The following is a 56,963-nucleotide window of genomic DNA, read 5'->3' as shown; positions in this document are numbered from 1 at the left end:
ACCCGGCTCAGCACTTCCAGCGGCTCCACGTCGAGGTCCGGGCGCTCCCGGCGCCACGCTGCGACCAGCCGATCGACCTCGTCCTCCATGGAGATCAGTGTAGTGGTTGTGTCGACGTGAAGTCTCTTGATCTCAAGTGTCTTGACATCGAGAGAAATGTGGCGGGACAGTGGGAGCCATGACGCAGCCCCTCTGGGACCCCGCCCAGTACCTCCGTCACGCCGGCCACCGGGCCCGCCCCCTCGCCGACCTCCTCGCGCGGATCCAGGACCCGCCGGCCGACCGGCCCCGCGTCGCCGACCTCGGCTGCGGCCCCGGCAACGCCACCACCCTGCTCGCCGACCGCTGGCCCACCGCCCGCATCACCGGGTACGACAACTCCCCCGAGATGCTCGACAGGGCCCACACCGAGCACGAGGGACCCACCGCAGGCGGCGGCCGCCTGGACTTCGCCCACGCCGACCTGCGCACCTGGACACCCGCCGAGCCGTACGACGTGATCGTCTCCAACGCCACCCTCCAGTGGGTGCCGGGCCACACCGACCGGTTCGGCGACTGGACCGCCGCCCTGACCCCCGGCGGCACCTTCGCCTTCCAGGTCCCCGACAACACCGACGCGCCCCTGCACGCCCTGATGCGCGACCTCGCCGCCGGCCCCCGCTGGCGCGGCCGCCTCGCCGGCGTCCTGCGCGCCCCCGACTCCGTCCCCGCCCCCGGCGCCTACCTGGACCGCCTCACCCGCCTCGGCTGCGCGGCCGACGTCTGGCGGACCACGTACTTCCACGTCCTGCCGGGCGAGGACCCCGTCCTCGACTGGGTGAAGGGCACCGGACTCCGGCCCGCCCTGACCGCCCTCGCCGACGACCCCGAGGCCCGCGACGCCTTCCTCACCGAGTACCGGGACCTGCTGCGCACCGCCTACCCCGGCACCCCCTACGGCACCGTCCTGCCGTTCCGCCGCCTCTTCGCCGTCGCCCGCACGGGACGGTGAACCGGGCCGGTTCAGTTCTTGCGGTGCCCGATCAGCCGCGGCTTCGGCTCCAGCCCGTCCAGGCCGTGCCACGCCAGGTTCACCAGGTGCGCCGCCACCTCCGCCTTCTTCGGGCGGCGCACGTCCAGCCACCACTGCCCGGTCAGCGCGACCATCCCGACCAGCGCCTGCGCGTACAGCGGGGCGAGCTTCGGATCGAAGCCCCGGCTCTTGAACTCACGGCCCAGGATGTCCTCCACCTGGGTGGCGATGTCCGAGATCAGCGAGGCGAACGACCCCGTGGACTGCGGGATGGGGGAGTCCCGCACCAGGATCCGGAAACCGTCCGTGTACTCCTCGATGTAGTCCAGCAGCGCGAACGCGGCCTGCTCGCACAGCTCCCGCGGATGCCCGGCCGTCAGCGAGCCGGTCACCATCTCCAGCAGGCGCCGCATCTCGCGGTCCACCACCACCGCGTACAGCCCCTCCTTGCCGCCGAAGTGCTCGTACACCACCGGCTTGGACACCCCGGCCTTCGCCGCGATCTCCTCCACCGACGTGCCCTCGAAGCCCTTCGCCGCGAACAGGGTGCGACCGATCTCCAGCAACTGCTGGCGGCGCTCGACGCCGGTCATGCGGGTCCGGCGGGCCCGCCGCGGTTTGTCGTTGCTGGAGGTGCTGGAGTCGGTCGCCACGGCGTCAATCATGCCGCCTCGGCTGTTTCCCTCCGGCGCCGGGAGCCGCCTTCCCCGGTGTCACGCCGCGAATCGATACGCGAGCGTGACGGCCAGCGCACGTCGTACGCCCAGCCGAGCAGCTCGAACCAGCGGATGAACCGGGCCGACGAGTCGATCTGGCCGCGCATCACCCCGTGCCGCGCCGAGGTCGGATCGGCGTGGTGCAGGTTGTGCCACGACTCGCCGCAGGACAGCACCGCCAGCCACCACACGTTGCCCGAACGGTCCCGCGACCGGAACGGCCGCTTGCCCACCGCATGGCAGATCGAGTTGATCGACCACGTCACGTGGTGCAGCAGGGCCACCCGGACGAGGGACCCCCAGAAGAAGGCCGTGCACGCACCCCACCACGACATCGTCACCAGACCGCCGATCAGCGCCGGCAGCGCCAGCGACAGGACCGTCCACAGGACGAACTGGCGGGAGATCGCCCGGATCGCCGAATCCTTGATCAGATCCGGCGCGTACTTGTCCTGCGGGGTCTGCTCCTCGTCGAACATCCAGCCGATGTGCGCCCACCACAGGCCCTTCATCAGCGCCGGGAGCGTCTCGCCGAACCGCCACGGCGAGTGCGGGTCGCCCTCCGCGTCGGAGAACTTGTGGTGCCTGCGGTGATCGGCGACCCACCGCACCAGCGGGCCCTCCACCGCCATCGACCCCATGACCGCCAGCGCGATCCGCAGGGGCCGCTTCGCCTTGAACGAACCATGCGTGAAGTACCGGTGGAAACCGATCGTGATGCCGTGACAGCCCAGGAAGTAGAAGAACACCAGCAGGCCCAGATCGAGCCAGCTCACCCCCCGGCCCCAGGCCAGCGGAACGGCCGCCACCAGCGCCACGAACGGCACGATGATGAACAGGAGCAGTGCCATCTGCTCGATCGAACGCTTCTGCTCGCCGCCCAGCGTGGCGGAGGGTGCGGAGTCGTCCGCGGCCTTACGGGGTTCTTCGATCGCATCGGAACTTGAGGTCATGCGCGTCCCCTGTGGGGTCGAGGGTCGAGACAGATGCCGGGCCGCCGGGACCGGACGGCACTCGACGATACTTCCCTACGGTCCCGTAACCTACGGCGTCGTAAGTATGGCAGCGTGTCACACGGCCACAAGAGCCCCAGACCCTGCGCGTCCACATCGCCACCTATCCTTGGACTCGGTCGGACAGCGCGGTCCGCTGAAGTTTCTCCCCGGACGCTCCGGCCCGCATGCGGCGCCCGCCGAGCGGCAGCCGGCCGGGTTCCCCTCCAGACGAGCTTCAACACTGCAAGGAGCCGCACCTGTGAGCAGTGCCGACGACCAGACCACCACGACCAGCAGCGAGCTGCGCGCCGACATCCGCCGGCTGGGTGATCTCCTCGGCGAGACCCTCGTCCGGCAGGAGGGCCCCGAACTCCTCGAACTGGTCGAGAAGGTCCGCCGCCTCACCCGCGAGGACGGCGAAGCCGCCGCCGAGCTGCTGCGCGGCACCGAACTGGAGACCGCGGCCAAGCTGGTCCGCGCCTTCTCCACCTACTTCCACCTCGCCAACATCACCGAGCAGGTGCACCGCGGCCGCGAGCTGCGCGCCCGGCGCGCGGCCGAGGGCGGCCTCCTCGCCCGCACCGCCGACCGGCTCAAGGACGCCGACCCCGAGCACCTCGGGCAGGCCGTCCGCCACCTGAACGTCCGCCCGGTGTTCACCGCCCACCCCACCGAGGCCGCGCGCCGCTCCGTCCTCAACAAGCTCCGGCGCGTCGCCGCGCTCCTGGACACCCCCGTCCTCGACTCCGACCGCCGCCGCCACGACACCCGCCTCGCCGAGAACATCGACCTCGTCTGGCAGACCGACGAACTGCGCGTCGTACGCCCCGAACCCGCCGACGAGGCCCGCAACGCCATCTACTACCTCGACGAACTGCACGCCGACGCCGTCGGCGACGTCCTGGAGGACCTCACCGCCGAACTGGAGCGCGTCGGCGTCCGGCTCCCCGACGAGACCCGCCCCCTCACCTTCGGCACCTGGATCGGCGGCGACCGCGACGGCAACCCCAACGTCACCCCCCAGGTCACCTGGGACGTCCTCATCCTCCAGCACGAACACGGCATCAACGACGCCCTGCAGATGATCGACGAGCTGCGCGGCCTGCTCTCCAACTCCATCCGCTACACCGGGGCCACCGAGGAACTCCTCGACTCCCTCAAGGCCGACCTCGAACTCCTCCCCGAGATCAGCCCCCGCTACAAGCGACTCAACGCCGAGGAGCCCTACCGGCTCAAGGCCACCTGCATCCGGCAGAAGCTGGAGAACACCAAGCAGCGCCTCGCCAAGGGCACCGCGCACGAGGAGGGCCGCGACTACCTCGGCACCGCCGAGCTGCTGGCCGACCTGCGGATCGTCCAGACCTCCCTGCGCGCCCACCGCGGCGGCCTGTTCGCCGACGGCCGCATCGCCCGCACCATCCGCACCCTCGCCGCCTTCGGCCTCCAGCTCGCCACCATGGACGTCCGCGAACACGCCGACGCCCACCATCACGCCCTCGGCCAGCTCTTCGACCGGCTCGGCGAGGAGTCCTGGCGCTACGCCGACATGCCCCGCGAGTACCGCGCCAAGCTCCTCGCCAAGGAACTGCGCTCCCGCAGGCCGCTCGCCCCCACCCCGGCACCCGTCGACGCCGCCGGCGCCAAGACCCTCGGCGTCTTCCAGACCGTCAAGAAGGCCCTGGAGGTCTTCGGCCCCGAGGTCATCGAGTCCTACATCATCTCCATGTGCCAGGGCGCCGACGACGTCTTCGCCGCCGCCGTCCTCGCCCGCGAGGCCGGCCTGCTCGACCTGCACGCCGGCTGGGCCAGGATCGGCATCGTCCCCCTCCTGGAGACCACCGACGAACTCAAGGCCGCCGACACCATCCTGGAGGACATGCTCTCCGACCCGTCCTACCGGCGCCTGGTCGCGCTGCGCGGTGACGTCCAGGAGGTCATGCTCGGCTACTCCGACTCCTCCAAGTTCGGCGGCATCACCACCAGCCAGTGGGAGATCCACCGCGCCCAGCGCCGGCTGCGCGACGTCGCCCACCGCTACGGCGTACGCCTGCGCCTCTTCCACGGCCGCGGCGGCACCGTCGGCCGCGGCGGCGGCCCCTCCCACGACGCCATCCTCGCCCAGCCCTGGGGCACCCTGGAGGGCGAGATCAAGGTCACCGAACAGGGCGAGGTCATCTCCGACAAGTACCTCATCCCCTCCCTCGCCCGGGAGAACCTGGAACTGACCGTCGCCGCCACCCTCCAGGCGTCCGCCCTGCACACCGCCCCCCGCCAGTCCCACGAGGCCCTCGCCCGCTGGGACGCCGCCATGGACGTCGTCTCCGACGCCGCCCACGCCGCCTACCGCCGGCTCGTCGAGGACCCCGACCTGCCGACGTACTTCCTCGCCTCCACGCCCGTCGACCAGCTCGCCGAGCTGCACCTCGGCTCGCGGCCCTCCCGCCGCCCCGGCTCGGGCGTCTCGCTCGACGGCCTGCGCGCCATCCCGTGGGTGTTCGGCTGGACCCAGTCCCGGCAGATCGTGCCCGGCTGGTTCGGCGTCGGCTCCGGCCTCAAGGCGCTGCGGGAGACCGGCCTGGACACCGTGCTCGGCGAGATGCACGAACAGTGGCACTTCTTCCGCAACTTCATCTCCAACGTCGAGATGACCCTCGCCAAGACCGACCTGCGCATCGCCCAGCACTACGTCGACACCCTCGTCCCCGACGAGCTCAAGCACGTCTTCGACACCATCAGGGCCGAGCACGAGCTGACCGTCCGCGAGGTCCTCCGGATCACCGGCGAACAGGAACTCCTCGACGCCCAGCCCGCCCTCAAGCAGACCTTCGCCATCCGCGACGCCTACCTGGACCCGATCTCCTACCTCCAGGTCGCCCTGCTCAAGCGGCAGCGCGACGCCGCCGAACCCGACCCGCTGCTCTCCCGCGCCCTGCTCCTCACCGTCAACGGCGTGGCCGCCGGCCTGCGCAACACCGGCTGACCCGCGCCCCGCGCACGAAGGTGCCCCCGGAGTCGTCACGACCCCGGGGGCACCCCCGTCTTCCGCACCTTCTCCGAAACTCCGGCCCGGCTACCGCGACGCCACGAACGCCGCCGTCAGCAGCCCCGCCCCGGCCGGCCCCAGCACCCACGCCGGCCGGACCAGCCGCATCCCGCCCGCCACCACCACCGACGCCAGCAGCAGCGCACCGCCCAGCGGCACCCAGGCCAGCAGGACCCCCGCCGGCCCGGACCGCACCGCGTCCCCGGTACCCGGCTTGAGCACCACGTCGTACGTGCTCCCCACGCGCACCGCGACGGACCCCTCGACCTCCACCCGCGCACGCGGGCGCGCCCCCGCCGACCCGGGCGTGAACGGACCGGCGCACACATCCCCGGCGCACTCCGTCACCCGGACCGTGCCCCGCTCACGCCCCTTGGTCAGCATCACGTGCTGCGCGGTCCCCCAGGAACCCCACACCCCGGCGAACAGGATCAGCGCGGCGAGCGCACCCATCATCGTGACCCGCCCGAACCGCACCGCGGACACGGACGCCTGACGAGCGGTACTGGCTGTGGCAGGCATGGCCGGGATCATTGGCCATATCCCTACGGCCGGTCAACTCCGGGGGCGGCCAGACCGGACAAGTCAGGAGTTGTACGCGCTCTGCGCCCGCTCCAGCCCCTCGGTCACCAGACACTCCACCGCGTCCGCCGCACGGTCCACGAAGTAGTCCAGCTCCTTGCGCTCGGCCGACGAGAAGTCCCTCAGCACGAAGTCCGCGACCTGCATCCGCCCCGGCGGCCGGCCGATCCCGAACCGCACCCGGTGGTAGTCCGGCCCCATCGCCTTCGTCATCGACTTCAGGCCGTTGTGCCCGTTGTCACCGCCGCCCAGCTTCAGCCGCAGCGTGCCGTGGTCGATGTCCAGCTCGTCGTGGACCGCCACGACGTTCGCCAACGGCACCTTGTAGAAATCCCTCAGCGCGTTCACCGGACCGCCGGACAGGTTCATGTACGACATCGGCTTCGCCAGCACCACCCGGCGGCCGGCCGGCCCGGCCGGACCGATCCGGCCCTCCAGCACCTGCGCCTGCGCCTTGCCCGCCCGCTTGAACTTCCCCCCGATCCGCTCCGCGAGCAGGTCGGCCACCATGAAGCCGACATTGTGCCGGTTCATGGCGTACTCCGGACCGGGATTGCCGAGCCCGACGATCAGCCAGGGGCCGCTGGCGGGAGTGGTCACGTCCATGTCTCCTTGATACGCGCCAGCCGCTGCCCCCGGCAGGGAACAGCGGCTGACGAAATGACGGCTACGAGGTCCAAGACCCCGAAGGCGGGATCAGGCCTCGGCGGCCTCTTCGCCCTCGGTGCCCTCGCCCTCGGTCTCCTCGGCCTGCGCCTGCAGCACCTGCAGCACCACCGCGTCCGCGTCCACGGCCAGCGAGACGCCCTTCGGCAGCGAGATGTCCTTGGCGTAGACGGAGGCACCGGCCTCCAGGCCCTCCACGGACACCGTCACGGCCTCGGGGATGTGCGTGGCCTCGGTCTCGACCGGCAGCGCGGGCAGGACGTGCTCCAGCAGGTTGCCGCCCGGGGCCAGCTCGCCCTCGGTGTGCACCGGAATCTCGACCGTGACCTTCTCGCCCCGCTTGACCAGCAGCAGGTCGACGTGCTCCAGGAAGCCCTTCAGCGGGTCGCGCTGCACCGACTTCGGGATCGCCAGCTCGCCGCCCTTGCCGTCGACGTCCAGCGAGATCAGGACGTTCGGCGTACGCAGCGCCAGCAGCAGCTCGTGACCCGGCAGGGTCAGGTGCACCGGCTCGGTGCCGTGACCGTAGAGAACGACCGGCACCTTGTTCTCGCGGCGGATGCGACGGGCCGCACCCTTGCCGAACTCGGTACGGGACTCGGCGGCGAGCTTCACCTCGGACATGGGGATCACTCCTCGTGGAAATCAGGAACGGACGTGGTCACCCGGCCACGAACGGCCTGCTACGAAGAGCGCGTCGATAACGGATCACCGCGTCCGCGGGAACGGACACGGCCTCCCTCGCCGAGCAACTGGAACAGTCTACTCGGCAAGGGAGGCCGCACCCAAAACGATCGACGGCTAACGCCGGCGACGACCGGGCAGAAACCTCACTGCTCGTCGAAGAGGCTGGTCACCGAGCCGTCCTGGAACACCTCACGCACCGCGCTCGCGATCGTCGGAGCGATCGACAGCACCTTGATCTTGTCCATGTCCGCCGCCAGCTCACCCGGCGTCGGCAGCGTGTTCGTGAACACGAACTCGCTCACCCGCGAGTTCTTCAGCCGGTCCGCCGCCGGACCCGACAGCACACCGTGCGTCGCCGTCACGATCACGTCCTCGGCACCGTGCGCGAACAGCGCGTCGGCGGCCGCACAGATCGTCCCACCGGTGTCGATCATGTCGTCCACCAGCACGCACACGCGGCCCTCGACCTCACCCACGACCTCGTGGACGGTCACCTGGTTCGCCACGTCCTTGTCCCGGCGCTTGTGCACGATCGCCAGCGGCGCACCGAGCCGGTCGCACCACCGGTCCGCCACCCGCACCCGGCCCGCGTCCGGCGACACCACCGTCAGCTTCGACCGGTCCACCTTCCCGCCCACGTAGTCCGCCAGCAGCGGCAGCGCGAACAGGTGGTCCACCGGACCGTCGAAGAAGCCCTGGATCTGGTCCGTGTGCAGATCCACCGTCAGGATCCGGTCCGCACCCGCCGTCTTCATCAGGTCCGCGATCAGACGCGCCGAGATCGGTTCACGGCCACGGTGCTTCTTGTCCTGCCGCGCGTAACCGTAGAACGGCACGATCACCGTGATGGAGCGGGCCGACGCGCGCTTCAGCGCGTCGATCATGATCAGCTGCTCCATGATCCACTTGTTGATCGGAGCCGTGTGGCTCTGGATCAGGAAGCAGTCCGCACCGCGAGCCGACTCCTGGTAACGCACATAGATCTCACCGTTCGCGAAGTCGAAGGCCTTCGTCGGGACGACCCCGACACCCAGCTGCTGGGCGACCTCCTCGGCAAGCTCGGGGTGGGCGCGGCCGGAGAAGAACATCAACTTCTTCTCGCCGGTCGTCTTGATCCCGGTCACAGCACTGTCTCCTCAGAGGTTGTCTCAGCCAGCCGGCTGCTCGGCGACCTCTCGGCTGGGCATGAGAGGCCGAATCAGCTGGTAAGGGTGCGGGCGCACACGTGCGGATGTGCACTTATCACGGTACGCCGTGTTTGGCGCACCCGTTTCCGGTCAGTCCTCGTTCCCGCCCTGCCCGGACGCCGCCTCGGCAGCCTTCGCCGCCGCGCTCCCCGGACGCTTCCGGGCCACCCAGCCCTCGATATTCCGCTGCTGGCCACGGGCCACGGCCAGCGAACCGGGCGGCACGTCCTTCGTGATCACGGACCCCGCGGCGGTATAGGCACCGTCCCCCACCGTGACAGGAGCCACAAACATGTTGTCCGAACCGGTCCGGCAATGCGACCCCACCGTCGTGTGGTGCTTGTCCTGACCGTCGTAGTTCACGAACACGCTCGCCGCACCGATGTTCGTGTACTCACCGATCGTCGCGTCCCCCACGTACGACAGGTGGGGCACCTTCGTCCCCTCCCCGATCGACGCGTTCTTCGTCTCCACGTACGTCCCGATCTTGCCCTTGGCACCCAGCCGGGTCCCCGGACGCAGGTAAGCGAACGGTCCCACACCCGCCCCCGCGCCCACCACGGCACCGTCGGACACGGTGTTGTCCACCCGCGCCCCCGCGCCCACCACGGTGTCCTTCAGCCGGCTGTTCGGACCCACCTCGGCGCCCTCGCCGAGCCGCGTCGCACCGGTGAGCAGCGTGTTCGGGTGCACGACGGCGTCCCGCTCGAAGGTCACCGTCACGTCCACCCAGGTCGACGCCGGGTCCACGACGGTCACCCCGTCCAGCATCGCCCGCGTCAGCAGCCGGTCGTTCAGGATGCGCCGCGCCTGCGAGAGCTGCACCCGGTTGTTGATCCCGGCGATCTCCCGGTGGTCGGCGGCCACCGAGGCCCCCACCCGGTGCCCGGCCTCCCGCAGGATCCCGAGCACGTCCGTGAGGTACTCCTCACCCTGGCTGTTGTCCGTCCGCACCTTCTTCAGCGCGTCCGCCAGCAACTGCCCGTCGAAGGCGAACACCCCGCTGTTGATCTCCCGGATCGACCGCTGGGCGTCCGTGGCGTCCTTGTGCTCCACGATCGCGGTGACGGCGCCCGTCGCGTCGTCCCGCACGATCCGGCCGTACCCGGTCGCGTCCGGCACCTCGGCGGTGAGCACCGTCACGGCGTTGCCGTCGGCCTGGTGCGTCCCGGCGAGGCGCGCGAGGGTGTCGGCGGTCAGCAGCGGGGTGTCCCCGCAGACGACGACCACGGTGCCGTCCACGGCCCCGCCCAGCTCCTCCAGCCCCATGCGCACGGCGTGCCCGGTGCCGTTCTGCTCGGCCTGCACGGCCGTCCGCACACCGGGGTCGATCTCGGTCAGGTGCGCGGTGACCTGCTCACGGGCGTGGCCCACGACCACGACCAGGTGCGCGGGGTCCAACTCACGGGCGGCGGCCAGCACGTGACCGACCAGGGAACGGCCGCAGATGTCGTGCAGGACCTTCGGTGTGGCCGACTTCATACGGGTGCCCTCACCCGCTGCGAGAACGACGACGGCGGCCGGGCGGATGGCGCTCACGGGGTTGCCCTTCGGCTTCGATGGTGGGGGTGACAGCCGCAGGATACCGGGGGGACTTCCCGGGGATATGAGTGCGGGCCCTGACACCGTGGTCAGGGCCCGAACGTAGGTCGTGTGTGCTGTGGCTCCCCCGCAAGGATTCGAACCTTGTCCTGCTGGTACCAAAAACCAGTGTGCTGCCAGTTACACCACGGGGGACAGCGCCTCAGACCTTACCCGAGACGTGCCTTCGCCTCAGCCACGATTCCCTCCCACCAGCCCTCGATCCGGTTGTAGAGGTGGGCACTTCCGGCCACCGCGATCACGAGGCAGCCGTGGTAGTCCTCCCCGGTGTTCTTGCGGACCGTTTTGGGGTTGTGCCGCTTGAGCGTCGGCCTGGCGAACGCCGACACGTCCACGCCGGCGATCCCCGCCCAGTGGCGGTGGGCCGCCTCGACGTCCGCCGACTCGTGGATGAGCAGCCGGAAGGCCAGGCGCTCGCGTTCCACGCCGAGCAGGTCCAGCCAGGCGAGGTAGGTCCGGATCACCCCGGGGTCGCTGTTCACGAACACCGCCCGCTCGCGGCGGTCGTAGGGCTTGCTCTTGGCCCCTTCCGCCCAGTAGAGCGCGACGCCCGCCAGGAGCAGTTCCCGGTCCGAGAGGTCGCCGACCTCCCGCAGCGCGGCCGCCCTGGTCTCCACGCGCTTCTCCTCGTCCGCCGCGCGGCGCCTCGCCAGACCCGCCCGCATGAGGGCTCGCTGCTCCTCGGGCGTGTAGCGCCGCTCCGGGCGCGGCAGGTCCCGTACCCACAGGGAGACCGAGCTGCGGGAGCAGCCCAGTTCCGCCTCGATGCGGTCGTAGGTCCAGCCCTGGAGCCGCAGCTCCCGGGCCCGGGCCCGCAGGTCGTCCCTGGCTCGTGGGCGCCTGGTCCATTCGGGTGGCGGTTCGCCCTGCACGAGGCGGTGGAGGAGGTCGTTGTTGAAGACCTTCAGCTCGTCCCGGATCTGCCGGAGGCTGTGGCCGGCGCGGCGCAGGGCGACCGCCCGGTCGCGGAGGGCGGCGAAGTCGGCGCGGGGGCCGTGTGGGTGTCCCATGGCCATACCGTCCGGCCGGAACCGGTGCTTCCGGTGTCGAACGGGAAGGGTTCACCAGTTCGAGGGACGGGGGGCGGTTCCGAGGTCGTCCGGTTACGGAGTGTGGTGTGTGGAGGTCGGTGAAACTCACCGGAAACGCCCCGCCGGCCGCCCGTAGGCTGGAGGCATGACCACGACGGGGGAAGACCAGGCCAGGGCCTTGACCGGGCCCTGGTGGTGGGCGAGGTGGCGCAGCGCCCTGCTCGACGGGGGCCTCGCGGTGCTGTCCGCCGCGGAGTGCGCGGCGGAGGGGGTGCCGTTCGCCCGGGACGCCGGGATCCCGGTGTCCGTGGGGGTGCTGTTCGGGCTGCTCGCCGGATCGGTGCTGCTGGTGCGCCGGAAGTGGCCGGTCGCCGTGGTGCTGGTGGCGATCGCGATCACGCCGGCCGAGATGGGCTTCGTGATGGGGGTCGTCGGGCTGTACACGCTGTCCGCGTGCGAGCTGCCGCGGCGGGTGATCGGGGCGCTGGCGGGGATGTCGTCGCTGGGCACGGCGGTGGTGACGTTCGTGCGGGTGAGCCAGGACATGGCGCGCGGCGACCTGACACTGGGTGACTGGTTCGTGCCGTTCGCCGCGGTGACGACGTCGCTGGGGCTGACGGCTCCGCCGGTGCTGCTGGGGCTGTACGTGGGGGCGCGGCGGCGGCTGATGGAGAGTCTGCGGGAGCGGGCGGATTCGCTGGAGCGGGAGTTGCAGTTGCTCGCGGAGCGGGCGGAGGAGCGGGCCGAGTGGGCGCGCAACGAGGAGCGGACGCGGATCGCGCGGGAGATGCACGACGTGGTCGCGCACCGGGTGAGTCTGATGGTGGTGCACGCGGCGGCGTTGCAGGTGGTGGCGCGGAAGGACCCGGAGAAGGCGGTGCGGAACGCCGCGCTGGTGGGGGACATGGGCCGGCAGGCGCTGACGGAGCTGCGGGAGATGCTCGGTGTGCTGCGGGCGGGGGAGGGTGCGGGCCGGCGTGCGGCGGAGGTGCCGCTCGCGGCGGTCGGTGAGGCGGCCGCGGTGGCGGCGTCGAGGGTGGCCGTGGCGGAGGGGGCGGTGGAGGGGCCGTGTCTGTCGGAGCTGGAGGAGCTGATCGGGCAGTCGTCCGCCGCGGGGATGGTGGTGGACCTGTCGGTGGAGGGGGAGGTGCGGGCGTACGCGGGGGAGATCGAGCAGACGGCGTACCGGGTGGTGCAGGAGGCGTTGACGAACGTGCACAAGCACGCGGCGGGCGCGAAGACGTACGTGCGGTTGGCGCACCGGGTGTCGGAGATCGCGATGCAGGTGGAGAACGAGCCGCCGCCGGAGCCGGCGTCGGCGTCGGCGGCGGGGCTGCCGTCGGGTGGCAACGGCCTGGTGGGGATGCGGGAGCGGGTCGTGGCGCTGGGCGGTGTGTTCGTGTCGGGGCCCACGGACGCGGGGGGTTTCCGGGTGTCGGCGGTGATCCCGGCGGTGTAGGCGGGGGGTGCCCTTGTTCCGGCGGGGGGCCGGTGTCCGCGGCCGGGGGTCAGCCGGCGGTGAGGCGGACCGGTGGTATGCCGGTGGCGAGGGCGGTCAGGGCGTGGTCGGTGTCGGGGCCGAGGTACCAGTCGCCGGTGTGGTCGATGCTGTAGACGCGGCCCTCGGCGTCGATGGCGAGGAGGGCGGCGGTGTCGGTCTCCTCGCCGAGGGGGCACAGTTCGGTGCCGAGGGCGCGGCCGAGGTCGCCGAGGGTGCGGGCGAGGTGGAGGCCGTGCAGGGGGTCGAGGTGGAGGGTGGCGGGGGCGATCTGGCGGCCGGTTCCGCCGGGGGTGATGCGCAGGCCGCCGAATTCGGCCCAGGCTTCGACGGCGGCGGGGAACACGGTGTGCCGGTGTCCGGCGGGTGAGGTGTGTGCGCGCAGGGTGTCGGCCCAGATCTCGGCCTGCTTTATGTCCCAGCGTCCGGGCTGCCAGCCGGCGGCGCGCAGGGCGGTGTCGACGGGTGCGGGGAAGCGGGACGGGGCTGTCCCCGGCCGGGTGCGGCCGGGGTGGGGTGAGGGGGTGCGGTCGGTGTGCATCTGCCCTTCGTTCGTCGTGCGCGTGCGGGTGAGTGGCGTGGTGGTGCCCGTGGCGGCCGAGGTCAGCCGCCGGTGGCGGCGGTGTCGACGACGCGTACGCCGAAGTGGGCGCTGAGGGCGGCGCAGGCGCGGCAGGGGGTGGCGAAGCTGCCGTGGAGGGGGTCGCCGTCCTCGCGTATGCGGCGGGCGGTGAGTTTGGCGTGTTTGAGGGCTTTGCGGGCTTCGCCGTTGGTCATGGGCCGGCGGGCGGCGCGTTTGCTGCGGGCGGCGTCGGCGGTGGTGATGTGCCGGGAGATGAGGAGGGTCTCGGCGCAGCGGCCGGTGGAGCGGTCGCGTTGGGCGCTGGCGAGGCTGTCGAGGAAGTCCCGGACGAGGGGGTGCAGGGCGGGGGGCTGGTCGCCGCGGGCGGCGGTGCCGGTGAGGGTGGCGCCGCGGACGGAGAGGGCGGCGGCGACGGTGGGCAGGATGCCGTCGCGCCGGTGCCGCAGGGCGGGTGCGGGGGGTGTGTCGGTGCCGCTCCAGTCGATGCGAGGGTCGCCGGCCCGCACGTCGGCACCTCCGGTCTGCACGGTGTTCATGGTCGTTTTTCCTCCCCGGGCGTCCCCCAGAGGACACAGGGTGCCAAATGCCGTGGCGGGTGGGGAAGCTGGGGCGCCGCGACACGCCCGTTCCGGGCATGTCGTGACGGTGGGGTGACGGGGGGTCACGGCGGTGGGCCGCGGGGTCGCGGCCGGCGGGGCGGGCGCCGGGTGGCGTGGTGGCGGGGGGTGCGGGTGGCGCGGGCGCGGTGGCCGGTGACCGGGGTGCGCGTACCGCATAGGCTGTCGGCGTCCGCGATCGACACCGCCGTTCAGGCCAGAGAAGATGCCGCAGGGGGCAACCGCCATGACGACAGGTGGGCTCGGGCTGGGGGCGCCGCCCAGCCGCCAGGCCGGGGGGCGAGGAGTGCCGCCGAACGCGGCGTACGCCGGGCAGGTCGTGCACTTCCCGGATCCGGTGCGGGCGGCGCGTCACCCCAGGGGGGTACGGGTCGACGACCGCGGTCTGCCGGATTTCTCGCCGTACGCGCGCGTGGCGGTGGAGATCGCCGAGCCGCCGGCGGGGTTCGGGGTCGACGAACTGCGGCTGACGGACTACGTGTCGGCGAACGCGGCGCTGGCGGCGTCGGGGCACGAGTGGTGGGACACGCTGCCGGACGTGGCGACGCCGCACGGCTGGACGTGGCACCACGTGGCGGGTACGCGGCGGCTCGAACTGGTCCCGGTCGAGGTGAAGGCGCTGCTGCGGCACCACGGCGGGCTGGCGACGACGGTGGTGGACCACGCCAAGCGCGGGACGCGGCCGTTGCAGGAGTCGCGGCCGGCGCACTTCGGGCTGCCGAAGTCGGGTGTGGCGGTGACGGAGGCTCAGGTGCAGGGGGTCGAGGAGGACCTCGGCTACCGGCTGCCCGGTGCCTACCGTTCGTTCCTGAAGGCGGCGGGCGGTTGCGCGCCGGTCGGCACGGCGCTCGACGCCGAGCTGGGGCTGCTGGTGGACCAGCCGTTCTTCACGGTGCGGGACGAGGCCGCGGTCAACGACCTGGTGTACGTGAACAAGTGTCTGCGGGACCACCTGACGAAGGACTACCTCGGGGTGGGTTTCGTGCAGGGCGGGCTGCTCGCGGTGAAGGTGAAGGGCGAGCGGGTCGGCACGGTGTGGTTCTGCGCGTACGACGATGTGCGGGACGTGGATCCGTCGTGGTCGCCGGCGGAGCGGGTGGAGCGCCTGCTGCTGCCGTGCGGTGCGGATTTCGACGCCTTCCTGTCCCAGCTGGCGGGCAGTCCGCCGGAGTTGGAGACGGTGGCCGATCTGATGGTCGACGGTGGGTTCGCCCGGGTCGTCCCGGTGTCTTCCGGTCCGGCGCCGTCCGGTCCGGCGGGGGAGTGAGCTGCGAGCGATGGTGACCTACGCGCAGGCGCAGGAGCGCGCCGAGGAGTGGATCAACGCCGACGTGCCCGCGTACCAGCACCGTGAGGTGCGGGTGCGGGAGTTCGAGCTGGGGTTCGTGGTGTGGGGCGAGGACCGGGCGGAGGGCCCGCGGTCGGACGCGGGCGGGCAGCGGCTCGTCATCGCGCGGGACAGCGGGGAGGCCACGCTGTGGCCGGCCCTGCCGGTGGGTGAGGTGATCCGCCGGTACGAGGAGCGGTACGGCGGTGCCGGGGAGCCGCGGGACGCGGTGCCGGCGCCCGCCGCCCGGGTGGACCTCAACCAGACGTCGTTCCTGCTGACGCCGCCGGAGTGGTTGCAGGATGCCGCGGACAAGCTGGGGATCGGTGACCGGCGGCCGGAGCGTACGCCGGACGCGGCGAGCGCGGGTGCGGAACCGGTGCCGGGTGGTGCGGCCGTCGCGGACGGGGGCGCCGCCGGTGCCGCCGCCCCGGGTACGGGCGGGCCGGCCGGGTCGCGGGCCGGGGCTCCGGCGGGAGCGGACGGCGGGACGCGCGGTGGTGCCGGGGCGCCCGGGGCCGGTGGGGCGCCGGGGGCGCCCGCTCCGGCGGACGTGCCCGCCGGTGCCACACCTTGGGCCGGTACGGACACGAACGCGGAGGCCGGTGAGGACGACCGGTCCGTGCCGCTGCCCGCGACGGTGTTCGCGCCGCCGCTGGGCGGCCCGGAGGACGCGCGCCCGCCGGCGGCCGCGCCGGACGCGCCGACGGCGCTGATGGCGGGCGGCAGCCGGCTCCCGCCGACGGCGGTCGCCCCGGCCCTCGACGCCTCGGCCGTACCGGGCGGCGTGCCCGCGCCTCCCGGTACCGCGCGGCCATCGGGCGCGCCCGGAACTCCCGGCGAGCCGGGCGCCGGTCAGGGCGGTACGCCGACGCCGCCTCCGGGTGTGCCGGGTGCGGGTCAGGGTGGTTCGCCGACGCCGCCTCCGGGTGTGCCGGGTGCGGGTCGGGGTGGTTCGCCGACGCCTCCGCCGCCTTCGGGCGCGCCGGTGTACGCGTATCCGCCTCCGCCGGCGGCTCCGGGCGGTACTCCGGCGCCGCACGCGGCCGTGCCCGCGCCGCCGACGGTTCCGGGCGTGCCGGGTGCTGGTCGGGGTGGTACGCCCACGCCGCCTCCGGGTGTGCCGGGTGCGGGTCGGGGTGGTTCGCCGACGCCTCCGCCGCCTTCGGGCGCGCCGGTGTACGGGTACCCGCTCCCGCCGGCGGTCCCCGGGGGCACCCCGGCTCCCGGTGCCGCGCAGGGCGGCCCGCCGCAGCCTTCGTCGCCCGGTCCCGCGTCGTACGGGCATCCGCAGGGGCCGGGCGGTGCGCCGGCCGGGCCGCAGACCCCGGCGGGACCGGGTGCGTCCGCGCGCCCGCTCGCGCCGAACGCCGGGGACATCGCGGACGCGGCGACCAGCAAGGCGGCGCCGCCGCCGAAGAAGGCGCGCGGTGGCGCGGGTGCGCCTCCGCCGCCGGGCGCCCCCGGCGCTCCGGGCAGCCGTCCGGGAGCCGCGCCGCCCCCGCCCGCGGGCGGTTACGTGCCGACGCGGTTGGTGTCGGCGCTCGGCCCCGAGGGCCCCGGGGCACCGGGCGGTCCGGGCGCCCCCGCCGCGCCGGGTGCTCCGGGTGCTCCGGCCGGGGGCGGTGGGCACCACGCGGCCACGGTGCTGGCCGCCCCGAGCCCGCTGGGCGGGGCCGCCCCGCAGCCTCCGGGCGTACCCCATGCTCCGGGTGCTCCGGGCAAGCCCTCCGCGGCCGGCGGCCCGCAGCCGCCGTCCGCTCCCGGGTCCCCCGGTGCCCCGGGCGGGGCGCGCGGTGCCGTGCACCACGCCGAGACCGTGCTGGCCGCTCCGCCGGTGGCCGGTCCGGGCGCGCCCCCGCCGCCCGCGCCCGGCGCCCCCGGCATGCCCCCGGGCGTGCCGGGTGCCCCGCCGCCGGTGCCGCCCGGCGCGATGCCCCCGCCGGGCGCGCCGTCGCCGGGGCAGGCTCCGGCGTACGGGTATCCGCAGCCGGGGCAGCCGACGGTCGGCCCGGGCTACCAGGCCGTGCTGCGCTACCGCGCGCAGGACGGCTCCGAGCAGCAGCTGATCCGGCGTTCGGCGCCGGGCACGCCGCACCCGGAGTGGCAGATCTTCCACGAGCTGCGGGGGCTGAACGTCCCGCCGGACCAGGTGCTGGAGCTGCACACGGAGCTGGAGTCGTGCGAGCTGCCGGGTGCGTACTGCGCGCGGATGATCCGGGAGCAGTGGCCGCAGGCGCGGATCGCGAGCATCGCGCCCTACGGCACGGACCACGCGAGCCGGCAGCAGGGCATGCGTCAGTTGCTGGCCCACCAGGGGGAGTTGCACCAGGTGGCGGACGGTCCCGCGCGGCCGGCGCCGGTGCGGGCGCCGCTGCCGCCGGTGCAGCCGGCTCCGCCGGTGCCGCCGGAGGCGATCGGGCACGAGATGGCCGCCGCGTTCGGGCCGGGGGTGTTCCGGTTCGAGCAGCAGGCGGTGTCCCGGCAGGGTGTGCCCCCGATCGTGGCGCACACGCTGGTGGTGGCCGGACTGCCGCTGGACATGGGCCCGTTCTTCTGGGCGCAGGCGCAGCCGGGCCGTCCGGTGCCGACGCTGGCGGAGCTGGCGGCCGAGCGCGGGGTGCAGCCGGCGGCGGACGCGGGCTCGTACCTCGTCATGGGCACCGACTTCGGCAAGGCGGTCTGCGTGCAGTACGGGACGGCGCACATCGTGGCCGTGCCGGTGGAGGCGGGGCCGGGCGGTGCGTCGGTGCCGCCGCAGTTCGTGAACAGCGGGCTGCCGGAGTTCGCGCGGTGCCTGGCGCTGCTGGGACGGATGTGGCGGCTGCGGTACGGGCTGAACCAGGAGCAGGCGGGCCGCTGGACCGTCGACTTCCAGGCGCAGCTCGCCGCGCTGGACCCGGCGGCGCTCGGTTCGCCGGAGAACTGGTGGGCGGTGCTGCTGGAGCAGATGTGGGACGGTCTGCTGTAGCGCACGCCCGTGCGCGCCGCCGCGGGCGGCCGTGACCCACCCCGGGCCCTCCACGCACGCGCGTGGAGGGCCCGGTGCGTTGGGGGCGGTCCGCCGTCCGGGGGGCCGCGGTCACTCTCGCGAGGGAGCGCGTTCCGGGGGGCGCGCGTCCGCCGCGCCGGTCCCGAACTGGGACGTTCCGGCCGTGACCCGGATGCGGAGTGTCGTGTGGGGAACCGCCGAGTCCGATCCATCAAGATATGCGCGAAATCATTATGTCGTGTATGTCTCGTGTGTCCGGTGGAGAGGGGTTCCCAGGGTGAGCAGCGCATCGATGCCGGCGGACGGCTTCGTGACCGTACGGGGGCGCGGCTACCGCCCCGAACAGGTCGACGCGTACCTGGAGGCGCTGTGCGAGGACCGGGACGCCGCCTGGGAGCGCGCGGCCCGGCTGACGGTGCTCGCCAAGGAGATGGAGGCGGAGGCCGTACGGCTGCGCGAGACCGTCGGCCGGCTCCGGCCGCAGACGTACGAGGCGCTCGGCGACCGTGCGCGGCGGATCCACCGGCTCGCGCTGGAGGAGGCGGCGGAGCTGCGCGAACGCACCCGGCGCGAAGCGGACAAGGTCGTCGCGGAGGCCGAGGCGCGCGCCGGCCGGGTCCGCCGGCACGCGCAGGAGGCGGCGGACGCGCTCCGCGCGGAGGCCGAGGAGCGGGCCCGGGAGCACCTCGTCGCCGCGCAGGCCGAGGCCGACGCCCTGCGCGTCGGCGCCCGGTCCGACGTGAAGGCGGAGCGCGGGGAGCTGCTGACCGCGCTCCGCGAGGCGCGGCACGGCACCACCGGCATCCTCGGCGAGCAGTCCCGTGAGCAGGCCGGCCGCTGGGCCGCCGTCGAGCGCCAGGAGGCCGAGCAACTGGCCGCGCTGGAGGCCCGGTATGCCGAGCGGGAGCGCCGGGCCGAGGCCGAGCTGCTGGCGGCCGAGCGGGCCCTCGCGGAGGCGCGGGAGTACGCGCCCCGCGCCGAGGCGGAGGCACGCGCGCGTGCCGACGCCCTCCTCACCGAGGCGCGGCTGTCCGAGGAGCGGATCGCGCTGGAGACCGAGCAGGTGCTGCGTGACCACGGTGACACCTGGGACGACGTCCAGGCGCACATGGACTCCGTGCGCGACAGCCTCATCTCGCTGACCGGCAGGGTGGCCATGGAGTAGCGCGGTGGCCCGCCGGGTTCCCCCACGGTCCGCCCCGCCACCGGGTCGCGCGCGGGCCGGGCGGCGCCGGGGCGCGCACCGGCCGGACGGCGCCGGGGCGCTCACTCCCGGAACGCGGTCGGCGGGGCGCTCGCGCCCGGAACGCGGTCGGCGGGGCGCTCACTCCTGGAGCACCGGGAACCGCCGGGGCGCCACCACCAGCAGCACCGCGAACGCCAGCGCCGCCGCGGCCGCCGCCCCCGCGTACACCGCGTGCACCGCCTCGGCGATCGCCCGCCGGGTCGCCTCCGCGGCCGTGCCCTCGTCCAGCGCGCGGGTGACGGAGTCCAGGTCGCCCGCGCCGCCCAGCCGCGCGGCCAGCACCCCGTTGGCGACGGCGCCGAACAGGGACGCGCCGAGGGTCTGCCCGGTCTGCCGGCAGAACAGCACGGAGGCGGTCGTGGTGCCCCGCTCCGACCAGCCCACGGTCGACTGCACGCCGACGATCAGCGGCAGCTGGAACAGGCCCAGCGCCCCGCCGAGCAGCAGCATCAGCACCGTCGGCTGCCACCACGAGCCGGGGTACGGCAGGAACGGGAAGGCGCACAGGATCAGCGCCGCCAGGCCGATCCCGCACAGCGCGGTGTCCCGGAACCCGATCCGCCGGTAGAGGTGCTGGCTGCACGCGGCGGACACCGGCCAGCTCAGCGTCCACACCGACAGCACGAACCCGGCGGACACCGGCCCGAGTCCGAGCACCGCCTGCGCGTACGTCGGCAGGAACACCGCCGGCGCCACCATCAGCAGGCCCAGCGCCCCGAGCGCCAGGTTGACGGCGGCGATCGTCCGGCGCCGCCACACCCAGCCCGGGATGATCGGCTCCGCCGCGCGCCGCTCCACCGCCACCACCACGGCGGCCAGGGCGAGACCCGCGCCGAAGAGGGCCAGCGACGGCGCCGACAGCCACGGCCAGGCGACCCCGCCCTGCACCAGGGCGGTCAGCAGCACACCACCGCACGCGAACACCGCGAGCGCCCCGCCCCAGTCCACGCGTGCGCGCGGCGCGGCCTCCCGCTCGGGTTCGTGCAGGTGCCGGACCACCAGCCACAGGGCCGCGGCCCCGATCGGCAGGTTGACCAGGAAGATCCAGCGCCAGTCGGCGTAGGCGGCCAGCACCCCGCCGAGGCCGGGGCCCGCCACCGCGGAGACCGCCCACACCGTCGACAGCTTCGACTGGATCCGCGGGCGCTCCGCCAGCGGATACAGGTCGGCGGCCAGCGTCTGCACGGTGCCCTGCAACGCCCCGCCGCCCAGTCCCTGCACGATCCGGAACGCGATCAGCGCCGCCATGTTCCAGGCCGTCGCGCACAGCAGCGACCCCAGCAGGAACACGGCCGCGCCGGCCACCAGCACCGGTTTGCGGCCGAAGGTGTCGGACAGCTTGCCGTACACGGGGAGGGTGACGGTGACGGCGAGCAGGTAGCCGGAGAACAGCCAGGAGAAGACGGAGAACCCGCCGAGGTCGCCGACGATCTGCGGCACGGCCGTGGAGACGACGGTGGAGTCGAGCGCCGCCAGCGCCATCGCGAGCATCAGCGCGGCGACCACCGCGCCGCGCCGCCGGGTGTCCGGGCGCCGGGCGGCGTCGCCGCGTATGGCCGGTGTCGTACTCCCCATCGCACACCCTCCGCGTGGTCCCCGTGGTCCCCGTGGTCCCCGACGGAAGCTACCCCGGTGCCCCCTGCACCCATGTCCCGGGCGGCGGCCTTCCGGGGCGGCCGGGCCGGCCCCGCGAGCGGCCGGGGGGTGGACGCGGAGCGCGCCGAAGGGTGGAGGAAACCCCGAGAACGGCTCCACCCGGCGGTGGAGCACCCCTAGGGGACCCTCCGTACTACGGCTCGGGGAGGGTTCGTCCCGGCGGAGGACGAGGCCGGCCGGGACCGCTCCCTAGTCTGGTTCCACGCCGCTGGGGGGTGGCGGACCGCACCGGCGGGGGTGGGGTTTTCCCCCGGTGAAGAAGGGGCTCCGCACCAGCGCGCGGCACCCCCGCCGACCGCGAGACTTCTCGACGTACCCGAGACGGCCCGGCGCACCGGCGCACACCACCGTCTTCCCGGGCGATCCCTTACGAGCGATATAGGAGACATACCGTGACAACGGCTGTGACCATTCCCAGGCACGGGGGCACTGGAGGGCGTACGGCCGTTGCGGCGCGGGCGCGGCAGGTCGTGAAGGCGTACGGGTCCGGCGAGACCCGGGTCGTCGCCCTGGACCACGTCGACGTGGACATCGCCCGCGGCCGGTTCACCGCGATCATGGGTCCCTCGGGGTCCGGCAAGTCGACGCTGATGCACTGCCTCGCCGGCCTCGACACGGTGACGGGCGGTCAGATCTTCCTCGACGAGACCGAGATCACCGGGCTGAAGGACAAGAAGCTCACCCAGTTGCGCCGGGACCGGATCGGCTTCATCTTCCAGGCGTTCAACCTGCTGCCCACGCTGAACGCCATCGAGAACATCACGCTGCCGATGGACATCGCCGGCCGCAAGCCCGACCGGGCCTGGCTGGAGCGGGTCGTGGAGACCGTGGGCCTGGCCGGGCGCCTCAAGCACCGGCCGACCCAGCTCTCCGGAGGCCAGCAGCAGCGCGTGGCCGTGGCCCGCGCGCTCGCCGCCCGCCCGGAGATCATCTTCGGGGACGAGCCGACCGGGAACCTCGACTCCCGCGCGGGCGCCGAGGTCCTGGGCTTCCTGCGCCGATCGGTGGACGAACTGGGCCAGACGATCGTGATGGTCACCCACGACCCGGTGGCCGCCTCCTACGCGGACCGGGTGCTGTACCTGGCGGACGGCCGGATCGTCGACGAGATGCACCAGCCGACGGCCGACCAGGTCCTGGACCGGATGAAGGACTTCGACGCGCGGGGGCGTACGTCGTGACCGTGCTGAAGACCTCCCTGCGCAACTTCCTCGCGCACAAGGGCCGGATGGCGCTCTCCGCGGTGGCGGTCCTGCTGTCGGTCGCGTTCGTGTGCGGCACGCTGGTGTTCACCGACACCATGAACACCACCTTCGACAAGCTGTTCCAGGCGACCGCGTCGGACGTCACGGTCAGTGCCAAGGACGCCTCCGACACCGGGGAGACCACCTCCCGCACCGGCAAGCCGCCGGTCGTGCCGGCCTCCGTGCTGGCCGGGATCCGCCGGACCCCGGGCGTGCGGGCGGCCGAGGGCACGGTGTTCTCCACCTCGGTGACCGTCGTCGACGTCCGCAACGCCAGGCTATCGCCCGACAGCGGCGCCCCCACCATCGTCGGCAGCTGGAACGGCAACGACGCCCGCACCATGGCGATCACCGCCGGTACGGCGCCCAAGGGCCCGCGGCAGGTGATGGTCGACGCGGACACCGCCGACAGCCATCACCTGAAGCTCGGTGACGAGATCGGCATCATCTCCGTCGTCGGCACGCACCGCGCGCGCGTGTCCGGCTTCGCCTCCTACAAGGTCACCAATCCCGGCGCGGCGATCTTCTACCTGGACACCGGGACCGCTCAGCGGGCCCTGGTCGGCAGCGCCGGCGTCTACACCAACATCAACGTCACCGCGGCCGAGGGCGTCACCGACGCCCGGCTGAAGGAGAGCGTGGCGGCCGGGCTCGGCCACCGTTACAAGGTGCAGACCGCCGAGGAGGTCGCCGCCGCCAACCAGAAGGACGTGCGGAGCTTCCTGGACGTCATGAAGTACGCGATGCTCGGCTTCGCCGGGATCGCCTTCCTCGTCGGCATCTTCCTGATCGTCAACACCTTCTCGATGCTGGTCGCCCAGCGCACCCGGGAGATCGGCCTGATGCGGGCCATCGGCTCCTCGCGTCGGCAGGTCAACCGCTCCGTGCTCGTCGAGGCCCTGCTGCTCGGCGTCGCCGGTTCCGTCCTCGGTGTCGGCGCGGGGGTCGGCATCGCGGTCGGCCTGATGAAGCTCATGGGCACCATGGGCATGCACCTGTCGACCGACGACCTGACCGTCGCCTGGACCACCCCGGCCCTCGGCCTGCTCCTCGGCGTGGTCGTGACCGTGCTCGCCGCCTGGCTGCCGGCCCGGCGGGCCGGCAAGGTCTCCCCGATGGCCGCCCTGCGCGAGGCGGGCGCCCCGGCCGACGCCAGGGCGGGCGTCGTACGGGCCCTGACCGGTCTGGCCCTGACCGCCGCCGGCGGCTGGAGCCTGTACGCCGCCGGCACCGCCGACCAGGCCAAGGACGGCTCGGCGTGGCTGGGCCTCGGCGTGGTGCTGACCCTGGTCGGCTTCGTCGCCGTCGGCCCCCTGCTCGCCAGCGGCGTGGTGCGCGTCCTCGGCGCGGTCCTGCTGCGCGTCTTCGGCCCGGTCGGCCGGATGGCCGAGCGCAACGCGCTGCGCAACCCGCGCCGCACCGGCGCCACCGGCGCGGCGCTGATGATCGGCCTGGCCCTGGTGGCCTGCCTGTCGGTCGTGGGCTCTTCGATGGTGGCGTCGGCCACCGACGAGCTGGACAAGTCGGTCGGCGCCGACTTCATCGTCCGGTCGGGCGACGGCGCCAAGCCCCTCACCCCGGCGACGGTGCGGGCGATCCGGGACGTCCCCGGCCTCACCGACGTCTCCCGGCTCAAGGAGGCACCCGCCGCCCTGACCCTGCCGGACGGCAGCTCCTCCCGGCAGGCACTGTTCGCCACCGACCCCGCCTACCCGAAGGACGTGCGCCGCACCACCCTGTCGGGCAGCCTGCCCGCCGTCTACGGGCGCGACGCGATGTCCGTCGGGTCGGACTTCGCCCGCGAACACGGCGTCAAGGTCGGTGACACCCTGCGGGCCGCCTTCGACGGAGGACGCACGGCCCGGCTCCGGGTGGTGGCCGTCACCTCCGACGACACCGCGATCGACAAGGGCAAGATGTACACGGCCGTCACCACGCTCGGCAGGTACATGCCGGCGAACCGGATGCCGCTGGACATCGCGGTGCTCGCCGGGCACGACGGGGACGAGCAGCAGGTCTACGCCGCGCTCAAGAAGGCGGTGGCCGCGGATCCGTCGGTGACGGTGATGAACCGGTCCGACTACAAGGACGACCTGCGCGAGCAGATCGGACAGCTCCTCGACCTGGTCTACGGCCTGCTCGGCCTCGCGATCGTGGTCGCCGTCCTGGGCGTGGTCAACACCCTGGCGCTGTCCGTGGTGGAGCGGACCCGGGAGATCGGGCTCATGCGGGCCCTCGGCCTCTCCCGGCGCCAGCTGCGCCGCATGATCCGGCTCGAATCGGTGGTCATCGCCCTGTTCGGCGCGCTGCTGGGGCTCGGCCTGGGCATGGGCTGGGGCGCGACCGCGCAGCGGCTCCTCGCCCTGGAGGGCATGAAGGTCCTGGAGATCCCCTGGCCGACGATCACCGCGGTCTTCGTCGGGTCGGCCTGCGTGGGCCTGCTCGCCGCGCTGGTGCCGGCGTTCCGGGCGGCGCGGATGAACGTGCTGAACGCCATCGCCACGGACTAGACGGCCCGCGACGGGGGGGGAACGGGGGCGGGCGGGGCACGGAGATCCACTCCGTGCCCCGCCCGTGTGTTCCCGCCGCCGGCCCCGGCCGGCGGCGGAAGGGTCCGGCGGGTCAGCCGGCGGCGCTGACCGCGCCGTAGTACACCCGCGCCTGCTTGCGGCAGGCCTTCTTCAGCTTCGCGCGCTGCGAGGCCGGCAGCGGGTCGGCCCACGGGCGGTAGTCGCAGACGCGGTACATGTCGTTCAGCAGCGCCGAGTCGACACGCTTCTTGTGGTGGTCCTTCTTGAACCAGTAGTTGCCGATGAGCGACTTGTAGTTGCGGTAGCCGAAGTCGTGGCGCCAGCAGGCGAACCGGAAGTCGTAGCCGCCGGGCATCGAGTCCGGGGCGTGCGTGCAGTAATCGGTCTTCCAGTTGAACTTGTACTTGTCGATCGACTGCTTGTGCCCCTTGTGGTCGCTCAGCGCCGTGAACCACCGCCCCTGCGAACCGGGGTTGTCCAGGGTGAGGTCCTTCAGCTTGGAGAGCTTCTGCGACTTGGTCACCGATGCGGTCACCGCGGGGGTGGACTTTCCGGCCGGTGCCGCGGCGGCCGCCAGGGCGGGCGTCGCGCCCGTGGCGAGCAGGGCACCCGAGAGGGCAATTCCGGTGAGAGTGGCACGCATCTTCGTCAAGGGTTTTCCTTTTCCGTCGAGGTGGCCGCAACACTGACATGTCCGCGTCGCCGCAAGCAATCCGATTAATCACCGGAAGTGCGGGCGGAGAATATGGAACAGGTAATTCCAAGGCGCTGACCTGGAGATTCACCGGAACGGCCGCCCCACATACCAGTCCTGCTATATGCCAGGTCCCGCATGTCCGGGCGCCCTCGGGCCCACCGTCCGACGGGCAAGCTCAAATCTTCCTCAAGTGATGCCTTTGCGGCCGGACGGTCGGATACTCTCGCGGGCGCAAAAGGCTCAGATCATCAATACATGACGAGCGATCCGGGAGTCATGGTGCAGCATCATCCACGGGGGATGGTCCGGGAACTCGCCGAGGAGAGGAAAATTCCGGGGGAAAGTCTTGAGGAATCCGTGGGGCGCGCCGTCCGGGAACGGCGCGGGAGAACGGGGATGACACAGGTACGGCTCGCCGAACTGTCCGGCATGACCCAGGCGGCCATATCCCGGCTGGAACACGGGAAATGCATGCCCACCTTCGCCCTGCTGGAACGCATTTCGACGGCGTTCGGCTCGGTGCTGCTCGTGGCGGTCGAACCCGGCCGCGGCGTCAGGGTCACCTTCGCCGAGGGGGACGCCGTCTGACCCCGGCCCCGGCCGTGCCCCGCCGGCCGACGGCGGGGCGGCCGGGCCCCGGGCGTCGTAGGCTGGCAGCCCCGGCCCGTGTCACGTGTCGGGCTGTCTGCGTTGCCCCACCCCGGATGGAAGCCCCATGAGCCTGCACGGTCTGCTGGACGCCGTCGTCAAGGACCCCGCCCTCGCGGAAGCGATCACGGCGGCGGTGGACGGCAACCGCATGCACGTCGACCTCGTCGGCCCCCCGGCCGCCCGGCCCTTCGCCATCGCCGCCCTGGCACGCGGGGCCGGCCGCCCGGTCCTGGCCGTGACCGCCACCGGCCGGGAGGCCGAGGACCTCGCCGCCGCCCTGCGCTCCCTGCTGCCCGAAGAGGGCGTCGTGGACTACCCCTCCTGGGAGACCCTCCCGCACGAACGGCTCAGCCCGCGCAGCGACACCGTGGGCCGCCGGCTCGCCGTCCTGCGCCGCCTCGCCCACCCCAGTCAGGACGACCCCGCGACCGGCCCGGTCTCCGTCGTCGTCGCCCCCGTGCGCTCGGTGCTCCAGCCGCAGGTCAAGGGCCTCGGCGACCTGGCGCCGGTGGCCCTGAGGTCCGGCCGGACCGCCGATCTGGGCCAGGTCGTCGAAGCCCTGGCGGCCGCCGCGTACGCGCGCGTGGAGCTGGTCGAGAAGCGCGGCGAGTTCGCGGTGCGCGGCGGCATCCTCGACGTCTTCCCGCCCACCGAGGAACACCCCCTGCGCATCGAGTTCTGGGGCGACGACGTCGAGGAGATCCGCTACTTCAAGGTCGCCGACCAGCGCTCCCTGGAAGTCGCCGAGCACGGTCTGTGGGCACCGCCCTGCCGCGAGCTGCTGCTCACCGACGACGTGCGCGCACGCGCGCGGGCCCTCGCCGAGGAACACCCCGAACTGGGCGAACTGCTCGGCAAGCTCGCCGAGGGCATCGCCGTGGAGGGCATGGAGTCCCTGGCGCCGGTCCTGGTGGACGACATGGAACTCCTGCTCGACGTGCTGCCCGCGGGCGCGATGGCCGTCGTCTGCGACCCCGAGCGGGTCCGCACCCGCGCCGCCGACCTCGTGGCGACCTCGCAGGAGTTCCTCCAGGCGTCCTGGGCGGCCACCGCCGGCGGCGGCGAGGCCCCCATCGACGTCGGCGCCGCCTCCCTGTGGTCCATCGCCGACGTCCGCGACCGCGCGCGCGAGCTGGGCATGATGTGGTGGTCGGTGTCGCCGTTCGCCGCCGACCTCGAACCGGAGGCGGACACCCTCAAGCTCGGCATGCACGCCCCCGAGACCTACCGCGGCGACACCGCGCGGGCCCTCGCCGACACCAAGGGCTGGCTCGCCGACGGCTGGCGCACGGTGTACCTCACCGAGGGCCACGGACCGGCCGCACGCACGGTGGAGGTGCTCGGCGGCGAGGGCATCGCCGCCCGCCTCGACGTCGACCTCGGCGACCTGCGGCCGTCCGTCGTCCACGTCTCCTGCGGCTGCATCGACCACGGCTTCGTCGACCCGGCGCTGCGGCTCGCCGTCCTCACCGAGACCGACCTCACCGGGCAGAAGTCCGCCGGCCGCGACGGCGCCCGCATGCCCGCCCGCCGCCGCAAGACGATCGACCCGCTCACCCTGGAGGCGGGCGACCACATCGTGCACGAGCAGCACGGCGTCGGCCGCTACATCGAGATGGTGCAGCGCACCGTGCAGGGCGCCACCCGCGAGTACCTCGTCGTCGAGTACGCCCCCGCCAAGCGCGGCCAGCCCGGCGACCGGCTGTACATCCCGACCGACCAGCTGGAGCAGATCACCAAGTACGTCGGTGGCGAGGCGCCCACCCTGCACCGCCTCGGCGGGGCGGACTGGACGAAGACCAAGGCCCGCGCGAAGAAGGCCGTCAAGGAGATCGCCGCCGACCTGATCAAGCTGTACAGCGCGCGGATGGCCGCCCCCGGCCATGCCTTCGGCACCGACACCCCCTGGCAGCGCGAGCTGGAGGACGCCTTCCCCTACGCCGAGACCCCGGACCAGCTCACCACCATCGCCGAGGTCAAGGACGACATGGAGAAGTCGGTCCCGATGGACCGCCTGATCTGCGGCGACGTCGGCTACGGCAAGACCGAGATCGCCGTACGGGCCGCCTTCAAGGCCGTACAGGACGGCAAGCAGGTCGCCGTCCTCGTCCCGACCACCCTGCTCGTGCAGCAGCACTTCGGCACCTTCTCCGAGCGGTACGCGCAGTTCCCGGTCAAGGTGCGGGCCCTGTCCCGCTTCCAGACCGACACCGAGGCCAAGGCCGTCCTGGAGGGCCTCAAGGAGGGCTCGGTGGACGTCGTCATCGGCACCCACCGGCTGTTCTCCTCCGAGACCAAGTTCAAGGACCTGGGCCTGGTCATCGTCGACGAGGAGCAGCGCTTCGGCGTCGAGCACAAGGAGCAACTGAAGAAGCTCCGCGCCAACGTGGACGTGCTGACCATGTCGGCCACCCCCATCCCGCGCACCCTGGAGATGGCGGTCACCGGCATCCGCGAGATGTCCACGATCACCACCCCGCCGGAGGAGCGCCACCCGGTGCTCACCTTCGTCGGGCCGTACGAGGAGCGGCAGATCGGCGCCGCCGTCCGGCGCGAACTGCTGCGCGAGGGCCAGGTCTTCTACATCCACAACCGCGTCGAGTCCATCGACCGGGCGGCGGCCAGACTGCGCGAGATCGTCCCCGAGGCGCGCATCGCCACCGCCCACGGCCAGATGTCCGAGTCCGCGCTGGAACAGGTCGTCGTCGACTTCTGGGAGAAGAAGTTCGACGTGCTGGTGTCGACCACCATCGTGGAGTCCGGCATCGACATCTCCAACGCCAACACCCTCATCGTCGAGCGCGGCGACAACTTCGGCCTGTCCCAGCTGCACCAGCTCCGCGGCCGGGTCGGCCGCGGCCGCGAGCGCGGCTACGCCTACTTCCTGTACCCGCCGGAGAAGCCGCTGACGGAGACCGCCCACGAGCGTCTGGCCACCATCGCCCAGCACACCGAGATGGGCGCCGGCATGTACGTCGCCATGAAGGACCTGGAGATCCGCGGCGCGGGCAACCTGCTCGGCGGCGAGCAGTCCGGGCACATCGCGGGCGTCGGCTTCGACCTGTACGTCCGCATGGTCGGCGAGGCGGTCGCCGACTACCGGCGCCAGCTGGAGACCGGCGAGGTCGAGGAGGCGCCGCTCGAGGTCAAGATCGAGCTGCCGGTCGACGCACACGTCCCGCACGACTACGCCCCCGGCGAGCGGCTGCGCCTCCAGGCGTACCGGGCCATCGCCTCGGCCAACTCCGAGGAAGACGTCAAGGCCGTCCGCGAGGAACTCACCGACCGCTACGGCAAGCTCCCCGAACCGGTGGAGAACCTGCTGCTGGTGGCCGGGCTGCGGATGCTGGCGCGCGCGTGCGGCGTCGGCGAGATCGTCCTCCAGGGCACCAACATCCGCTTCGCGCCGGTCGAGTTGCGGGAGTCCCAGGAGCTGCGGCTCAAGCGGCTCTACCCGGGCACGGTCCTCAAGCCGGCCGCGCACCAGGTGCTGGTACCGCGCCCGAAGACCGCGAAGGTCGGCGGCAAGCCGCTGGTCGGCCGCGAACTGCTGGCCTGGGTGGGCGAGTTCCTCACCTCGGTGCTGAGCTGACCGCCGGTGGGCGGGGGCATGGGAACGGGTTCCGGTACGGGCACGGGCGCGGGCGTGGGCGCGGACGGGTGGCGGGGCGCGGGTGCGGATCGGTGAGCTGGCCGGGGCGACCGGGGCGACACCGCGCGCCCTGCGCCACTACGAGCAGCAGGGCCTGATCACCTCCGGGCGCGCCGCCAACGGCTACCGCGTCTACGACGCCCGGACGGCCGTCCGCGTCCGCAACATCCGGCGGCTGCTGGAGGCGGGGCTGACCCTGGACGACGTACGGGTGTTCCTGCCCTGCCTGGACGGCGACGTGACCGCCTCACCCGCCTCCGCCAGGGGGATGGCGGTCGCCCGGGAACGGCTGGCCGTGCTGGACGCCCGCACCGCCGCACAGACGGCGGTCCGGGACCGGCTGGCGGCGGCGCTGCGACAGGCGGACGAGACCGTCCGCTGATCCGGGGGCCCTCCGCTGATCCGAGGCTCTCCGCGGGCTCCGGCCGGGTGCCCGGTGGGTCGGTGGCGGCGGACGGGGGTTCGGAGGCGGGGCACCGGCCGGGCATCCCGCGGTGCCCGGTGGGTGACGGCGGTGCGCCGGCCGGGAGGTGCCCGGCGGTGCGGCTGCGGGGGACGCCGGTCAGGCGACGACCGCGCCGCCGTCCACCGGCAGGACCACCCCCGTCACGAACGACGCCCGCGGGGACGCGAGCCCGGTGACGGCCCAGGCGACCTCCTCGGGCCGGCCGATCCGGCCGAGCGGGGTGTGGCCGAGCTGCCACCTGCGCAACCCGGCGACCTCCTCGGGGCCGAGCCCGCCGTGCTCGGCCATCGGGGTCTCGATCGCGCCCGGGGCCACGGCCACCACCCGGATGCCGTGCGGCGCCAGCTCCACCGCCCAGCTGCGGGTCAGCACCTCCAGCGCCGACTTGCCCGCCGCGTAGAGGGAGTTGTCCGGCCAGGCCCGCTGCCCCACCGACGTCGAGACGTTCACCACCACACCCCGGCTCTCCTCCAGCGCGGGCAGCGCGGCCTGGGTGAGCAGCACGGGCGCCAGCAGGTTGGTCTCCAGCAGGGGCCGTACCGACGCGCGCGTGCACTCGCGCAGGGACCCGGTGGTGAGGACGGCCGCGTTGTTGACGAGCACGTCGATCCGGCCGTACCGCTCCAGCGCGGCCCGCACGACGGTCCCGGGCCCGTCCTCGGCGGTCACGTCGGCGGTGAGCGGAGTGATCCCGGGGTGGCCGGCGGCGGTCTCGGCCAGGGGCGCGGGCCGGCGGCCGACGGCGACGACCCGGGCGCCCTCGGCGGCGAACGCGCGCGCGGTGGCCCGGCCGATACCGGTTCCGGCGCCGGTCACGACCACGGTACGGGGGCCCGGCGGAGCGGTTTGCGCGGACGGGGCGGTCCGCCCGGGAGCGTCCTGCCGGGCGGCGTCCTCGGCGCGGCGGGTGCGGGAGTGGCTGTTCTCGGTCATGCCGGGATCCTCGGACCCTGCCGCCGGTGACAAGGTCAAGCCCGGGCGCCCGCCCGGTCCGCGGACCCGGCGGACGCCGTGATTCCGCACTCCCTTCGCGGCCCCGAATGCCCCCCGCTGCGCCTGCATTGACACGCAAACGCCCCTTTACGCCCTATCTGGCAAGCGGCGCGGGGCAGTTACGGTGGATGGTGGAACAGTCCGCTCGCACGTGCGGGGCGGGCCAGGCGAGCGGAGGGGGCGCACCGTGAGGCGTCTGATGGGCGGAACGGTCAGCGCTGTGGCCATGCTGGTCGCCGTGACCGGGTGCAAGTCCGAGCAGACCAAGGGTGCCTCCGGCCCGGAGGAGACCGGGCGCGGGGGAGCGGCGCTGACCGCCGTCGACTCCCTCACCGTCAAAGGCCGCGCGCCCAAGACCGGTTACTCCCGCGAGCGGTTCGGCACCGCCTGGGCGGACACCGACTCCAACTCCTGCGACACCCGGGACGACATCCTCAAACGGGACCTGAAGCAGGTGAAGTTCTCCGGCGGCGACTGCAAGGTCTCCTACGGCCTGCTGGAGCCCGACCCCTACTCCGGCAAGGACATCACCTACCGGCGCGGCCGCAGCCAGGTCGACATCGACCACGTCGTCGCCCTGTCCGACGCCTGGCAGAAGGGCGCCAAGTACTGGGACGCCGCCAAGCGCATAGCCCTCGCCAACGACCCCCTCAACCTCATCGCCGTCGACGCGAGCACCAACCGCGGCAAGGGCGACGGCGACGCCGCCACCTGGCTTCCGCCCAGCAAGGCGTACCGGTGCGCCTACGTCGCCGCCCAGGTCGGCGTCAAGAAGAAGTACGGCCTGTGGGTCACCGGGGCCGAGCGGACCGCCATGAAGGAGGTCCTCGCCACCTGTCCGAACCAGAAGATCCCCACGGGCGGCAACCCGACGAAGGCACCCGAGCGCTTCCGGGCACGCTGACCCGGCCGTCCGGCGTCAGCCGCCCGGCGCGTCCAGGTCGATGATCGCGGGGACCGGCCGGCCGTCCTCCGCGAAGGTCAGGTGCTCCGGTTCCGCCGTACCGACGGACATCCGGGTCCGCTTCCCGGCCGGCACCGCCACGGCCGCGTCCGTGTCCGCCTCGGCCTCGCCCGTGCCGGGCACGCGAGCCGGCTCGGCGACCAGTCGGTGCGCGGGGTGTACGACGGCCTCACCGACGGCGCGGTCACACCCGGCTGGCCGCGCCCCACCCGGCTGGCCGCGCCCCACCCGACCGACCGGTCCCGACCGGCCAGTTCCGTCCGCTCCGCCCCGCCGCCCGCCCCCGCATCGCCACGACCCCGACCCGGCCCGACTCACCCCCACCCCACCCCACCCCGCACCGCCCGGCGCCGGCCCGTTCCGTTGCGTTCCCCTCCCGTTCCCCCGTCCCGCCCCCTCGCGGCCACCGGACAACGGTTCGGTACAACCCGGACCATGTGTCCCCGCCGGGCCATATGCTCGAAGCGACAATCGCACGATCGGTGCCGTCCGCCCCGGCGGACCGTACCGGCGGGCGGGCACGCCCACTTCAGGACCGGGAGCAGCCATGCAAGGCCACGGCTACGGACAGCCGGTGAAGCAACCGCCGCACACCGCGTGGCTGGTCTTCCTGCGCGTGCTGTTCGTGGTGCTCGCGATCGTCAGCGTCGGCCTGCTGACCTCGGCGATGATGCTGCGGCTCGCGATCGTCACCCGCCGCTCGGTGGACTGGGGCCTGTTCGTGGCGGTGCTGGCGGCCGACGCCCTCAGCATGACCCTGCTGGTGGCCGAGGGGGGCGACGAGGTCCACACCCCCGGCGGCTACCTGGGCGTCCTGCTCCTGCTGTGCACGCTCGTCGGCACGATCGCGTACTACCTCGCCGCGGACATCCGCCACTTCGGGCTGCTGCGGCAGGCGTACGAGGCGCGGCGCCCGGCCGCGGCGTACGGCTACCCGGCCCCCTCGTCCCCGTACGGCGCGACGACCGTGCCGGTCAGTCCGGCCACGCCGCACACCCCGCCCCCGCTGCCGCACCCGGTCGTGCCGCGGCCCCCGCTGACCACCCCGCCGCCGCAGCGCCCGGCGCCCGCGCGGATCGACCAGGTGCGGGCCGAACTGGACGAGCTGAGCGACTACCTGCGCCGGCGTGACGGCCACGAGGGCGGCCGGTGACCGCGGCGGGACGCGTCGTCGCCGGCCGCTACGAACTGTCCACGCTCATCGGCCAGGGCGGCATGGGCCAGGTCTGGACGGCGTACGACCGGCGGCTGGACCGGCGCGTGGCGGTGAAGCTGCTGCGCCCCGACAAGGTGGCGGGCCAGGAGGCGGACGAGCTGCGCCGCCGGTTCCTGCGCGAGTGCCGGGTGACCGCGCAGGTGGACCACCCCGGCCTGGTGACGGTGCACGACGCGGGCAGCGAGGGCGAGGAGCTGTTCCTCGTCATGCAGTTCGTGGACGGTGCCGACCTGTCCGACCACCTCGCCGAGCGCGACCCGTACCCCTGGCCGTGGGCGGTGGCGGTGGCCGCGCAGCTGTGCGCCGTGCTGAGCGCCGTGCACGCCGTGCCGATCGTGCACCGCGACCTCAAGCCGCGGAACGTGATGGTGAAGCAGGACGGCACGGTCACCGTGCTCGACCTGGGCGTGGCCTCCGTGATGGACAGTGACACCACCCGCCTCACCCACACCGGCTCGCCGATCGGCTCGCCCGCCTACATGGCGCCGGAGCAGGCGATGGGCGGCGCGGTCGGACCGTACACCGACCTGTACGCGCTCGGTGTGCTGCTGCACGAACTGCTCAGCGGTGAGGTGCCGTTCGCCGGTTCCACGGCGCTCGGAGTGCTGCACCGGCACCTGTACGAGCCGCCGCTGCCCGTGCGCCGGATCCGCCCCGAGGTGCCCGAGGCGCTGGAGGGCCTGGTGCTGCGGCTGCTCGCCAAGGACCCGCAGCACCGGCCGTCGTCGGCGCAGGAGGTGTACGAGGAGCTGGCCCCGCTGCTGCCCGCGCGCGGGAGGCCCACCGGGGCGCCCCTGGATCCCACGCGCCCCTTCCTGCGTCCGCACGCCCCTTGGCCGGACCGGGCGCGGACCCCCGCGCCGCAGCCCGCCCCCGTCGCGCCGGACCCGCCGGCGGCCGGCAAGCCCGACGTCGCCGCGGCCGTGGACGAGGTCAAGCGGCTGCTGGGGGAGGGGCGCATCACCCAGGCCGTGGACATCCTGGGCGCGATCCTGCCGGCCGCGGCCGAGCAGCACGGCGAGCACTCCCCGGTCGTGCGCACCCTGCGCAAGCAGTACGCGGCGACGCTCATGGACGACGGCCAGTACCGGCGCGCGCTGCCCGAACTGCGCCGCCTCGCCGGCGAACGCGCCGCCGAGGCCGGGCAGGCCGACCCGCAGTCCCTGCGCTACCGGTACGACGTCGCGCAGTGCCTGGAACAGCTCGGCGAACCGGCGGCGGCGCTCGCCGAGTACCGCGCGCTGCTGCCGTACTACGAGAACCAGTACGTCTCCGGGGACCCGCACCTCGCCCACGAGGTGCGCCGGCGCATCGGCCACCTGCTGCTCGCGCTCGGCGACCGGTCGGCGGCCCACGAGACGCTCGCGCGGCTGGTCATGGAGGTCGAGCGGCTGCACGGCCCCGGGCATCCGCTGGCCGTGGAGGTCCGGCGGACCCTGCAGTGGCTGGGACAGGTGCGCGGCTAGAGTCTTCGCGGGAACCCGAGCGATTCTTGTACATGACAAGGGTTTGGGTCGTCCGGCGGCGGACCCGGCGCCCGGTACCGTGCGCTTCGCCGCCGTCGGTGAAACGTTTTCGCCAGGGCGTTGTCCCAGCCAGTACGCACGCGCGTGAACCGCCGTGCACGCACGATCAGGGGTGGACTCATGGCCGGTCACCGGCAGTCGAAGAAGCGCAGATACATCACCTGGGGGGTGGCCGGCGCGGCCGTCGTCGCGGGGGCCGGTCTCGCCGCGCAGACCTCCATGGCCGCCACCGCGTGGCCCGCGCAGAAGACCTTCACCGGGCGCGCGTTCGACACCTGCACCGCGCCCTCGCTGTCCGCGATGAAGGCGTGGCACACCGGCTACTACGGCGCCGCCGCCGTCTACGTGGGCGGCAAGAACCGCGGCTGCGCGCAGCCCAACCTGACCGCGTCCTGGGTGAAGTCGGTCAACTCCCTCGGCTGGAAGCTCATCCCGATCTACGTCGGCGCCCAGCCGCCCTGCCAGACCGGCTCCACCCCCGAGAAGCTGTCCGCCGCGACCGCGGCGTCCCTCGGCGTGACCGACGCCAGGGACGCGGTCGCCAAGGCGTCGGCGCTCGGGATGAAGGCGGGCAGCCCCGTCTACCTCGACATGGAGCCGTACGACGTGCGGAACAAGGCGTGCAACGACGCCGTGCTCACGTACGTGCGCTCGTTCATGAAGACGCTGCGGTCCAAGACGTACCGCGGCGGCTACTACGGCTTCACCAGCTCCAGCGCCAAGGCCGTCGCCACCGCGTCCGACAAGACGGACCTGCCGGGCAACCTCTGGTACGCGCTGTGGGACAAGCAGGACACGACGACCGCCGACTGGCCGTGGGGCAGGACCCAGTTCACCGACCACAGCCGCGGCCACCAGTACATGGTCAACAGCAAGGAGACGCGCGGCGGCGTCACGCTGACCGTCGACCGGGACGCCTGGGACGCGCCGGTGGCCGTCGTCGGCTGACCCGGCGGCCCTCGCGGGCGGCGCGGCGGTGCCCGAAGCGCGCGTGAATCGTTGGTCGAATGGGTTGGCCGCAGCCTGCCCACTGCCTACCATCGATCACCGCAAGACTTGGTGCGCCCGCCCGTCGCCCGACCACCGTTCCCGGCGGAGGCGCTGGCGCGCCGCACCTGTCGTTGCAATCTCCCCCTGGAGGTTCCCTTGCACCGCCGCCGTCGCACCGCGCTCGTCCTCGCCGCCGCGATCGCCGCGGCGGCGCCCCTGCTGACCGCCTGCGGGAGCGACGCCCACCCGGGCGCCGCGGCCGTCGTCGGCGGGCAGCGGATCACCGTCGCCCAGCTGGAGGGCCGGGTCAACGAGGTCCGCCGGGCGCAGCGGGCCGCGGTGCCGGACGAGACCCAGTACCAGCAGGTCGTCTCCTCCACCAGCGGTCTCACCCGGGACACCCTGCACAACATGGTGCTCGACCGGGTACTGCACCGGGCCGCCCAGGACAAGGGCGTCACGGTCACCCGCAGGGAGATCCAGCAGATGCGCGGCGACCTGGAGCGGCAGGTCGGCGGCGGCAAGGGCCTGGAGCTGGCCTGGCTGCAGAAGTACGGCATCGCCCCGGGGCACCTGGACGACAACCTGCGCCTGCAACTGGAGGCGCAGAAGCTCGCCGCGAAGCTCGGCACGGACACCGGCCGGCCCGAGTTCTGGCAGGCCCTGTCCAAGGCGTCCGCGGAACTCGACATCGACCTCAACCCCCGCTACGGCTCCTGGGACGTGCAGAAGAGCAGCCGGGTGGACGCGGGGACGCCGTGGCTGCGGGAGGTCCCGGCGGACGGCGGGCAGCCGCGGACGGCGTAGCCCCGCGGGCGGAGTGGGCCCGGCGGCGCGCCGGTGCCGTAACGGTACGGCACCAGTCACCGGGCATACGGTCACATGACCTCCCCGGCCCTGTGGACAACGCGATCCGCGTCCCGGCGCCGTGGGCTACGTTCGGATCGTGAACGAAAACAGCTCCGCAGCCCGCCCCCGGTCCGGCCCGGAAGCCGCCCCCGGCCGCATCGTCCTGCTCACCACCAGCCACCGCGTCGCCCCCGGCCTGCTGTCCTGGCCGGCCTGGGAGGCGCTGCGCGGCGCCGACGCCGTGCTGTGCGCGGACGGCGCGCATCCGCAGCTGCCGTACCTGCGGGAGGCCGGCATAACGGTGGCGGAGGCGTCCCCCACCGCGCAGGAGCTGGTCGACGCCTGCGCCGGCGGGCGGACGGTCGTCGTCGTGGCCACGGGCGAGGGCGAGCCGGCGCTCACCGACGGCCTCGCCCGGCTGGCGGGTTCCGGCCGGGTCGCCATGCCGGAGCTGGAGCTGCTCCCCGCCTCCTACGACCTGCCCGGCGCCCGGCTGCTCGACCTGGTGCAGGTCATGGACCGCATCCGCGTCGAGTGCCCCTGGTCCTCCCGGCAGACCCACGAGGGGCTGGCGAAGTACGGCATCGAGGAGGCGTACGAGCTGGTCGAGGCGATCGAGGCCGGTGACCGCACGGAGCTGCGCGAGGAACTGGGCGACGTCCTGCTCCAGGTCGTCTTCCACTCCCGGATAGCCGAGGAGCACCCGGACGCGCCGTTCTCCGTCGACGACGTGGCCGGCGGCATCGTCGCCAAGCTCATCCACCGGCATCCGCACGTCTTCGGCGAGGAGCGGGCCGAGACCCCGGAGGACGTCAAGGAGCACTGGCTGCGCACCAAGGCGGAGGAGAAGCGGCGCACCTCGGTCACGGACGGCGTCCCGCTCGGCCAGCCGGGCCTGGCCCTGGCCGCCAAACTGGCCTCCCGCGCCCGTACGGCGGGCCTTCGCGCCCCGGTGCCCGAGGGGGAGGGCATCGGCTACGAACTCCTCGCGCTGGCGGTCCGCGCCGAGGCGGACGGCGTGGATCCGGAGGCGGCGCTGCGGGCGGCGGCGCGGGTGTACCGGGACACCATCAAGGCGGCCGAGGGCACGGGCACGGAGAACGGCCCGGAGGAAGAGGAGGAGTAACCCCGGCAGGACCGGAACCGGACCGGGCGCGCACCGGAGGACGGCGGCGGTCGGACGGCGGCGGTCGGACGGCGACGGCGGGACGGGACCGGGCGTCGCGGGCCGAGACCGGGCGTCGGACGAGCCCGGCGGGAAGAGGCCGGGCGGGCGGGGTCGGCCGCGGGACGATGGCCGGGACGGCGGGGGAGGCGGACCGGACGGCGTGGGAGGCGGACCGGACCGGCGGACGCGCCGGGCAGGGGCGGGCCGCGGCGGCACGGGGCCGGACGGAGGGCCGCGGGCGCGTGGACAGCGGACGGCGGGCGGACGGCTTCCGCGGCTCGGACCGCCGTCCGTGTCAGTACCGTGGGAGCACGGCGTGGTCACGAGGATCGGGGGGCGTGCGTGAGGGCGGGGACGGATCTGGCGGGAGTGGGGGCCGAGCTGCTCGCGGCGGCGCTCGCCACGGACGAGTGGGTCCGGGTCCAGGCCCGCTTCGCGCGGTGGTTCGAGAACCAGCGGGCGTCCTCCTACGCGGCGGAGCTGCGCGAGGTCCGGCGCCCCGGCCCCGGCACCCCGGAGCCGTCCCCCGAACCGCTGCGGGAGGTGTGGGCCTCCCGGCTGCGCACCACGCTCGCGCACGCGGCGGACAGGAACGGGGCGGCCCAGCAACTGCGGTACCTGATCAACCGGTTGGCACCGGTGGTGTACGCGGTGCCGGGCTCCGGGACGGCCGCCGCCGGGCGACCGGCGGACGAATGGCCCGACTCCGTGCGGGAGACGGTCCCGGACCTGACGCCGCATCCCGTGCCGCAGGCGGTGCCGCCGGCCGCCCCGGGACCGCTCGCCGACCGTACGCCGAAGCCGACCGCGCAGCCGGACTCCCCCGCAGAACCGAAGCCGGCCGCAGGGCCGAACTCCCCCGCAGGACCAAACTCCCCCGCAGAACCGAAGCCGACCGCAGCGCCGAACTCGCCCACAGGGCCGAACTCCCCCGCAGGACCGAAGCCCGCCGCGCAGCCGAACTCCCCCGCAGGACCGAACCCCCCTGCGGAGCCGAACTCCCCCGCAGGACCGGAGCCCACCACCGGGCCGGACTCCACCACCGGGCCGGACTCCACCACCGGGCCAGAGCCCACCACCGGGCCGGACTCCACCACCGGGCCGGGCCCCGCCCCCGACCTGCCGCACCCGCCGCACCCGCCCCTGACCACCGATCACGTCGACTTCCGGGGGGCGGAGTTCCACGCTCCGGTCATCGGGGTCCAGATCCAGCACGCCTACGGGGCCCGGCCGCAGACCGCCCTGCCCGGCCCGGAGGAATGGCCCGCGGCCACCGCGCTGGAGCCGCTCGCGCACGGGGTGTGGCCCGCCCTGCGGCTGAACGGGCGCCCGCCGCTGCCGCCGTACGTCCCACGGGACGCCGACCCTTCCCTCGGCTCCGCCCTGACCTCCGCGGCGGCGGACGGCGGACTGGTGGTGGTGCTGGGGGAGCCGTTCGCGGGCAAGTCGCGCACGGCGCTCGCCGTTCTGGCGGCCGTGCTCCCCACGGCCCGGGTCCACGCGCCGGACGCGCACACGGACCTGCGGGGCCTGCCCGACGCACTGCGCGCGGCGCCGGGCCCCCACGTGCTGCTGCTCGACGAACTCGACCGCCACTTGGGCGACGGCGGGCTGGAGCCGCGGCTGCTCGCGCGGCTGGCCGGGCTGCGGACCGTCGTGCTCGCCACGCTGCGGGAGGACGCGTACGACGAGTGCCGGCAGAGCCCGCGCGGCCGGGTGCTGGATCTGGCGCACCTCGTGGAGCTGCCCCGGGAATGGTCGGACGCCGAGCGGGCGCGCGCCGCGAAGACGGCGGATCCCCGGCTGGCGGAGGCGGCCGGGGCCGGCGGGGCGGACGGCGTCGCGGCCCATCTCGCGCTGGCGCCGCGCCTGTGGGCGGACTTCCAGCGGGCCCGGCGCAGGCACCCGCGCGGACAGGCGCTGGTGCGGGCCGCGATCGATCTGGCGCGGTGCGGGCTGGCCGGACCGCTGCCCGAGGACCTGCTCGTGGAGGTGGCGGCGACCTACGGACCGCTCGCCGGGCCGGACGCGGAGACGGCCGAGGAGGCCCTGGACTGGGCCGCCCGGGAGAGTTACGGGATGCCGCCGCTGCTCGGGCGCGGGGGACCGCGGTCCTGGGCGGCGGCGGGCCCGCTGGTGGGCGCGGCCCGGCTCGACGAGCTGTGCCCGCCGGTCGACGGCGCGCTGTGGCAGCGGGCATTGGAGGTCGCCCGGGCGGGCGAGGGGTACGACGTCGAACTGGTGACGGCCCGGGCGCATGCCGCGTTCGAGCGGGCGATCGGCGGCGGTGACCGGCAGGCGATGTACCGGCTCGGGCTGCTGGAGGAGACCCGGGGACACCGCGAGGAGGCCGAGAGCTGGTTCCGGCGGGCGGCCGAGGGCGGGGTGGCCGAGGCGGCGGCACGCGCCGGCCGGCTGCTCGTGGAGCGCGGGCGGCCCCGGGAGGCGGAACCGCTCCTGGAGCAGGCGGCGGAGGCCGGCGACACCGGCGCGGCGACGCTGCTCGCCGAGGCGCTGCTGGGCCGGGCCGAGCACTGGCTGCGCGCGGCCGGGGGCCCGGAGGCGGAACGTCTGCTGGGCGACCTCCGGTTCTGCGCGGACGACCCCGAGGTGACCTGGCTCAGGTACGCGAACGCCGCCGACCCCGCGCACCCCGGGGTGGCCCGGAGCATGGGGATGCACCACCTGGTGGAGAACGAGCACGAGTTCGCCCGGCCGTGGCTGCGGCGCGCGGCGGACTCCGGTGACGAGGTGGCGGCCCACCTGCTGGAGAACCTGGACCGCGAGGCGCCGTCGCCGGGCGACGCCGAGGAGTACTTCGCCGACACCGCCGACTACCCGCTGGACATCGCCCACCACGGAGCCGTCCTGGAGGCGATGGACCGTCCGGCCGAGGCGGAGGCGCGGTACCGGCAGGCGTTCGACGCCGGCGACGCCTACGGCGCCTACCGGCTCGGCGCCCTGCTCGACCGGCAGGGCAGGGCGCAGGAGGCGCGGCACTGGTACCGCAGGGCGGCCGGCCTCGGGCACCCCGGCGCCCGCAGGGTGCTCGGCGAGGGGCCGGAGGGTGCGGATACCGTCGGGGGGTGACCGAGCAGCACCACCCCGACCAGCCGGCTCCCGCCCTCTTCACGTGGGAGTTCGCCACCGACCCCTACCCCGCCTACGCCTGGCTGCGCGAGCACGCCCCCGTGCACCGGACGCGGCTGCCGAGCGGTGTCGAGGCGTGGCTGGTCACCCGGTACGCCGACGCCCGGCAGGCCCTGGCCGACCAGCGGCTGAGCAAGAACCCGGCGCACCACGACGAGCCCGCGCACGCCAAGGGCAAGACCGGCATCCCCGGCGAGCGCAAGGCCGAGCTGATGACGCACCTGCTGAACATCGACCCGCCGGACCACACCCGGCTGCGCCGCCTGGTCAGCAAGGCGTTCACCCCGCGCCGGGTCGCCGAGTTCGCCCCGCGGGTGCAGGAGCTGGCCGACGGCCTCATCGACCGGTTCGCGGAGACCGGCTCCGCCGACCTCATCCACGAGTTCGCCTTCCCGCTGCCCATCTACGCCATCTGCGACCTGCTCGGCGTCCCCCGCGAGGACCAGGACGACTTCCGGGACTGGGCGGGCATGATGATCCGGCACGGCGGAGGCCCCCGCGGCGGGGTCGCCCGGTCGGTGAAGAAGATGCGCGGCTACCTCGCCGAGCTGATCCACCGCAAGCGCGCGGCGCTGCCCGCCGTGCCCGAGCCCGGCGAGGACCTCATCTCCGGCCTCATCCGCGCCTCCGACCACGGTGAGCACCTCACCGAGAACGAGGCCGCCGCCATGGCCTTCATCCTGCTGTTCGCGGGCTTCGAGACGACCGTCAACCTCATCGGGAACGGCACCTACGCCCTGCTCACCCACCCCGGGCAGCGGCGGCGGCTCCAGGAGTCCCTGCGGCGCGGCGAGATGGACCTGCTGGCGACCGGCGTGGAGGAACTCCTCCGCTACGACGGTCCGGTGGAACTGGCCACGTGGCGGTTCGCCACCGAGCCGCTCACCGTCGGCGGCAAGGACATCGCGCCGGGCGACCCGGTGCTGGTGGTGCTCGCCGCCGCCGACCGCGACCCGGAGCGGTTCGCCGACCCGGACGTGCTGGACCTCGCCCGCCGCGACAACCAGCACCTCGGCTACGGCCACGGCATCCACTACTGCCTCGGCGCACCGCTCGCCCGCCTGGAGGGCCAGACCGCGCTCGCGACCCTGCTCACCCGGCTGCCCGACCTGCGGACGGCCGTCGACCCGGCCGAGCTGCGCTGGCGCGGCGGGCTCATCATGCGGGGCCTGCGCACGCTGCCGGTGGAGTTCACGCCCCCCGCCCGGGCACAGGACCTCCGCGGAAGGTGACACTCTTTCAACTATGTGATCTTCACGTGATCTGTGCGGCATGAACTTGTGACAAGTGATCGTGTGCCGATACGTTCACCCCTCAGCGCGGCGGGCGGAACCATCCGCCGCGCCGGTCCTGCTGTCGCTCGAAAGGCTTCCGCATGCTCTCCGGGAACGGCCGACACCGTCGGCCCCGCCAGGCCCCGGCTCTCCTCGTCGCGGCCGGTGTGACCGGCTCCGCCATCGCCATTCCGCTGCTCGGCGCGGCGAGCGCCGACGCGGCCGAGGGCACCACGTGGGACAAGGTGGCCGAGTGCGAGAGCGGCGGCTCCTGGAGCGCGGACACCGGCAACGGGTACTTCGGCGGCCTGCAGATCTCGCAGGACGACTGGGACCGGTACGGCGGCGGCCAGTACGCGGCCAGCGCCGACCAGGCCAGCCGGCTCCAGCAGATCGCCGTCGCCGAGAAGATCCTCGCCGACCGGGGCACCACCCCGTGGGCCACCTGCGCCCTGCTGTCCGGCCTGACCTCCAAGGCGACCTCCGCGGAAGTCGACACGGGCATCGGCGGCTCCACCGGCTCCGGTGACGGCGACGGGCGGGGCGACTCGGCCGGTTCGGACGCAGGCACCGGCACCGCCGGCACGTCCGGCAGCCCCGACCCCTCCGGCAGCCCGACTCCCTCCGGCACGCCCGGTACCTCCGGCTCGTCGGGCCTGCCCGACTCGCCGTCCTCCCCGAGCACCGGCACCAGCACCGGTACCGGTACCGGCACGAGCGACCGGGCCGACGCGGGCGGCGGCACCGGGGCCACCCCGGGCAAGACCGGCACGCCCGCCCCGGAGAAGGGCAAGGGCGCCGGCAAGGACAGCGGATCCACCACGACACACACCCCCGAACCCGGCGATTCGCCCACCGGGGACGCCGGGACCCCGCGGGAGACCGGCGGCACGCCCACGGCCACTCCGGACGCGGGGACCGAGTACGGCCTCCCCGGGGGCGCCACGCCCGAGAGCAGCGCCCCCGCGGCCGCCGGGTCGTGGAGCCTGGTCGACACCGGGGCGCTCGGCAGTGGCGGACGTCACCGCGGCACACATGCGGACGAAAACGTGACAAACGGTCAGGACATGGCCAATGGCGGGCGGCACGCCTCCCGCGCGCAGGGCAGCTACACCGTCCGCGCCGGCGACACCCTCACCGGCATCGCCGACTCCCTTGAGGTCGACGGCGGGTGGCACGCGCTGTACGCCCACAACAAGAAGGCCGTCGGAGCGGACCCGAATCGGATCAGTGCCGGTCAGACCCTGGAAGTAGGGGGCGAAAAGGGCGCGTAGCAACACGAGTTGACGTCCCGTTTAGCGCCATGATGTCCGGATTGGCGAAAGTGTGGGATGGATCTCAGAAGCCCTGATCGTCTTTGAAATTCCGCCGAGCCCGTGTCTACGGTCGAGGCCGCTCGTCACCACGGGCCCCGGCGGCCGCCACGCCGAATCCTGCCAGCGGCCGTCCCGGGAACAGTCGTCGCGTCAAGCGCCGTAGGCAGGAGCGGGGGACCCAAGGTTAGCGCCGGGACCAGCGGTTGAAGCTGGCACCGGCTGGGGGTGAAGCCGCATTCCGCGTCAGCGGGAATGCGGCCGGGCAACTCATTCGGCCCGAACCCGACAGCTCACCTCGTAGGCGTCGGTGAGGGGATCGACTCATGCTGTTTACCGGTAAGGGCAAGCACCGCCGTCCGTCCAAGGCCGTCCGCGCCGTCGCGCTGGCCGGTGTCACCGGCGCCGCCGTCGCCGCCCCGCTCATGGCGGCCGGCAACGCCTCCGCCGCCACCACCTCCGAGTGGGACGCGGTCGCCCAGTGCGAGTCCGGCGGCAACTGGGCCATCAACACCGGCAACGGCTACTACGGCGGTCTCCAGTTCTCCGCCTCCACCTGGGCCGCGTACGGCGGCACCCAGTACGCCGCGCAGGCCGACCAGGCCTCCAAGGGCCAGCAGATAGCCGTCGCCGAGAAGGTGCTCGCGTCCCAGGGCAAGGGTGCCTGGCCGGTGTGCGGCACCGGTCTGTCGGGCGCCGCCTACAACGGCTCCGCGCCGAGCACCTCGAACTCCGGCTCCACCTCCAACTCCGGCTCCACCTCCAACTCGGTTTACTCGTCGAACACCGGTTCCTCCTCGAACTCCGGCTCGGGCGGCGGCACCTCCTCCCGCTCCACCGACGGGCAGGCCGCCTCCCGCTCCGCCGAGCGCCCGGCCGCTTCTCCGTCCACCGGCGGCGGCCAGGGCGGGAAGACCGTCACCACCCCGACCGGCAAGAAGGTGCAGAAGGGCGACGGCGAGTACAAGGTGGTCGCCGGCGACACCCTCGGCACCATCGCCGCGGCGCACCACGTCGAGGGCGGCTGGAGCAAGCTGTTCGAGCTGAACAAGGACATCGTCGACAACGCCGACCTCATCTACCCCGGTCAGCAGCTCCACCTGAAGTGACCTCCGGCCGCCGAGCCGGACCACGGGGCCCGCGCACCCGCGCGGGCCACCCGCGGGCCCCCGTGCGGGCCACCCCCCGTCCCCACGGGTCCCCGTCCCGGTGCGTGTTCCCCCGTACGCACCGGGACGGGGCTTTTTCGTGCCCGCCACGGACGGGAGTTCACCGGATCTCTTTGTTTCGTGCAGAAACAAAAGATATCGTCGGCTTGTCCACGGGGCGGTCGGTCGGTGGCCGGCGCCCCCCGGACGGTTAGGCTCTAGGCGCAAGGCACACCAGCCCCGCACTTCCAGCGTCACATCCAAGAAGGAGATGCTCGTGCCGTCCATCGACGTCGTCGTAGCCCGGGAAATCCTGGACTCCCGAGGCAACCCCACGGTCGAGGTCGAGGTCGGCCTCGACGACGGCAGCACGGGTCGTGCCGCCGTCCCGTCCGGCGCCTCGACGGGCGCCTTCGAGGCCATCGAGCTGCGCGACGGTGACCCGAACCGCTACCACGGCAAGGGCGTCGAGAAGGCCGTCCTCGCCGTCATCGAGCAGATCGGCCCGGAGCTGGTCGGCTACGACGCCACCGAGCAGCGCCTGATCGACCAGGCCATGTTCGACCTGGACGCCACCGACAACAAGGGCTCCCTCGGCGCCAACGCGATCCTCGGCGTCTCGCTCGCCGTGGCCCACGCCGCCTCCGAGGCCAGCGACCTCCCCCTCTTCCGCTACCTGGGCGGCCCCAACGCGCACCTGCTGCCGGTGCCGATGATGAACATCCTGAACGGCGGCTCGCACGCCGACTCCAACGTGGACATCCAGGAGTTCATGATCGCCCCGATCGGCGCGGAGTCCTTCTCCGAGGCCCTGCGCTGGGGCACCGAGGTCTACCACACCCTGAAGAAGGTCCTGAAGGGCAAGGGCCTGGCCACCGGCCTCGGCGACGAGGGCGGCTTCGCCCCGAACCTCGGCTCCAACCGCGAGGCCCTCGACCTCATCCTCGAAGCGATCAAGGAGGCCGGCTACGTCCCCGGCCAGCAGATCGCCCTCGCGCTCGACGTGGCCGCCTCCGAGTTCTACAAGGACGGCAAGTACCTCTTCGAGGGCAAGGAGCGCTCCGCCGCCGAGATGACGGAGTACTACGAGGAGCTCGTCGCGGCCTACCCGCTCGTCTCCATCGAGGACCCGCTGTTCGAGGACGACTGGGCCGGCTGGAAGGTCATCACCGACAAGCTCGGCGACAAGGTCCAGCTCGTCGGCGACGACCTGTTCGTCACCAACCCCGAGCGTCTCGCGCGCGGCATCGAGGACGGCGCGGCCAACGCCCTGCTGGTCAAGGTGAACCAGATCGGTTCGCTCACCGAGACCCTGGACGCCGTCGAGCTGGCCCAGCGCAACGGCTTCAAGTGCATGATGTCCCACCGCTCCGGCGAGACCGAGGACGTCACCATCGCCGACCTGGCCGTCGCCACCAACTGCGGCCAGATCAAGACCGGCGCCCCGGCCCGCTCCGAGCGCGTCGCCAAGTACAACCAGCTGCTGCGCATCGAGGAGATCCTCGACGACGCCGCGGTGTACGCCGGCCGCAGCGCCTTCCCGCGCTTCCGCGGCACCGAGGCCTCCAAGGGCTGACGCCCCCCGGGGCACGCCTCAGCCAGTCGTACGTACGTCCCCGTACTCGGTCCCGTACCGTGTGCGGGGACGTACGCACGTGTGCGGCCCGGACACGATCCGGACACCAGGGGAGGCGGGAGATGGCCGTGAGGGACCGGGACCGGTTCTCCACCGCGACCAGGCTGAGGCTGCTCGGCGAACAGACCGCGGCCCGCGTCTACCGCTCCCAGACCAAACGGCAGGCCCGCCGCTCCCGGCTCACCGGCCGCGCGGCCCTGCTCGCCCTGGTGGTGTGCACGCTGGTCGTCGCACTCGCCTACCCGATGCGGCAGTACGTCTCCCAGCGCGCCGAGATCGCCGAGCAGCAGCGGGAGCAGGAGCAGGCCCGCAGACGCGTCGAGGAACTGCGCGACCTCAAGGCACGCTGGCAGGACGACGCCTACGCCGAGCAGCAGATCCGGCGCAGGCTGCACTACGTGAGGCCCGGCGAGACCGGGTACGTGGTCGTCGACCCGAACGCGGCCAAGCAGTCCCGGGCCGACCTCGGGGCCGCCCGGCGGCCCTGGTACGCCAACGTCTGGGACGGCGTCGACAAGTCCGACGCCTCCGACCAGTGACCGGCCCGCCGGGCCGGTAACCGACAGAAAGCCAGTCTGAAAGCAGTCATGCAAACGCCCCCGCCGCCCACTCCGCGCACCGAGCCCACCGACGCGGACGTCGAGGCATTCAAGCAGCAGCTGGGCCGCCCGCCGCGGGGCCTGAGGGCCATCGCGCACCGCTGCCCGTGCGGTCAGCCGGACGTCGTGGAGACGGCGCCGCGCCTGCCCGACGGCACGCCCTTCCCGACGACGTACTACCTGACGTGCCCGCGCGCCGCCTCGGCGATCGGCACGCTGGAGGCGAACGGCGTCATGAAGGAGATGACCGAGCGGCTGGCCGCCGACCCCGAGCTGGCCGCCGCCTACCGGGCCGCGCACGAGGACTACATCCGGCGCCGGGACGAGATCGAGGTCCTGGCGGGCTTCCCCAGCGCGGGCGGCATGCCGGACCGCGTGAAGTGCCTGCACGTGCTGGTCGCCCACTCGCTGGCCGCCGGACCGGGTGTGAACCCGCTCGGCGACGAGGCCGTCGCGATGCTGCCCGAGTGGTGGGCCAAGGGGCCGTGCGTGAGCCCGGCCGGACCCGCCGAGCCCGTGGAGGGGGACGCCGAATGACCCGGGTCGCCGCCGTCGACTGCGGTACGAACTCCATCCGGCTCCTGGTCGCCGACGCGGACCCCGCGACCGGTGAACTCGTCGACCTGGACCGGCGCATGACGATCGTGCGGCTCGGCCAGGGCGTCGACCGTACCGGCCGGCTCGCCCCCGAGGCGCTGGAGCGGACCTTCGCGGCCTGCCGCGAGTACGCGGAGGTCATCAAGGAGCACGGCGCCGAGAGGCTTCGCTTCGTCGCCACCTCCGCCTCCCGCGACGCCGAGAACCGGGACGAGTTCGTCCGCGGCGTCGTGGACATCCTGGGCGTCGAGCCCGAGGTCATCACCGGTGACCAGGAGGCCGAGTTCTCCTTCACCGGCGCCACCCGGGAGCTGGCCGGACGCGACGACCTCACCAGGCCGTACCTGGTCGTGGACATCGGCGGCGGCTCCACGGAGTTCGTCGTCGGCGACGACCGGGTGCGGGCCGCGCGCTCCGTGGACGTCGGCTGCGTGCGGATGACGGAACGTCACCTGGTGCGGGACGGCAAGGTGAGCGACCCGCCCGCCGAGGAGCGGATCGCCGCCATGCGGGCCGACATCGAGGCCGCGCTGGACCTCGCGGAGCAGACGGTCCCGCTGCGCGAGGCGCACACCCTGGTGGGTCTCGCCGGCTCGGTCACCACCGTGTCCGCGATCGCCAAGGACCTGCCGGAGTACGACTCCGCGCGCATCCACCACTCGCGCGTCTCGCACGACCGCGTCCGGGAGATCACCCACCGGCTGCTGGGCGCCACCCACGCCGAGCGCGCCCGCATCCCGTCCCTGCACCCGGGCCGGGTCGACGTCATCGGCGCGGGCGCCCTCGTCCTCCTGGCGATCATGGAACGGATCGGCGCCGAGGAGGTCGTCGTCAGCGAGCACGACATCCTCGACGGCATCGGCTGGTCCCTGGCCTGACCGCCTACAGGTCGCGGCAGACGTCGCGCCGGTCGCCCACCTTGACGACGAGAACGACGAGTTCACCGTCGTTGATCTGGTAGGCGACCCGGTAGCTTCCGACCCGGAGCCGGTAGAGGCCGGACGGGCCGGTGAGCTTCCTGACGTCGGTGTCCTGGCGGTACGGGTCGTCGCCGAGCGCGGTCAGCGCGGTCAGGACGCGCATGGCGTCGGGCCGGCTGATGGCCCGGAGCTGCCGCTGCGCCGCCGAGGTGAACCGGAAGGCGTACTTCACGGCGCTTCGCCGTCGTGCTCGGTGAACAGATCCGCCAGCAGTTCCGCCATCGTCACGGTGGGACCGCCCTCGGCCAGGACCGCTTCGGCTTCGCGCGCCAACATCACGTCGGCCGCTTCCTCCAGCGCCTCGAAGTCCGCGATCGGAACCACGGCCGCCACCGGAGCGCCGTTGCGCGTGATGACGGTCGGAACGCCTTCCTCGGCCCGGTTGATGTGGTCGGCGAGGTGCGCGCGGGCTTCCCGTACGGTCACGGTGTTCTCAGTCATGAGATGAGTGTACGCATTCACGTGTACACGTGGTCCGGCTCGGGGAGTCGCGTTCGCGGGCGATCCTCGACGGCATCGGCCGGTCTCCGGCCTGACCGTCGTGAACAGGTCCGCCGGCGGTGCTTCCCGACCTGTTGTTACCGGCCGGTAGCCATCGGTTGAGCAGGTCGGACGGCGTCTGAGCGCAGTTTTGGGGGGTGTGAAGGGTCTCTGGGCTGCGGTCCGTCGGGAAAGTTCGTGAAGTTCTTCACAAGAGATTCCGTCCCGGCCGGCCGGGAAAAGGGGCCGATCGGCCCTTCCGGGGGGTCCTGGACCGTTTGAACATGTTCAGACGATGGGCGCGAGGAGGGCCCGGGAGGGGGCGCTGCGGACGTTTCGGGGGGTGCCCGGCACCCCCCGAGGAGCCCAGAGGAGCAGCTCACGCGGCCTTGACAACGGGTCAGAACACCCCGCGGTTCCCGTCGGGCGGCATGACCTGCGTCACGTGAGTCGCGGAGGATAGCACAGGCCCCACCGAACCTTGTGAAGGGGCGCACGAGCCCCCCTGTCGAGGCGGGTGGATACTCGATGCCATGAGCACCACGGAGCGTCCCAGGATCCTCGTAGTAGGCGGTGGGTACGTAGGCCTGTACGCAGCTCGGCGCATCCTCAAGAAGATGCGCTACGGCGAGGCGACCGTCACGGTCGTCGACCCCCGGTCGTACATGACCTACCAGCCCTTCCTCCCCGAAGCCGCCGCCGGCAACATCTCCCCTCGCCACGTCGTCGTCCCGCTGCGACGCGTGCTGCCGAAGGCGGAGGTCCTCACCGGCCGGGTCACCACCATCGACCAGGACCGCAAGGTCGCCACGATCGCCCCGCTGGTGGGCGAGGCGTACGAGCTGCCCTTCGACTACCTGGTCATAGCCATGGGCGCGGTGTCCCGCACCTTCCCGATCCCCGGCCTCGCCGAGCAGGGCATCGGCATGAAGGGCATCGAGGAGTCCATCGGCCTGCGCAACCACGTCCTGGAGCAGCTGGACAAGGCCGACTCCACGACCGACGAGGAACTGCGCCGCAAGGCCCTCACCTTCGTCTTCATCGGTGGCGGCTTCGCGGGCGCGGAGACCATCGGCGAGGTCGAGGACATGGCCCGGGACGCGGCCAAGTACTACAAGAACGTGTCCCGCGAGGACATGCGCTTCATCCTCGTCGACGCCGCCGACAAGATCCTCCCCGAGGTCGGGCCCAAGCTCGGCCAGTACGGCAAGGAGCACCTGGAGAGCCGCGGCGTGGAGATCTACCTCTCCACCTCGATGGACTCCTGCGTCGACGGCCACGTGGTGCTGAAGAACGGACTGGAGGTCGACGCGAACACGATCGTGTGGACCGCCGGCGTCAAGCCGAACCCGGCCCTGTCCCGCTTCGGTCTGCCGCTCGGCCCGCGCGGCCACGTCGACTGCGAGCCCACGCTCCAGGTCAAGGGCACGGACTACATCTGGGCCGCCGGCGACAACGCCCAGGTCCCGGACCTCGTCGGCCGCAAGGCGGGCAACGAGAACGCCTGGTGCCCGCCGAACGCCCAGCACGCGCTGCGCCAGGCCAGGGCCCTCGGCGACAACGTGGTCTCCGGCATGCGGGGCTTCCCGCAGAAGGAGTACGAGCACGCCAACAAGGGTGCGGTCGCCGGTCTCGGCCTGCACAAGGGCGTGGCGATGATCGTCATGGGCAAGATGAAGATCAAGCTCAAGGGCCGCCTCGCCTGGTACATGCACCGCGGCTACCACGGCATGGCGATGCCGACCTGGAACCGCAAGATCCGCGTCTTCGCCGACTGGACGCTCGGCATGTTCCTCAAGCGCGAGGTCGTCTCCCTGGGCGCCATGGAGAACCCCCGCGAGGAGTTCTACGAGGCCGCCAAGCCGGCGCCGGTCGCCGCCGCCAAGACCGAGGAGAAGGCCAAGGCCTCCTGACCCTCCGGGTCGCCCGAAGCAGGTCGAAGGACCTCCCGCCATCCGTGGTGCGGGAGGTCCTTCGGCGTTTGCGGACACCGCCCCGATGACCCATCCAGCTGTTTTGCCCACCCGTGACTTCATTGCGGGACTGTGCCGGGGGCCCGGTGGTGTTTACGTGGTGAACGGCATCCGGGATCGACGTCTTGGAGGTGTGCGCCATGGCCGACGCCGCGACGCGGCTGAGGAGTCTTGCCGAGCAGTTGCTGGGAGCCCCGCTCCCGGTGCGGGTGAGGGCCTGGGACGGTTCCCAGGCCGGGCCGCCGGACGCGCCGGCGCTCGTCGTGCGCAACCGCCGCGCACTGCGCCGCATACTCTTCAAACCCGGTGAACTGGGCCTCGCCCGCGCCTGGGTGGCGGGCGACCTGGACATCGAGGGCGACCTGTACACCGCGCTCGACGCGATGGCGGGCCTCGTCTGGGAGCGCGGCGAGGACGCGCGCGGCCTCGTCGACGCGGTGCGCGACCCGGCCGTCCGGGCCGCCGCCCGCGACCTGCTGCGGCTGGCCGGCCCGCCGATCCCGCCCGCCCCGCCGCGCGAGGAGGCGCGCAGACCCCGCCGGAACCTGCACACCCGCCACACCGACAGACGGGCCATCAGCCACCACTACGACGTCGGCAACGACTTCTACGAGATCGTCCTCGGCCCCTCCATGGTGTACTCCTGCGCCTACTGGGAGGACGCCGGCACCCTGGAGTCCGCCCAGCGCGACAAACTGGCACTGGTCTGCGCCAAGCTGGGCCTGCGGGAGGGGCAGCGGCTGCTGGACGTCGGCTGCGGCTGGGGCTCCATGGCCGTCCACGCGGCCCGCGAGCACGGGGTGCGCGTCCTCGGGGTCACGCTGTCCCAGGAACAGGCGGCGTACGCCCGCAAACGCGTCGCCGAGGAGGGGCTGACCGACCGGGTGGAGATCCGCGTCCAGGACTACCGGGACGTCACGGACGGCCCCTTCGACGCGATCTCCTCCATCGGCATGGCCGAGCACGTCGGCGCCGAACGGTACCTGGAGTACGCGCGCCACCTGCACGGCCTGCTGAAGCCCGGCGGCCGGCTGCTCAACCACCAGATCGCCCGCCGCCCGCGCCGCGACGAGTCGGGGTACGCGGTCGACGCGTTCATCGACGCCTACGTCTTCCCCGACGGCGAACTCGCCCCCGTCGGCACCACCGTCACCCAGTTGGAGCGCGCCGGCTTCGAGGTCCGGGACGTGGAGGCCCTCCGCGAGCACTACGCCCGCACCCTGCGGCACTGGGTGACCCGACTGGAGGCCGACTGGGACCGCGCGGTCCGGCTCACCAGCCCCGGCCGGGCCCGCGTCTGGCGCCTCTACATGGCCGCCTCCGCGCTCGCCTTCGAGCAGAACCGCATCGGCGTCAACCAGGTCCTGGCGGTCCGCACCCCGGAGTCCGGCGCCTCCGGGCTCGCGCTGCGGCCCCGCACCTGGCACGGCTGACGGGCCGTCACCGCACCGGTACGGCCGAAGGGGCCTCGCGATCGCGAGGCCCCTTCGCGCGGGCCGTCCGGGCGGTACGGGCCCGCCGCTACTCGGCCTTGATGGCCGACAGCATGTTCAGCCGGGCCGCGCGCCGGGCCGGCCACAGCGCGGCCAGCACCCCGACCACGCCCGCCAGCAGCAGGAACAGCGCGATCCGGCCCCACGGCAGCACCAGTTCGTACGTCGGCATCCTGGTGCCCAGCAGCTCACCGGCCGCCCAGCCGAAGAACACGCCGAGACCGATGCCCAGCACACCGCCGAACAGGGAGATCACCAGGGACTCCAGGCGGACCATCCGCTTGACCGCCCGGCGGTCCAGGCCGATCGCCCGGAGCATGCCGATCTCCTGCGCCCGCTCGAAGACGGACATCGCCAGCGTGTTGATGACGCCGAGCACCGCGACGATCACCGCCATGCCGAGCAGGCCGTAGACCATGTTCAGCATCAGCGTGAACATCTGCGCGATCTCGCGGGAGATGTCGTCCTTGTCCTGGACCTTGACCGCCGGGTTGCGGCCGAGCGCCTTCTCCAGGGCGTCCTTGGCGGAGTCGGTGGCGCCGTCCGCCGTCTTCACCATGACCTGCATGTCCGCCGGGCGGTCCAGGTGCGGGGTGAGGACCGCGTCGTCGAGGATGATGCCGTTGAGCATCTCGTTGCCCTCGTACACCCCCGCGACCGTCAGCCGCTGCGCCTTGCCGTCCTCGAAGTGCGCGGTGAACCGCGAACCGGCCGTCCAGCCATACGACTTGGCGCGGTCCTCGTCGACGACGACGCGCGTGCCGCCCACGGTGAAGGAGCCGTCGGTCACCTTCAGGTCCGTCAGCTTGGCGATCGCCGCACCGTCGACGCCGGTCAGGTACTCGGTCTCGCCGTCGACGCGGGACTCGCCGTTGCGCAGCGGGCTGCTCGCGGTGACCCCCTCGGCGGTGGCGAGCTTGCGCGCCACGTCGGGGGAGAGCGGGCCGCGGTTGGCCATGGAGACGACGTAGTCGGCGCGGATCGCGGAGCTGGCCATCCGGTCGATGGACGTCTGGAGGCTGCCGGCCATCACCGTCATCCCGGTGATCAGGGTGAGCCCGATCATCAGCGCGGAGGCGGTGGCCGCCGTGCGGCGCGGGTTGCGCACGGAGTTCTGCCGGGCCAGCTTGCCCGCCACCCCGAAGGCGCGCAGCACCGGTGCGGCGGCGGCGATCAGCGGACGGGACAGCAGCGGGGTCAGCACGAACACGCCGACGAGGAGCAGCACCGCGCCGAGGCCCAGCGCGGCCTGGCCGTCGTCGGTGCCCATCCGGGTGCCGGCGAGGACCGTGGCGACGCCGGCCGCCGCGAACAGCGAGCCGAGCGTGTTGCGCAGCACCAGCGACTTGGCGGTCGCCTTGGCGTGCACGCTGCTCATGGCGGCCACCGGCGGGATCTTCGCGGCCCGGCGGCCGGGCAGCCACGCGGCCAGCATGGTGATGAGGACGCCGACGGCCAGGGCGGTCGCCACCGTGCCGGGGGTGATCACCAGCGGTCCCTCGGGCAGTCCGGCGCCGAAGGAGCCCAGCAGGGAGCGCAGCCCCGCGCCGATGCCGATGCCGGCGGCCAGACCGGTCACGCCGGCGACCGCGCCGACCGCGAACGCCTCGACGAGCACCGAACGGGTGACCTGGCGGCGGGAGGCGCCGACCGCGCGCAGCAGGGCCAGTTCCCGGGTGCGTTGGGCGACCAGCATGGTGAAGGTGTTGGCGATGATGAACGTGCCGACGAACAGGGCGATGCCGGCGAAGACCAGCAGGGACTGCTTCATGCCGCTCATCGACGAGGCGATCGCCCGCGCCTGGTCGTCGGCGAGCTGCCGGCCCGTGGTGGTCCGCACGAGCTTCGCGGGCAGGGCCTTGTCCAGCTCGGCCTTGAGCCGCGCCTGTCCGGTGCCGGCCGCGGCCCGCACGTCGATCTCGTCGTAGGCGCCCTTCTTGCCGAACAGGGCCTGCGCGGTCGGCGTGTCGAACAGGGTGAGGCTGCCGCCCGCGGCGACGTTGCCGTCGTCGGTGGTGAAGATGCCGCTGACGGTCGGGGTGAGGACCGGCCCGTCGACGGAGAGGCGCACGGTGTCGCCGACCCGGTAGCCGGCGCGCCGCGCGGTCTCGGAGTCGATCGCCACCTCGTCGGCGCCGCGCGGGGCGCGGCCGGAGACCAGGGGGTAGCGGGGGTCCCGCGTGCCCCAGTAGTTGCCGCCGGTGGACTGCCAGTCGCCGCCGACGAGTTTGCCGTCCTTGCCGGCCAGGGCGGTGAAGCCGGAGACGACACCGGTGGCGGAGGCGGCGCCGGGGACCTTCGCGGCCCTGTCGAGCAGGGCCTGGGTCAGCTCGGGGGCCTTGCCGACCCGGTTGCCCGCGGAGTCCTGGTACTCGGGGCGGACGGCGACGTCCACCCGCTCGAAGCCCTTGGCGGAGCTCTTCTGGTAGGCGTCGGAGATGGTGTTGGTGAAGACCAGGGTCCCGGAGACGAACGCCACGCCGAGCATGACGGCGAGCACGGTCATCAGGAGCCGGGCCTTGTGCGCGAGGACGTTGCGCAGTGCGGTGCGGAGCATCAGCTGGTCCGGCCCTTCGCGTCGAACTGCTTCATGAGGTCGAGCACGGAGTCGGCGGTGGGGCCGTACAACTCGTCGACGATCCGGCCGTCGGCGAGGAAGACCACCCGGTCCGCGTAGGCGGCGGCCACCGGGTCGTGGGTCACCATGACCACCGTCTGGCCCAGCTCGCGCACGGAGTTGCGCAGGAAGCCGAGCACCTCGGCGCCGGAGCGGGAGTCCAGGTTGCCGGTGGGCTCGTCGCCGAAGACGATGTCGGGCCGGGAGGCGAGGGCCCGGGCGACCGCCACGCGCTGCTGCTGGCCGCCGGAGAGCTGGGAGGGCCGGTGGCCGAGCCGCCCGGACAGGCCCACCATCTGGATGACCTGGTCCAGCCACGCCTTGTCGGGCTTCCGCCCGGCGATGTCCATGGGCAGGGTGATGTTCTCCAGCGCGGTCAGCGTCGGCAGCAGGTTGAACGCCTGGAAGATGAAGCCGATCTTGTCCCGGCGCAACCTGGTGAGCTGCTTGTCCTTCAGCTTGCCCAGTTCGGTGTCGCCGATCAGGACCGACCCGGAGGAGAAGGTGTCCAGGCCCGCCACGCAGTGCATCAGCGTGGACTTGCCGGAGCCGGACGGCCCCATGATCGCGGTGAACTCGGCCTGCCGGAAGTCCACCGAGACCCGGTCCAGGGCGACCACCCGGGTCTCACCCTGCCCGTAGATCTTCGACAGCTCCGTGGCGCGTGCGGCCACGGCGGTGGTCCGGCCAGCGGTGGGTGTGGTGGTCACGGGGAGGCGCTCCTGTCGGGAGGACGTGTGTTCTGGGGACTCGTCCATCGTCCCGGCGCGAAGCGCTCGCGGAGTCAGTCGCTGTTCCGGTTCCCGGGGGCGACTGGGGTCGGACGGGAGGCCGTCCTGTCATACCTGGGGAGGACGGCCGACCCCGAGGGGACGGGGTGGCGGCCGGGCAATCGGTGACGTGTCCAAGAACCGGTGGGCCGCCCTCGTTCCGCCGGTGAAATTCCGTCATTCCACGTACACGCGCGTACCCGTCCCGGCAGGCTGTTGGCACGTGCGGACGGCGCATTCCTCCGGCTGATGCACCCTCAGACGTCAATAAAATAAGACAACATCGGTCCACCCGCCCGCTGTTCGGGGGATGGGTCCCGATAGGGTCGGAATCTCGTTGCGGAGCCCATGGCCTGCCCGGATGGTGGAATGCAGACACGGCGAGCTTAAACCTCGCTGCCCCTTCGCGGGCGTGCCGGTTCGAGTCCGGCTCCGGGCACCTTCCTCCGCGCGTCACCCCCTTCGAGAGCGCCCCGCGGCCATGGCCGCGGGGCGCTCCGCCGTTGCCGCCGGGCCCGCCGGAGCGGGTCCGCCGGCCCGCCGCCC

General features: G+C 73.2%; 47 protein-coding genes, 2 tRNA genes and 1 riboswitch (1 of these 50 running past the window's edge). Of the genes, 28 read left to right on the top strand and 21 right to left on the bottom strand.

Annotated elements, in window-relative coordinates; translation table 11 throughout:
• Positions 1–89: the start of a MarR family transcriptional regulator TamR gene (gene tamR / locus ACZ4K2_RS07940; protein ID WP_467470661.1), read on the bottom strand. 409 nt of this gene lie to the left of the window's left edge; 89 of the gene's 498 nt are visible here — the first part of the coding sequence; the start codon lies at positions 87–89; its stop codon lies beyond the left edge, outside the window.
• 89 nt (positions 90–178) lie between these two features.
• Here tamR and ACZ4K2_RS07935 point away from each other — a divergent pair, with 89 nt between their 5' ends.
• On the top strand, positions 179–991 hold the full coding sequence (locus tag ACZ4K2_RS07935; protein WP_467470659.1) for a trans-aconitate 2-methyltransferase: 813 nt from the start codon (positions 179–181) through the stop codon (positions 989–991).
• Between the two features lie 11 nt (positions 992–1,002).
• Here the strand turns inward: ACZ4K2_RS07935 and ACZ4K2_RS07930 are convergent, their stop codons facing one another.
• Positions 1,003–1,677 (bottom strand): TetR/AcrR family transcriptional regulator, encoded by a 675-nt coding sequence (locus ACZ4K2_RS07930; protein ID WP_467470657.1) that lies wholly within the window; start codon positions 1,675–1,677, stop codon positions 1,003–1,005.
• Complete coding sequence (locus ACZ4K2_RS07925; protein ID WP_467470656.1) at positions 1,674–2,681, bottom strand: acyl-CoA desaturase; 1,008 nt, start codon at positions 2,679–2,681, stop codon at positions 1,674–1,676. The genes ACZ4K2_RS07930 and ACZ4K2_RS07925 overlap by 4 nt, the downstream gene beginning before the upstream one ends.
• 301 nt (positions 2,682–2,982) lie before the next feature.
• Here ACZ4K2_RS07925 and ppc point away from each other — a divergent pair, with 301 nt between their 5' ends.
• A complete protein-coding gene (gene ppc / locus ACZ4K2_RS07920; RefSeq protein WP_467470654.1) occupies positions 2,983–5,703 on the top strand; it encodes a phosphoenolpyruvate carboxylase in 2,721 nt (906 codons plus the stop codon).
• A 90-nt stretch (positions 5,704–5,793) separates the two neighbouring features.
• On the opposite strand, the gene ACZ4K2_RS07915 is transcribed toward ppc, so the two are convergent.
• The 7 genes from ACZ4K2_RS07915 to ACZ4K2_RS07885 all read right to left on the bottom strand — a co-directional run bounded on the left by ACZ4K2_RS07915 (position 5,794) and on the right by ACZ4K2_RS07885 (position 11,500).
• Positions 5,794–6,300 (bottom strand): hypothetical protein, encoded by a 507-nt coding sequence (locus ACZ4K2_RS07915; protein WP_467470652.1) that lies wholly within the window; start codon positions 6,298–6,300, stop codon positions 5,794–5,796.
• A gap of 51 nt (positions 6,301–6,351) precedes the next feature.
• A complete protein-coding gene (gene pth / locus ACZ4K2_RS07910; RefSeq protein WP_467470651.1) occupies positions 6,352–6,954 on the bottom strand; it encodes an aminoacyl-tRNA hydrolase in 603 nt (200 codons plus the stop codon).
• 90 nt (positions 6,955–7,044) lie between these two features.
• A complete protein-coding gene (locus ACZ4K2_RS07905) occupies positions 7,045–7,638 on the bottom strand; it encodes a 50S ribosomal protein L25/general stress protein Ctc (protein WP_467470649.1) in 594 nt (197 codons plus the stop codon).
• Between the two features lie 206 nt (positions 7,639–7,844).
• Positions 7,845–8,825 (bottom strand): ribose-phosphate diphosphokinase, encoded by a 981-nt coding sequence (locus ACZ4K2_RS07900; protein WP_467470647.1) that lies wholly within the window; start codon positions 8,823–8,825, stop codon positions 7,845–7,847.
• A gap of 153 nt (positions 8,826–8,978) precedes the next feature.
• Positions 8,979–10,427, bottom strand: coding sequence for a bifunctional UDP-N-acetylglucosamine diphosphorylase/glucosamine-1-phosphate N-acetyltransferase GlmU (gene glmU / locus ACZ4K2_RS07895; protein ID WP_467470645.1), 1,449 nt, complete (start codon positions 10,425–10,427; stop codon positions 8,979–8,981).
• 122 nt (positions 10,428–10,549) lie between these two features.
• Positions 10,550–10,625: transfer RNA gene (locus ACZ4K2_RS07890), tRNA-Gln, on the bottom strand.
• A 14-nt stretch (positions 10,626–10,639) separates the two neighbouring features.
• Positions 10,640–11,500 (bottom strand): terminase gpP N-terminus-related DNA-binding protein, encoded by an 861-nt coding sequence (locus tag ACZ4K2_RS07885; protein ID WP_467470643.1) that lies wholly within the window; start codon positions 11,498–11,500, stop codon positions 10,640–10,642.
• A gap of 166 nt (positions 11,501–11,666) precedes the next feature.
• Between ACZ4K2_RS07885 and ACZ4K2_RS07880 the strand changes: the two genes are divergently transcribed.
• On the top strand, positions 11,667–12,980 hold the full coding sequence (locus ACZ4K2_RS07880; RefSeq protein ID WP_467470641.1) for a sensor histidine kinase: 1,314 nt from the start codon (positions 11,667–11,669) through the stop codon (positions 12,978–12,980).
• 49 nt (positions 12,981–13,029) lie between these two features.
• Here the strand turns inward: ACZ4K2_RS07880 and ACZ4K2_RS07875 are convergent, their stop codons facing one another.
• Together ACZ4K2_RS07875 and ACZ4K2_RS07870 are read right to left on the bottom strand one after the other, a co-directional pair.
• Positions 13,030–13,560 (bottom strand): SUKH-3 domain-containing protein, encoded by a 531-nt coding sequence (locus ACZ4K2_RS07875; RefSeq protein ID WP_467470639.1) that lies wholly within the window; start codon positions 13,558–13,560, stop codon positions 13,030–13,032.
• A 62-nt stretch (positions 13,561–13,622) separates the two neighbouring features.
• Complete coding sequence (locus ACZ4K2_RS07870; RefSeq protein ID WP_467470637.1) at positions 13,623–14,138, bottom strand: YwqJ-related putative deaminase; 516 nt, start codon at positions 14,136–14,138, stop codon at positions 13,623–13,625.
• Positions 14,139–14,445: 307 nt separating this feature from the next.
• Between ACZ4K2_RS07870 and ACZ4K2_RS07865 the strand changes: the two genes are divergently transcribed.
• Positions 14,446–15,486 (top strand): SMI1/KNR4 family protein, encoded by a 1,041-nt coding sequence (locus tag ACZ4K2_RS07865; protein WP_467470635.1) that lies wholly within the window; start codon positions 14,446–14,448, stop codon positions 15,484–15,486.
• 18 nt (positions 15,487–15,504) lie between these two features.
• Here ACZ4K2_RS07865 and ACZ4K2_RS07860 read toward each other — a convergent pair whose 3' ends face one another.
• Positions 15,505–15,861 (bottom strand): hypothetical protein, encoded by a 357-nt coding sequence (locus tag ACZ4K2_RS07860; RefSeq protein WP_467471263.1) that lies wholly within the window; start codon positions 15,859–15,861, stop codon positions 15,505–15,507.
• A 1-nt stretch (position 15,862) separates the two neighbouring features.
• Here ACZ4K2_RS07860 and ACZ4K2_RS07855 point away from each other — a divergent pair, with 1 nt between their 5' ends.
• Positions 15,863–18,517: an SUKH-4 family immunity protein gene (locus ACZ4K2_RS07855; protein ID WP_467471240.1), complete on the top strand. Its 2,655-nt coding sequence runs from the start codon at positions 15,863–15,865 to the stop codon at positions 18,515–18,517.
• 298 nt (positions 18,518–18,815) lie between these two features.
• Positions 18,816–19,703, top strand: coding sequence for a DivIVA domain-containing protein (locus ACZ4K2_RS07850; RefSeq protein WP_467470633.1), 888 nt, complete (start codon positions 18,816–18,818; stop codon positions 19,701–19,703).
• A 159-nt stretch (positions 19,704–19,862) separates the two neighbouring features.
• Here ACZ4K2_RS07850 and ACZ4K2_RS07845 read toward each other — a convergent pair whose 3' ends face one another.
• A complete protein-coding gene (locus tag ACZ4K2_RS07845) occupies positions 19,863–21,359 on the bottom strand; it encodes an MFS transporter (RefSeq protein ID WP_467470631.1) in 1,497 nt (498 codons plus the stop codon).
• 473 nt (positions 21,360–21,832) lie between these two features.
• Between ACZ4K2_RS07845 and ACZ4K2_RS07840 the strand changes: the two genes are divergently transcribed.
• Positions 21,833–22,621: an ABC transporter ATP-binding protein gene (locus tag ACZ4K2_RS07840; RefSeq protein ID WP_467470630.1), complete on the top strand. Its 789-nt coding sequence runs from the start codon at positions 21,833–21,835 to the stop codon at positions 22,619–22,621.
• Positions 22,618–25,194 (top strand): ABC transporter permease, encoded by a 2,577-nt coding sequence (locus tag ACZ4K2_RS07835; RefSeq protein WP_467470629.1) that lies wholly within the window; start codon positions 22,618–22,620, stop codon positions 25,192–25,194. The genes ACZ4K2_RS07840 and ACZ4K2_RS07835 overlap by 4 nt, the downstream gene beginning before the upstream one ends.
• Positions 25,195–25,306: 112 nt before the next feature.
• Here ACZ4K2_RS07835 and ACZ4K2_RS07830 read toward each other — a convergent pair whose 3' ends face one another.
• Positions 25,307–25,858 carry a phospholipase A2 gene (locus tag ACZ4K2_RS07830; RefSeq protein ID WP_467471239.1) on the bottom strand — a complete coding sequence of 184 codons (552 nt, stop codon included), beginning with the start codon at positions 25,856–25,858 and terminating at the stop codon, positions 25,307–25,309.
• Between the two features lie 450 nt (positions 25,859–26,308).
• Here ACZ4K2_RS07830 and ACZ4K2_RS07825 point away from each other — a divergent pair, with 450 nt between their 5' ends.
• The 3 genes from ACZ4K2_RS07825 (at position 26,309) to ACZ4K2_RS07815 (ending at position 30,597) form a co-directional block, all read left to right on the top strand.
• Positions 26,309–26,500 carry a helix-turn-helix domain-containing protein gene (locus ACZ4K2_RS07825; protein WP_467470627.1) on the top strand — a complete coding sequence of 64 codons (192 nt, stop codon included), beginning with the start codon at positions 26,309–26,311 and terminating at the stop codon, positions 26,498–26,500.
• A 127-nt stretch (positions 26,501–26,627) separates the two neighbouring features.
• On the top strand, positions 26,628–30,155 hold the full coding sequence (gene mfd, locus ACZ4K2_RS07820; protein WP_467470625.1) for a transcription-repair coupling factor: 3,528 nt from the start codon (positions 26,628–26,630) through the stop codon (positions 30,153–30,155).
• 82 nt (positions 30,156–30,237) lie between these two features.
• Entirely contained in the window at positions 30,238–30,597 is a 360-nt protein-coding gene (locus ACZ4K2_RS07815; protein ID WP_467470623.1) for a MerR family transcriptional regulator, read from the top strand.
• Between the two features lie 180 nt (positions 30,598–30,777).
• Here ACZ4K2_RS07815 and ACZ4K2_RS07810 read toward each other — a convergent pair whose 3' ends face one another.
• Positions 30,778–31,614: an SDR family NAD(P)-dependent oxidoreductase gene (locus tag ACZ4K2_RS07810; protein ID WP_467470621.1), complete on the bottom strand. Its 837-nt coding sequence runs from the start codon at positions 31,612–31,614 to the stop codon at positions 30,778–30,780.
• Between the two features lie 259 nt (positions 31,615–31,873).
• Between ACZ4K2_RS07810 and ACZ4K2_RS07805 the strand changes: the two genes are divergently transcribed.
• Positions 31,874–32,578 carry an HNH endonuclease family protein gene (locus ACZ4K2_RS07805; RefSeq protein ID WP_467471237.1) on the top strand — a complete coding sequence of 235 codons (705 nt, stop codon included), beginning with the start codon at positions 31,874–31,876 and terminating at the stop codon, positions 32,576–32,578.
• Between the two features lie 15 nt (positions 32,579–32,593).
• On the opposite strand, the gene ACZ4K2_RS07800 is transcribed toward ACZ4K2_RS07805, so the two are convergent.
• The gene (locus ACZ4K2_RS07800) at positions 32,594–32,761 is read right to left on the bottom strand and encodes a hypothetical protein (RefSeq protein WP_467470619.1); all 168 of its coding nucleotides are present in this window, start codon (positions 32,759–32,761) and stop codon (positions 32,594–32,596) included.
• 451 nt (positions 32,762–33,212) lie between these two features.
• On the opposite strand from ACZ4K2_RS07800, the gene ACZ4K2_RS07795 reads away from it, so the two are divergent.
• From ACZ4K2_RS07795 to ACZ4K2_RS07735, 13 genes are all read left to right on the top strand, one after another.
• Positions 33,213–33,791, top strand: coding sequence for a hypothetical protein (locus tag ACZ4K2_RS07795; RefSeq protein ID WP_467470617.1), 579 nt, complete (start codon positions 33,213–33,215; stop codon positions 33,789–33,791).
• Positions 33,792–33,826: 35 nt separating this feature from the next.
• A complete protein-coding gene (locus ACZ4K2_RS07790; protein ID WP_467471235.1) occupies positions 33,827–35,320 on the top strand; it encodes a protein kinase domain-containing protein in 1,494 nt (497 codons plus the stop codon).
• Between the two features lie 180 nt (positions 35,321–35,500).
• Positions 35,501–36,328 (top strand): glycoside hydrolase domain-containing protein, encoded by an 828-nt coding sequence (locus ACZ4K2_RS07785; RefSeq protein WP_467470616.1) that lies wholly within the window; start codon positions 35,501–35,503, stop codon positions 36,326–36,328.
• A gap of 198 nt (positions 36,329–36,526) precedes the next feature.
• Positions 36,527–37,177, top strand: a complete 651-nt coding sequence (locus ACZ4K2_RS07780; protein ID WP_467470614.1) for a SurA N-terminal domain-containing protein — start codon at positions 36,527–36,529, stop codon at positions 37,175–37,177.
• Positions 37,178–37,316: 139 nt separating this feature from the next.
• Positions 37,317–38,345, top strand: a complete 1,029-nt coding sequence (locus tag ACZ4K2_RS07775; RefSeq protein ID WP_467470612.1) for a nucleoside triphosphate pyrophosphohydrolase — start codon at positions 37,317–37,319, stop codon at positions 38,343–38,345.
• Positions 38,346–38,729: 384 nt separating this feature from the next.
• Positions 38,730–41,477, top strand: coding sequence for a hypothetical protein (locus ACZ4K2_RS07770; RefSeq protein ID WP_467470610.1), 2,748 nt, complete (start codon positions 38,730–38,732; stop codon positions 41,475–41,477).
• A complete protein-coding gene (locus tag ACZ4K2_RS07765; protein ID WP_467470608.1) occupies positions 41,474–42,769 on the top strand; it encodes a cytochrome P450 family protein in 1,296 nt (431 codons plus the stop codon). Before ACZ4K2_RS07770 ends, ACZ4K2_RS07765 begins: the two co-directional genes overlap by 4 nt.
• Positions 42,770–42,912: 143 nt before the next feature.
• Positions 42,913–44,085: a transglycosylase family protein gene (locus tag ACZ4K2_RS07760; protein WP_467470606.1), complete on the top strand. Its 1,173-nt coding sequence runs from the start codon at positions 42,913–42,915 to the stop codon at positions 44,083–44,085.
• Between the two features lie 187 nt (positions 44,086–44,272).
• A riboswitch (cyclic di-AMP (ydaO/yuaA leader) is annotated at positions 44,273–44,446 on the top strand.
• Positions 44,447–44,450: 4 nt separating this feature from the next.
• Complete coding sequence (locus tag ACZ4K2_RS07755) at positions 44,451–45,233, top strand: transglycosylase family protein (RefSeq protein WP_467470604.1); 783 nt, start codon at positions 44,451–44,453, stop codon at positions 45,231–45,233.
• 310 nt (positions 45,234–45,543) lie between these two features.
• Entirely contained in the window at positions 45,544–46,848 is a 1,305-nt protein-coding gene (gene eno, locus ACZ4K2_RS07750) for a phosphopyruvate hydratase (protein ID WP_467470602.1), read from the top strand.
• Between the two features lie 122 nt (positions 46,849–46,970).
• A complete protein-coding gene (locus ACZ4K2_RS07745) occupies positions 46,971–47,447 on the top strand; it encodes an FtsB family cell division protein (RefSeq protein ID WP_467470600.1) in 477 nt (158 codons plus the stop codon).
• Positions 47,448–47,495: 48 nt separating this feature from the next.
• Positions 47,496–48,044 carry a DUF501 domain-containing protein gene (locus ACZ4K2_RS07740; RefSeq protein ID WP_467470598.1) on the top strand — a complete coding sequence of 183 codons (549 nt, stop codon included), beginning with the start codon at positions 47,496–47,498 and terminating at the stop codon, positions 48,042–48,044.
• Complete coding sequence (locus ACZ4K2_RS07735; RefSeq protein ID WP_467470596.1) at positions 48,041–48,982, top strand: Ppx/GppA phosphatase family protein; 942 nt, start codon at positions 48,041–48,043, stop codon at positions 48,980–48,982. Before ACZ4K2_RS07740 ends, ACZ4K2_RS07735 begins: the two co-directional genes overlap by 4 nt.
• 4 nt (positions 48,983–48,986) lie before the next feature.
• On the opposite strand, the gene ACZ4K2_RS07730 is transcribed toward ACZ4K2_RS07735, so the two are convergent.
• Complete coding sequence (locus ACZ4K2_RS07730; protein WP_467470595.1) at positions 48,987–49,256, bottom strand: type II toxin-antitoxin system RelE family toxin; 270 nt, start codon at positions 49,254–49,256, stop codon at positions 48,987–48,989.
• Positions 49,253–49,525 (bottom strand): type II toxin-antitoxin system Phd/YefM family antitoxin, encoded by a 273-nt coding sequence (locus tag ACZ4K2_RS07725; RefSeq protein WP_467470593.1) that lies wholly within the window; start codon positions 49,523–49,525, stop codon positions 49,253–49,255. The genes ACZ4K2_RS07730 and ACZ4K2_RS07725 overlap by 4 nt, the downstream gene beginning before the upstream one ends.
• 572 nt (positions 49,526–50,097) lie before the next feature.
• On the opposite strand from ACZ4K2_RS07725, the gene ACZ4K2_RS07720 reads away from it, so the two are divergent.
• Both ACZ4K2_RS07720 and ACZ4K2_RS07715 read left to right on the top strand, forming a co-directional pair.
• Positions 50,098–51,477: an NAD(P)/FAD-dependent oxidoreductase gene (locus ACZ4K2_RS07720; RefSeq protein ID WP_467470591.1), complete on the top strand. Its 1,380-nt coding sequence runs from the start codon at positions 50,098–50,100 to the stop codon at positions 51,475–51,477.
• Positions 51,478–51,677: 200 nt separating this feature from the next.
• A complete protein-coding gene (locus ACZ4K2_RS07715; RefSeq protein WP_467470589.1) occupies positions 51,678–52,970 on the top strand; it encodes a class I SAM-dependent methyltransferase in 1,293 nt (430 codons plus the stop codon).
• A gap of 88 nt (positions 52,971–53,058) precedes the next feature.
• On the opposite strand, the gene ACZ4K2_RS07710 is transcribed toward ACZ4K2_RS07715, so the two are convergent.
• Both ACZ4K2_RS07710 and ACZ4K2_RS07705 read right to left on the bottom strand, forming a co-directional pair.
• Positions 53,059–55,587, bottom strand: coding sequence for an ABC transporter permease (locus ACZ4K2_RS07710; RefSeq protein ID WP_467470587.1), 2,529 nt, complete (start codon positions 55,585–55,587; stop codon positions 53,059–53,061).
• Entirely contained in the window at positions 55,587–56,357 is a 771-nt protein-coding gene (locus ACZ4K2_RS07705; RefSeq protein ID WP_467470585.1) for an ABC transporter ATP-binding protein, read from the bottom strand. The genes ACZ4K2_RS07710 and ACZ4K2_RS07705 overlap by 1 nt, the downstream gene beginning before the upstream one ends.
• 415 nt (positions 56,358–56,772) lie before the next feature.
• Here ACZ4K2_RS07705 and ACZ4K2_RS07700 point away from each other — a divergent pair.
• Positions 56,773–56,856 (top strand) — tRNA-Leu (locus ACZ4K2_RS07700).
• Positions 56,857–56,963: the final 107 nt, after the last annotated feature.

It is taken from the genome of Streptomyces sp. NPDC025833, assembly GCF_055558055.1.
This window is presented reverse-complemented; position numbering and strand designations above follow the sequence as displayed.

Excerpts from the sequence above, each read along its gene's own strand:
- ACZ4K2_RS07935 (WP_467470659.1), top strand. The coding sequence starts at position 179 with ATGACGCAGCCCCTCTGGGACCCCGCCCAGTACCTCCGTCACGCCGGC.
- ACZ4K2_RS07930 (WP_467470657.1), bottom strand. The coding sequence starts at position 1,677 with ATGATTGACGCCGTGGCGACCGACTCCAGCACCTCCAGCAACGACAAA.
- ACZ4K2_RS07925 (WP_467470656.1), bottom strand. The coding sequence starts at position 2,681 with ATGACCTCAAGTTCCGATGCGATCGAAGAACCCCGTAAGGCCGCGGAC.
- ACZ4K2_RS07915 (WP_467470652.1), bottom strand. The coding sequence starts at position 6,300 with ATGATCCCGGCCATGCCTGCCACAGCCAGTACCGCTCGTCAGGCGTCC.
- pth (WP_467470651.1), bottom strand. The coding sequence starts at position 6,954 with ATGGACGTGACCACTCCCGCCAGCGGCCCCTGGCTGATCGTCGGGCTC.
- ACZ4K2_RS07905 (WP_467470649.1), bottom strand. The coding sequence starts at position 7,638 with ATGTCCGAGGTGAAGCTCGCCGCCGAGTCCCGTACCGAGTTCGGCAAG.
- ACZ4K2_RS07885 (WP_467470643.1), bottom strand. The coding sequence starts at position 11,500 with ATGGGACACCCACACGGCCCCCGCGCCGACTTCGCCGCCCTCCGCGAC.
- ACZ4K2_RS07880 (WP_467470641.1), top strand. The coding sequence starts at position 11,667 with ATGACCACGACGGGGGAAGACCAGGCCAGGGCCTTGACCGGGCCCTGG.
- ACZ4K2_RS07875 (WP_467470639.1), bottom strand. The coding sequence starts at position 13,560 with ATGCACACCGACCGCACCCCCTCACCCCACCCCGGCCGCACCCGGCCG.
- ACZ4K2_RS07870 (WP_467470637.1), bottom strand. The coding sequence starts at position 14,138 with ATGAACACCGTGCAGACCGGAGGTGCCGACGTGCGGGCCGGCGACCCT.
- ACZ4K2_RS07865 (WP_467470635.1), top strand. The coding sequence starts at position 14,446 with ATGACGACAGGTGGGCTCGGGCTGGGGGCGCCGCCCAGCCGCCAGGCC.
- ACZ4K2_RS07845 (WP_467470631.1), bottom strand. The coding sequence starts at position 21,359 with ATGGGGAGTACGACACCGGCCATACGCGGCGACGCCGCCCGGCGCCCG.
- ACZ4K2_RS07830 (WP_467471239.1), bottom strand. The coding sequence starts at position 25,858 with ATGCGTGCCACTCTCACCGGAATTGCCCTCTCGGGTGCCCTGCTCGCC.
- ACZ4K2_RS07825 (WP_467470627.1), top strand. The coding sequence starts at position 26,309 with ATGACACAGGTACGGCTCGCCGAACTGTCCGGCATGACCCAGGCGGCC.
- mfd (WP_467470625.1), top strand. The coding sequence starts at position 26,628 with ATGAGCCTGCACGGTCTGCTGGACGCCGTCGTCAAGGACCCCGCCCTC.
- ACZ4K2_RS07810 (WP_467470621.1), bottom strand. The coding sequence starts at position 31,614 with ATGACCGAGAACAGCCACTCCCGCACCCGCCGCGCCGAGGACGCCGCC.
- ACZ4K2_RS07805 (WP_467471237.1), top strand. The coding sequence starts at position 31,874 with ATGGGCGGAACGGTCAGCGCTGTGGCCATGCTGGTCGCCGTGACCGGG.
- ACZ4K2_RS07785 (WP_467470616.1), top strand. The coding sequence starts at position 35,501 with ATGGCCGGTCACCGGCAGTCGAAGAAGCGCAGATACATCACCTGGGGG.
- ACZ4K2_RS07760 (WP_467470606.1), top strand. The coding sequence starts at position 42,913 with ATGCTCTCCGGGAACGGCCGACACCGTCGGCCCCGCCAGGCCCCGGCT.
- ACZ4K2_RS07755 (WP_467470604.1), top strand. The coding sequence starts at position 44,451 with ATGCTGTTTACCGGTAAGGGCAAGCACCGCCGTCCGTCCAAGGCCGTC.
- eno (WP_467470602.1), top strand. The coding sequence starts at position 45,544 with ATGCTCGTGCCGTCCATCGACGTCGTCGTAGCCCGGGAAATCCTGGAC.
- ACZ4K2_RS07745 (WP_467470600.1), top strand. The coding sequence starts at position 46,971 with ATGGCCGTGAGGGACCGGGACCGGTTCTCCACCGCGACCAGGCTGAGG.
- ACZ4K2_RS07740 (WP_467470598.1), top strand. The coding sequence starts at position 47,496 with ATGCAAACGCCCCCGCCGCCCACTCCGCGCACCGAGCCCACCGACGCG.
- ACZ4K2_RS07735 (WP_467470596.1), top strand. The coding sequence starts at position 48,041 with ATGACCCGGGTCGCCGCCGTCGACTGCGGTACGAACTCCATCCGGCTC.
- ACZ4K2_RS07725 (WP_467470593.1), bottom strand. The coding sequence starts at position 49,525 with ATGACTGAGAACACCGTGACCGTACGGGAAGCCCGCGCGCACCTCGCC.
- ACZ4K2_RS07720 (WP_467470591.1), top strand. The coding sequence starts at position 50,098 with ATGAGCACCACGGAGCGTCCCAGGATCCTCGTAGTAGGCGGTGGGTAC.
- ACZ4K2_RS07715 (WP_467470589.1), top strand. The coding sequence starts at position 51,678 with ATGGCCGACGCCGCGACGCGGCTGAGGAGTCTTGCCGAGCAGTTGCTG.
- ACZ4K2_RS07710 (WP_467470587.1), bottom strand. The coding sequence starts at position 55,587 with ATGCTCCGCACCGCACTGCGCAACGTCCTCGCGCACAAGGCCCGGCTC.